50 protein-coding genes and 1 tRNA gene are annotated in these 44807 nt (G+C 69.7%); 10 read left to right on the top strand and 41 right to left on the bottom strand.

Annotated elements, in window-relative coordinates; all coding sequences use genetic code 11:
* From NS283_RS12925 to prmC, 14 genes are all read right to left on the bottom strand, one after another.
* On the bottom strand, window positions 1-636 hold a 636-nt coding region (locus tag NS283_RS12925; RefSeq protein WP_058597271.1), incomplete at its 3' end, for a DUF5684 domain-containing protein.
* Between the two features lie 107 nt (window positions 637-743).
* On the bottom strand, window positions 744-1493 hold the full coding sequence (locus NS283_RS12920) for a YaaA family protein (protein WP_058597270.1): 750 nt from the start codon (window positions 1491-1493) through the stop codon (window positions 744-746).
* Window positions 1494-1565: 72 nt separating this feature from the next.
* On the bottom strand, window positions 1566-1826 hold the full coding sequence (locus tag NS283_RS12915) for a F0F1 ATP synthase subunit epsilon (RefSeq protein WP_058597269.1): 261 nt from the start codon (window positions 1824-1826) through the stop codon (window positions 1566-1568).
* Between the two features lies 1 nt (window position 1827).
* On the bottom strand, window positions 1828-3276 hold the full coding sequence (atpD, locus tag NS283_RS12910; RefSeq protein WP_058597268.1) for a F0F1 ATP synthase subunit beta: 1449 nt from the start codon (window positions 3274-3276) through the stop codon (window positions 1828-1830).
* Between the two features lie 22 nt (window positions 3277-3298).
* Window positions 3299-4198, bottom strand: coding sequence for a F0F1 ATP synthase subunit gamma (locus NS283_RS12905; RefSeq protein WP_058597267.1), 900 nt, complete (start codon window positions 4196-4198; stop codon window positions 3299-3301).
* 24 nt (window positions 4199-4222) lie between these two features.
* A complete protein-coding gene (gene atpA, locus NS283_RS12900) occupies window positions 4223-5854 on the bottom strand; it encodes a F0F1 ATP synthase subunit alpha (RefSeq protein ID WP_058597266.1) in 1632 nt (543 codons plus the stop codon).
* Between the two features lie 63 nt (window positions 5855-5917).
* Window positions 5918-6706, bottom strand: coding sequence for a F0F1 ATP synthase subunit delta (locus NS283_RS12895; protein ID WP_058597265.1), 789 nt, complete (start codon window positions 6704-6706; stop codon window positions 5918-5920).
* The gene (locus NS283_RS12890; protein WP_058597264.1) at window positions 6706-7263 is read right to left on the bottom strand and encodes a F0F1 ATP synthase subunit B; all 558 of its coding nucleotides are present in this window, start codon (window positions 7261-7263) and stop codon (window positions 6706-6708) included. Before NS283_RS12890 ends, NS283_RS12895 begins: the two co-directional genes overlap by 1 nt.
* 34 nt (window positions 7264-7297) lie before the next feature.
* Complete coding sequence (gene atpE / locus NS283_RS12885) at window positions 7298-7531, bottom strand: F0F1 ATP synthase subunit C (RefSeq protein WP_043360904.1); 234 nt, start codon at window positions 7529-7531, stop codon at window positions 7298-7300.
* A 44-nt stretch (window positions 7532-7575) separates the two neighbouring features.
* Window positions 7576-8388 (bottom strand): F0F1 ATP synthase subunit A, encoded by an 813-nt coding sequence (gene atpB / locus NS283_RS12880; protein WP_373426631.1) that lies wholly within the window; start codon window positions 8386-8388, stop codon window positions 7576-7578.
* A gap of 222 nt (window positions 8389-8610) precedes the next feature.
* Window positions 8611-9093: a hypothetical protein gene (locus tag NS283_RS12875; RefSeq protein WP_058597263.1), complete on the bottom strand. Its 483-nt coding sequence runs from the start codon at window positions 9091-9093 to the stop codon at window positions 8611-8613.
* Window positions 9090-10265 carry an MraY family glycosyltransferase gene (locus NS283_RS12870; RefSeq protein ID WP_058597262.1) on the bottom strand — a complete coding sequence of 392 codons (1176 nt, stop codon included), beginning with the start codon at window positions 10263-10265 and terminating at the stop codon, window positions 9090-9092. The genes NS283_RS12875 and NS283_RS12870 overlap by 4 nt, the downstream gene beginning before the upstream one ends.
* On the bottom strand, window positions 10262-11050 hold the full coding sequence (locus NS283_RS12865; protein ID WP_058597261.1) for an L-threonylcarbamoyladenylate synthase: 789 nt from the start codon (window positions 11048-11050) through the stop codon (window positions 10262-10264). Before NS283_RS12865 ends, NS283_RS12870 begins: the two co-directional genes overlap by 4 nt.
* Window positions 11051-11104: 54 nt before the next feature.
* On the bottom strand, window positions 11105-11998 hold the full coding sequence (gene prmC, locus NS283_RS12860; RefSeq protein ID WP_058597260.1) for a peptide chain release factor N(5)-glutamine methyltransferase: 894 nt from the start codon (window positions 11996-11998) through the stop codon (window positions 11105-11107).
* Between the two features lie 98 nt (window positions 11999-12096).
* On the opposite strand from prmC, the gene cysK reads away from it, so the two are divergent.
* The 3 genes from cysK to NS283_RS12845 are packed head-to-tail and all read left to right on the top strand — an operon-like array spanning window position 12097 to window position 15048.
* Entirely contained in the window at window positions 12097-13035 is a 939-nt protein-coding gene (gene cysK / locus NS283_RS12855) for a cysteine synthase A (RefSeq protein WP_058597259.1), read from the top strand.
* 2 nt (window positions 13036-13037) lie between these two features.
* Window positions 13038-13607, top strand: coding sequence for a serine O-acetyltransferase EpsC (epsC, locus tag NS283_RS12850; RefSeq protein WP_058597258.1), 570 nt, complete (start codon window positions 13038-13040; stop codon window positions 13605-13607).
* A gap of 37 nt (window positions 13608-13644) precedes the next feature.
* On the top strand, window positions 13645-15048 hold the full coding sequence (locus tag NS283_RS12845; protein WP_058597257.1) for an amidase: 1404 nt from the start codon (window positions 13645-13647) through the stop codon (window positions 15046-15048).
* Window positions 15049-15124: 76 nt separating this feature from the next.
* On the opposite strand, the gene prfA is transcribed toward NS283_RS12845, so the two are convergent.
* The 12 genes from prfA to NS283_RS12785 all read right to left on the bottom strand — a co-directional run bounded on the left by prfA (window position 15125) and on the right by NS283_RS12785 (window position 28882).
* A complete protein-coding gene (prfA, locus tag NS283_RS12840; RefSeq protein ID WP_058597276.1) occupies window positions 15125-16201 on the bottom strand; it encodes a peptide chain release factor 1 in 1077 nt (358 codons plus the stop codon).
* A 32-nt stretch (window positions 16202-16233) separates the two neighbouring features.
* Window positions 16234-18471, bottom strand: a complete 2238-nt coding sequence (gene rho / locus NS283_RS12835) for a transcription termination factor Rho (RefSeq protein WP_193751226.1) — start codon at window positions 18469-18471, stop codon at window positions 16234-16236.
* Between the two features lie 153 nt (window positions 18472-18624).
* The gene (gene thrB / locus NS283_RS12830) at window positions 18625-19557 is read right to left on the bottom strand and encodes a homoserine kinase (RefSeq protein WP_058597256.1); all 933 of its coding nucleotides are present in this window, start codon (window positions 19555-19557) and stop codon (window positions 18625-18627) included.
* Window positions 19554-20636: a threonine synthase gene (thrC, locus tag NS283_RS12825; RefSeq protein ID WP_058597255.1), complete on the bottom strand. Its 1083-nt coding sequence runs from the start codon at window positions 20634-20636 to the stop codon at window positions 19554-19556. Before thrC ends, thrB begins: the two co-directional genes overlap by 4 nt.
* Before the next feature lie 2 nt (window positions 20637-20638).
* On the bottom strand, window positions 20639-21961 hold the full coding sequence (locus NS283_RS12820; RefSeq protein ID WP_058597254.1) for a homoserine dehydrogenase: 1323 nt from the start codon (window positions 21959-21961) through the stop codon (window positions 20639-20641).
* A complete protein-coding gene (lysA, locus tag NS283_RS12815; protein WP_058597253.1) occupies window positions 21958-23388 on the bottom strand; it encodes a diaminopimelate decarboxylase in 1431 nt (476 codons plus the stop codon). Before lysA ends, NS283_RS12820 begins: the two co-directional genes overlap by 4 nt.
* A 127-nt stretch (window positions 23389-23515) precedes the next feature.
* On the bottom strand, window positions 23516-24289 hold the full coding sequence (locus NS283_RS12810) for an LmeA family phospholipid-binding protein (protein WP_058597252.1): 774 nt from the start codon (window positions 24287-24289) through the stop codon (window positions 23516-23518).
* Window positions 24290-24292: 3 nt separating this feature from the next.
* Window positions 24293-25957, bottom strand: coding sequence for an arginine--tRNA ligase (gene argS, locus NS283_RS12805; protein ID WP_058597251.1), 1665 nt, complete (start codon window positions 25955-25957; stop codon window positions 24293-24295).
* Window positions 25958-26103: 146 nt separating this feature from the next.
* The gene (locus NS283_RS12800) at window positions 26104-26913 is read right to left on the bottom strand and encodes a transglutaminase-like domain-containing protein (protein ID WP_058597250.1); all 810 of its coding nucleotides are present in this window, start codon (window positions 26911-26913) and stop codon (window positions 26104-26106) included.
* 56 nt (window positions 26914-26969) lie between these two features.
* Window positions 26970-27458 carry a hypothetical protein gene (locus NS283_RS12795; RefSeq protein WP_153003368.1) on the bottom strand — a complete coding sequence of 163 codons (489 nt, stop codon included), beginning with the start codon at window positions 27456-27458 and terminating at the stop codon, window positions 26970-26972.
* Window positions 27455-28594 (bottom strand): serine/threonine-protein kinase, encoded by a 1140-nt coding sequence (locus NS283_RS12790; protein ID WP_058597248.1) that lies wholly within the window; start codon window positions 28592-28594, stop codon window positions 27455-27457. Before NS283_RS12790 ends, NS283_RS12795 begins: the two co-directional genes overlap by 4 nt.
* A gap of 33 nt (window positions 28595-28627) precedes the next feature.
* Complete coding sequence (locus NS283_RS12785; RefSeq protein WP_058597247.1) at window positions 28628-28882, bottom strand: DUF6458 family protein; 255 nt, start codon at window positions 28880-28882, stop codon at window positions 28628-28630.
* A 150-nt stretch (window positions 28883-29032) separates the two neighbouring features.
* On the opposite strand from NS283_RS12785, the gene NS283_RS12780 reads away from it, so the two are divergent.
* Window positions 29033-30112, top strand: coding sequence for a hypothetical protein (locus NS283_RS12780; RefSeq protein WP_153003367.1), 1080 nt, complete (start codon window positions 29033-29035; stop codon window positions 30110-30112).
* Between the two features lie 117 nt (window positions 30113-30229).
* Here NS283_RS12780 and NS283_RS12775 read toward each other — a convergent pair.
* The 3 genes from NS283_RS12775 to NS283_RS12770 form a co-directional block, all read right to left on the bottom strand.
* Window positions 30230-30302, bottom strand: a tRNA-Arg gene (locus NS283_RS12775).
* A gap of 116 nt (window positions 30303-30418) precedes the next feature.
* On the bottom strand, window positions 30419-30592 hold the full coding sequence (locus NS283_RS18960; protein ID WP_193751225.1) for a hypothetical protein: 174 nt from the start codon (window positions 30590-30592) through the stop codon (window positions 30419-30421).
* A gap of 83 nt (window positions 30593-30675) precedes the next feature.
* Entirely contained in the window at window positions 30676-31125 is a 450-nt protein-coding gene (locus NS283_RS12770; protein ID WP_058597245.1) for a hypothetical protein, read from the bottom strand.
* Window positions 31126-31239: 114 nt separating this feature from the next.
* Here NS283_RS12770 and NS283_RS12765 point away from each other — a divergent pair, with 114 nt between their 5' ends.
* Entirely contained in the window at window positions 31240-31632 is a 393-nt protein-coding gene (locus NS283_RS12765; protein WP_193752681.1) for a DUF5684 domain-containing protein, read from the top strand.
* Window positions 31633-31713: 81 nt separating this feature from the next.
* On the opposite strand, the gene NS283_RS12760 is transcribed toward NS283_RS12765, so the two are convergent.
* From NS283_RS12760 to NS283_RS12730, 7 genes are all read right to left on the bottom strand, one after another.
* Window positions 31714-31983: a hypothetical protein gene (locus NS283_RS12760; RefSeq protein WP_058597244.1), complete on the bottom strand. Its 270-nt coding sequence runs from the start codon at window positions 31981-31983 to the stop codon at window positions 31714-31716.
* Window positions 31980-34505, bottom strand: coding sequence for a bifunctional lysylphosphatidylglycerol flippase/synthetase MprF (locus NS283_RS12755; protein ID WP_058597243.1), 2526 nt, complete (start codon window positions 34503-34505; stop codon window positions 31980-31982). The genes NS283_RS12760 and NS283_RS12755 overlap by 4 nt, the downstream gene beginning before the upstream one ends.
* A 130-nt stretch (window positions 34506-34635) precedes the next feature.
* Window positions 34636-35265, bottom strand: coding sequence for a hypothetical protein (locus NS283_RS12750; RefSeq protein ID WP_153003366.1), 630 nt, complete (start codon window positions 35263-35265; stop codon window positions 34636-34638).
* Between the two features lie 88 nt (window positions 35266-35353).
* Entirely contained in the window at window positions 35354-36523 is a 1170-nt protein-coding gene (locus NS283_RS12745; RefSeq protein ID WP_058597241.1) for an RtcB family protein, read from the bottom strand.
* Window positions 36524-36853: 330 nt separating this feature from the next.
* Window positions 36854-37210, bottom strand: a complete 357-nt coding sequence (locus tag NS283_RS12740; RefSeq protein ID WP_241492244.1) for a hypothetical protein — start codon at window positions 37208-37210, stop codon at window positions 36854-36856.
* A gap of 69 nt (window positions 37211-37279) precedes the next feature.
* Window positions 37280-37459, bottom strand: coding sequence for a hypothetical protein (locus NS283_RS12735; protein WP_058597240.1), 180 nt, complete (start codon window positions 37457-37459; stop codon window positions 37280-37282).
* Window positions 37456-38028: a MarR family winged helix-turn-helix transcriptional regulator gene (locus NS283_RS12730; protein ID WP_058597239.1), complete on the bottom strand. Its 573-nt coding sequence runs from the start codon at window positions 38026-38028 to the stop codon at window positions 37456-37458. Before NS283_RS12730 ends, NS283_RS12735 begins: the two co-directional genes overlap by 4 nt.
* A gap of 112 nt (window positions 38029-38140) precedes the next feature.
* Here NS283_RS12730 and NS283_RS12725 point away from each other — a divergent pair, with 112 nt between their 5' ends.
* From NS283_RS12725 to NS283_RS18955, 4 genes are all read left to right on the top strand, one after another.
* Window positions 38141-38524: a DUF7882 family protein gene (locus NS283_RS12725; protein WP_058597238.1), complete on the top strand. Its 384-nt coding sequence runs from the start codon at window positions 38141-38143 to the stop codon at window positions 38522-38524.
* A 1-nt stretch (window position 38525) separates the two neighbouring features.
* Entirely contained in the window at window positions 38526-38912 is a 387-nt protein-coding gene (locus tag NS283_RS12720) for a hypothetical protein (protein ID WP_058597237.1), read from the top strand.
* On the top strand, window positions 38912-39040 hold the full coding sequence (locus NS283_RS19355) for a hypothetical protein (RefSeq protein WP_275934954.1): 129 nt from the start codon (window positions 38912-38914) through the stop codon (window positions 39038-39040). Before NS283_RS12720 ends, NS283_RS19355 begins: the two co-directional genes overlap by 1 nt.
* An 87-nt stretch (window positions 39041-39127) precedes the next feature.
* Window positions 39128-39277: a hypothetical protein gene (locus NS283_RS18955; protein WP_193751363.1), complete on the top strand. Its 150-nt coding sequence runs from the start codon at window positions 39128-39130 to the stop codon at window positions 39275-39277.
* Between the two features lie 6 nt (window positions 39278-39283).
* Here NS283_RS18955 and NS283_RS12715 read toward each other — a convergent pair whose 3' ends face one another.
* The 5 genes from NS283_RS12715 to NS283_RS12695 all read right to left on the bottom strand — a co-directional run bounded on the left by NS283_RS12715 (window position 39284) and on the right by NS283_RS12695 (window position 44442).
* Complete coding sequence (locus tag NS283_RS12715; RefSeq protein WP_058597236.1) at window positions 39284-40354, bottom strand: spore photoproduct lyase family protein; 1071 nt, start codon at window positions 40352-40354, stop codon at window positions 39284-39286.
* 9 nt (window positions 40355-40363) lie between these two features.
* The gene (locus tag NS283_RS12710; protein ID WP_058597235.1) at window positions 40364-41188 is read right to left on the bottom strand and encodes a DNA-formamidopyrimidine glycosylase family protein; all 825 of its coding nucleotides are present in this window, start codon (window positions 41186-41188) and stop codon (window positions 40364-40366) included.
* A gap of 2 nt (window positions 41189-41190) precedes the next feature.
* A complete protein-coding gene (locus tag NS283_RS12705; protein ID WP_058597234.1) occupies window positions 41191-42669 on the bottom strand; it encodes a phytoene desaturase family protein in 1479 nt (492 codons plus the stop codon).
* Window positions 42666-43169 (bottom strand): SRPBCC family protein, encoded by a 504-nt coding sequence (locus tag NS283_RS12700; protein ID WP_058597233.1) that lies wholly within the window; start codon window positions 43167-43169, stop codon window positions 42666-42668. Before NS283_RS12700 ends, NS283_RS12705 begins: the two co-directional genes overlap by 4 nt.
* A gap of 97 nt (window positions 43170-43266) precedes the next feature.
* Window positions 43267-44442 (bottom strand): sensor histidine kinase, encoded by a 1176-nt coding sequence (locus tag NS283_RS12695; RefSeq protein ID WP_081317422.1) that lies wholly within the window; start codon window positions 44440-44442, stop codon window positions 43267-43269.
* 110 nt (window positions 44443-44552) lie between these two features.
* Between NS283_RS12695 and NS283_RS18950 the strand changes: the two genes are divergently transcribed.
* Entirely contained in the window at window positions 44553-44696 is a 144-nt protein-coding gene (locus NS283_RS18950; protein WP_193752680.1) for a hypothetical protein, read from the top strand.
* The last annotated feature ends 111 nt before the right edge of the window (window positions 44697-44807 follow it).

Genomic DNA, 44807 nt, shown 5'->3' with positions numbered 1-44807 from the left:
CGGCGGGGTGGTGCCCGCTGCGGGCGGGGTCGAGCCGGCCGGCGGAGCCGAGTAGCCCTGGGGCGCGCCGTAGCCCTGCGGGGCGGCGTTCGCACCGACGCCCTGCTGCGCGGGCTGCACGGGCACGCCGTTCCAGACCGTCTTGTCGGCGAGGAACGAGTTGCCCCACGGCGACGGGGAGGCAGCGGCGGGGTTCCACCGGTTGCCACTGAAGCCGAGGATGCCGAGCCAGATCCAGACGCCGAGACCGCTGAGGAGGAACAGCAGGAGGATCGGCCACTCGCGACCGAACTTCGCGTTGACGCGCACGGCCGCCATGATGAGCACGACGATGCCGGCGAGCAGCGCGAGGAAGTTGAGGATCGGAATCACCCCGGCGATCACGATTCCGAGGATGACCCAGGGCGAGACGTCACCGAGCTTGGCGAAGACCATGTAGTTGTACACCGGCACCCAGGCACGCCACTTGCCCTCGACTCCCGCACGCTCGAAGACCTTCATGGCGAGGAAAGCGGTGATGGCGTAGCCGATGAGACCGAGGACGGCCGAGAAGGCGTACAGGGCGCCCAGGGCTGCCAGCCCGGCGGCATCCGACGCCCCGTAGGGGTCGCTGTATGCGAGGTGAAGGGTGTCCACGTCGATCCTTTCGGACGATGATGGCGCAGACGCGCGCCAGCGGGAGTTTCCCGCGGGTGACATGGTAGCGAACCTGAGTGTTTCCTGACACCCACCGCGCGGGTGTGCTAGACGAACAGGGCGAGCTCTCCGTCCGCGGCCTCGCGGATGTCCCAGCCGGCCCGACGTCCCCACGCCACGAAATCGTTCCGAGACCCGATCGTCGGGGCCGTGAGCGCCAGTGACCGGACCAGATCGCCCTTCGCGTGTTTGTTGAAGTGGTTCAACGCGCGAACCGGCGCCTCTCCCCCACCGGTCACAACGCGGACGTAGGCGCTCGCGACATCCGCGGGCACAGGCCCGAGCGCCGCGTACGCCTCGGATCGCAGATCGAGGATGAACGGCGTCGAGAGAGCGGACAGCGCCGAGGTGACGGCATCCGCCCACACCCGACGCAAAGACGGGAGTCCGGGTATCGAGATTCCCGCCGCCAGGCGATATGCGGGGATGCCGTCGAGCGCACCGACCGGGCCGAACGGCGCCGAATGGATCAGCACGTGGTCCGCGAGCCACGACCGCGCCGCGGTGTCGAGGCTGGTGGCATCCAGAGCATCGAACAGAACGCCGGTGTAGCGGTCGATCGCGGGCATCGTCGGCGCGTTGCGCAGAGCCGCGTTGTCGGCGATCTCGTGACGACGCTTCGCGCTGAGCTTGAGCACCCGCGCCGCTTCGTCCTCGTCGGCGGACAGAGCGACGAGCGCGTCGATGACCGCTTCACGCTGCGGACGCAGCGCCGGAAGCGAGAGGGCCTCGAGACGCATGGCCTCGCCATCGCCGCCGGGCCGTTTGGTTTCAGAGGGAGGCAGGAGAACGAGCATGCGACCTTCCACGAAAGGAGCGACGCGCGCCGCCCGGCGAACCGGGCGACGCGCGTCGTAAGGAATCAGGCGTCAGGAGACGAGCGCAGCGTTTCCGGCCACGATCGTGAGCTCATCGTTCGCCATCGACAGGAAGCCGTCCTCAGCGTTGGCGAGGATCTTCGAGCCGTCGGTGCGGGTGATGCGCACCTCGCCCTGGGCGAGGATCGCGAGCACCGGCTCATGCCCCTGCATGAAGCCGATCTCACCCTCGACGGTCTTGGCCACGACGAGCGAGGCCTCTCCCGTCCACACCTCGGCGTCGGCCGACACCAGGCTCACGCGCAACGACATGTCAGCCGTTCTCCTTCTGGATCTGCGCCCACTTGGCTTCGACGTCGGAGATGCCACCGACGTTGAAGAAGGCCTGCTCGGCCACGTGGTCGAAGTCGCCCTTGACGATCGCGTCGAACGACTCGATGGTCTCCTTGATCGGGACCGTGGAGCCCTCGACACCGGTGAACTTCTTCGCCATGTAGGTGTTCTGCGAAAGGAACTGCTGGATGCGACGTGCACGCGACACGACGATCTTGTCTTCCTCGGAGAGCTCGTCGACACCGAGGATCGCGATGATCTCCTGCAGTTCCTTGTTCTTCTGCAGGATCTGCTTCACGGCGGTCGCCACGCGGTAGTGGTCGGCACCGATGTAGCGCGGGTCGAGGATGCGGCTCGTCGACGTCAGCGGGTCGATGGCCGGGTACAGACCCTTCGACGCGATCTCACGCGAGAGCTCGGTGGTGGCGTCGAGGTGCGCGAAGGTGGTCGCGGGGGCCGGGTCGGTGTAGTCATCGGCGGGGACGTAGATCGCCTGCAGCGAGGTGATCGAGTGACCGCGCGTCGAGGTGATGCGCTCCTGAAGCACACCCATCTCGTCGGCGAGGTTCGGCTGGTAACCCACGGCGGAGGGCATGCGACCGAGCAGCGTCGACACCTCGGAACCCGCCTGCGTGAAGCGGAAGATGTTGTCGATGAACAGCAGCACGTCCTGCTTCTGGACGTCGCGGAAGTACTCCGCCATCGTCAGGGCCGACAGGGCGACACGCAGACGCGTCCCCGGCGGCTCGTCCATCTGGCCGAACACGAGGGCGGTCTTGTCGAAGACACCCGCCTCTTCCATCTCACCGATGAGGTCGTTGCCCTCACGGGTGCGCTCGCCGACACCGGCGAACACCGAGACACCACCGTGGTCCTGCGCGACGCGCTGGATCATCTCCTGGATGAGGACGGTCTTGCCGACACCGGCACCACCGAACAGGCCGATCTTTCCGCCCTGCACGTACGGGGTGAGGAGGTCGATCGACTTGATGCCGGTCTCGAACATCTCGGTCTTGGACTCGAGCTGGTCGAAGCTCGGCGCCTTGCGGTGAATGCCCCAGCGCTCGGTGACCTCGATCTGCTCGCCGGGAGCAGCGTTGAGGACCTCACCGGTCACGTCGAAGACCTTGCCCTTGGTGACGTCGCCGACGGGCACCGAGATGGGGCCGCCGGTGTCGCGCACTTCCTGGCCGCGGACGATGCCGTCGGTCGGCTTGAGGGCGATCGCGCGAACGAGGTCGTCACCGAGGTGCTGAGCGACCTCGAGGGTGATCTCGGTCGACTCGTCACCGATGGTGATCGTGGTCTTCAGCGCGTTGTAGATCTCGGGGATCGCGTCATGCGGGAACTCGATGTCGACGACCGGGCCGGTGACGCGCGCGACGCGTCCGACGACGGCCGCGTCGGTCTTCTCGGCGGTGAGGCTCATGGCTTCTTCTCTCCTTGGGAACTTACTTGCCGGATGCCAGGGCATCGGCGCCGCCGACGATCTCGGCGATCTGCTGCGTGATCTCCGCCTGACGCGCGTTGTTGCGCAGGCGGGTGTAGTCGGTGATGAGCTTGTCGGCGTTGTCGCTGGCCGACTTCATGGCCTTCTGCGTCGCGGCGTGCTTTGCAGCCGACGACTGGAGGAGAGCGTTGAAGATGCGGCTCTGGACGTACACCGGCAGGAGCGCGTCGAGGACGGTCTCCGCGTCCGGCTCGAACTCGTAGAGCGGGTAGATCTCGGAGTGCGCCGGCGCCTCATCTGCCTCGATGACCTCGAGCGGGAGCAGGCGGACCGACTCCGGCGACTGGGTCATCATGCTGACGAAGCGGTTGTAGACGAGGTGGATCTCGTCGACGCCGTCGTTGTCGCCACCCGCGCGGTACGCCTTCAGAACGGCCTCGGAGATCTCCTCCGCGGTCGAGAACTGCGGGGTGTCGGTGTCGCCGACCCACTGCTCGATGCTCGGCATGCGACGGAACTGGAAGTATCCGACGGCCTTGCGTCCGACGAGGTAGAAGACGACCTCTTTGCCCTGCGACCGCAGCAGCTCGGCCAGCTCGAGACCCTCACGGAGGATCTGCGAGTTGAAGGCGCCGGCAAGACCGCGGTCCGACGTGAAGATGACCACGGCCGAGCGGCGGATGTTCTCGCGCTCGGTCGTCAGCGGGTGGTCGACGGACGAGTACGTGGCCACCGCGGAGACGGCGCTCGTCACGGCACGCGCGAAGGGGGATGCCGCGCGCACACGCGCCATCGCCTTCTGAATGCGCGAGGCCGCGATGAGCTCCATCGCCTTGGTGATCTTCTTGGTCGTCTGAGCAGAACTGATCTTCTGCTTGTAGACCCGCAGTTGTGCGCCCATGATTCCGTTCTCGTGTCGCCGCTCTTAGCGACGGCCCTTGACGATCCGCTCCTGGTTGACGTCTTCCGCCTCGGCCGCGTCGACCTTCTCGGCGCCCACGACGCTCTGGTCGCCACCGGGCTGGAACTCGAGGGCGAACGCGTCGACCTTCTTCTCCAGCTCGGCGAGCGTGTCGTCGTCGAGCACGTTGGTCTCGCGCAGCGTGTCGAGCACGGTCGAGTTGCGACGCAGGTAGTCGAGCAGCTCGCGCTCGAAGCGAAGCACGTCCGAGACCTCGACGCTGTCGAGCTTGCCGTTGGTACCGGCCCAGATCGAGACGACCTGCTCCTCGACGGGGTACGGCGAGTACTGCGGCTGCTTGAGCAGCTCGGTCAGGCGCGCACCGCGGGCGAGCTGACGACGCGAAGCCGCGTCGAGGTCGCTCGCGAACATCGCGAAGGCCTCGAGCGAACGGTACTGCGCGAGCTCGAGCTTGAGCGTTCCGGAGACCTTCTTGATCGACTTCACCTGGGCGTCACCACCGACACGCGAGACCGAGATACCCACGTCGACCGCGGGACGCTGGTTGGCGTTGAAGAGGTCGGACTGCAGGAAGATCTGGCCGTCGGTGATCGAGATCACGTTGGTGGGGATGTAGGCCGAGACGTCGTTGGCCTTGGTCTCGATGATCGGCAGACCCGTCATCGAACCGGCGCCGAGCTCGTCGGACAGCTTCGCGCAACGCTCGAGCAGACGCGAGTGCAGGTAGAAGACGTCCCCGGGGTACGCCTCGCGGCCCGGCGGGCGGCGGAGGAGAAGCGAAACGGCACGGTAGGCCTCGGCCTGCTTCGACAGGTCGTCGAAGATGATCAGGACGTGCTTGCCCTCGTACATCCAGTGCTGGCCGATGGCCGAACCGGTGTAGGGGGCGAGGTACTTGAAGCCCGCGGGGTCGGAGGCGGGAGCCGCGACGATGGTGGTGTACTCCATCGCGCCGGCGTCCTCGAGCGCGCCCTTCACCGAAGCGATGGTCGAGCCCTTCTGGCCGATGGCGACGTAGATGCAGCGCACCTGCTTGTTGACGTCGCCCGACTCCCAGTTGGCCTTCTGGTTGATGATCGTGTCGATCGCGATGGCCGTCTTGCCGGTCTGGCGGTCGCCGATGATGAGCTGGCGCTGTCCGCGACCGACGGGGATCATGGCGTCGATCGCCTTGATGCCGGTCTGAAGCGGCTCGTGGACGCTCTTGCGCTGCATGACGCCGGGAGCCTGGAGCTCGAGGGCACGACGACCCGTCGTCGCGATCTCGCCGAGACCGTCGATGGGGTTGCCCAGCGGGTCGACGACGCGGCCGAGGTAGCCCTCGCCGACACCGACCGAGAGGACCTCGCCCGTGCGGGTGACGCTCTGGCCCTCTTCGATGCCGGCGAAGTCGCCGAGGACGACGACACCGACCTCGTTCTCGTCGAGGTTCTGCGCGAGGCCCAGCGTGCCGTCCGCGAAGCGGATGAGCTCGTTGGCCATGACGCCGGGAAGGCCCTCGACGTGAGCGATGCCGTCGGCCGCGTCGACGACGGCGCCGACCTCGGTCGCCGCAGCGCCGGTGGGCTCGTAGGCGGTGACGAAGTCCTTCAGCGCGTCACGAATGACGTCGGGGCTGATAGAGAGATCTGCCATTGTCTTCCTTCGTTCGTGGGGCTGCGAGGCCCCCAGATCCACGCCCGTTCGGGCGGAAAGTCTTTAGCCTGCGATCCGCTGGCGGAGGTCAGCGAGACGTGCGGACACGCTCGCGTCGATGACGTCGTCCGCGATCTGCACACGCAGACCGCCGACCACCGTCGGGTCGATCACGGTGTTCAGCGTGACCGCCGAACCGTAGCGAGCGCTGAGAGCGTTCTGCAGACGGGTCTGCTGCTCGGCGCTCAGAGGCGCTGCCGCGTAGACGGTCGCGACGATGCGCGTCCGTTGGTCGGCGACGATGCTCTCCGCGCGGCGGAGGAGTGCGCGCACCCGACGACCGCGGGCGTTCTGCACGAGCGACGACACGATCAGGGTCGTACCGGCGCTGACGCGTCCGTCGAGGAGCTTCGTGACGAGCGCGCCCTTTGCGGAGGCGTCTCCGAGACGCCCGCCCAGTGCGAGCTCGAGCTCTCCGTTGGCGGCGACCGTACGCGAGAACGAGAACAGCTCGGGCTCGATGTCGGCCGACTCCGCCACGGCTGTGGCGCGAACGGCGAGCTCCTCGATGCCCTCGACGAACTCGGCGGAGGTGGACCAGCGCTGCTGAGCGGCACTGCTGAGCAGCGCCACCGTCGCCGGACGGTAGGAAGAGCCGAAGACGGCCGACACCAGTCCCGCGCGAGCGGGAGCCGGCACCGACGAGTCGGACAGCGCGCCGCTCAGCTGAGCCGACCCGCTCACGGTGCCGACGGCAGCGAACAGTTCGCGCGCGACGTCGAGATCGACGCCCGAGGTGGAAGCCAGGGCCTCCGCCGTCGCGGTCCGCGCCTGAGTGGTCGCGCTGCCCATTACTTGGCCGCCTTCTCGGATGCCTCGAGCTCGGCGAGGAAGCGGTCGACGACGGCGTTCGCACGGGCGTCGTCCGACAGGGTCTCTCCGATCACGTTGCCCGCGAGATCGACGGCAAGGGTGCCGACCTCGGAGCGCAGCTGGACGAGAGCGGTCTGGCGCTCGGCCTCGATCTGGTTGTGAGCGGCGGCGGTGATGCGCGCGGCCTCGACCGCGGCGGTCTCCTTCGCCTCGGCGACGATCTTGCGGCCGTCCTGGGTCGCGGTCTCGCGGATCTCACCGGCCTCGCGGCGCGCCTCGGCGAGCTGGGCGGTGTACTGCTCGAGGGCGGCCTCGGCCTGTCGCTGAGCCTCGTCGGCCTTCGCGATGTTGCCCTCGATGGCAGCACTGCGCTCGTCGAGCAGCTTCGCCATGCGCGGCAGAGCGACGCGCCACACCACGAAGACGATGACGACGAAGCACACGGCCGACCAGATGATGTCGTAGACCGCGGGAATGAGCGGGTTGTGCGCTTCCCCCGCGGGCTCCGCGGCGAGTGTGACAAGAGCGTTCAGCATCCTGTCTCCTTACAGTGAGTCGAGAGCGGCCGGATCAGGTGAAGATGAAGCCGGTCGCGATGCCGATGAAGGCGAGCGCCTCGGTGAAGGCGATACCGATGAACATCAGCACCTGCAGGCGACCCGCGAGCTCGGGCTGACGGGCGACACCCTCGATCGTCTTGCCGACGACGATACCCACGCCGATGGCGGGGCCGATCGCGGCGAGGCCGTAGCCGATCGTGGCGACGTTACCGGTGACCTGGGCGAGAACCGTAGTTGCGTCCACGGATTTTTCCTTTCGGTTGGGTGGCTCGGCGTGCGCCGGGCCGCTCAGTGCTCTTCTGCGACCGCGAGCTGGATGTAGACCGCGGTGAGGATCGCGAAGACGTACGCCTGGAGGAAGGCGACGAAGATTTCGAACAGGGTGAAGGCGAAGCCGAAGGCGAGGGAACCCGCACCGAGAGCCGTCCACCAGCCGCTGAGGTCGACCACGAAGAACTGCGTGGCCGAGAAGAACAGCACCAGCATGAGGTGGCCGACGACCATGTTCATCAGGAGTCGCAGCGTCAGCGTGACGGGACGGATGATGAAGGTCGAGAGGAACTCGAGCGGAACGATGATGATGTAGAGCGGCCACGGGACGCCCGAGGGCAGCAGCGCGTTCTTGAAGAAGCCGCCGGGGCTCTTCTTGATACCGGCGTAGATGAACGTCACGTAGGCGACGATCGCCAGCAGCATGGGCACGGCGATGACGCTCGTGCCGGCGATGTTCAGACCCGGGATGACACCCGTGATGTTCATGAACAACACCATGAAGAAGATGGTGGTCAGGATCGGCAGGAAGCGCTTGCCGTCCTTGCGCCCGAGGATGTCTTCGGCGATGTTGACGCGGACGAAGTCCAGGCCCATCTCGACGACGCTCTGGAAGCGGCCGGGGACGACCGTCATGCGCCGGGTTCCGATGACCAGGAACAGCACGAGCACGAGCGTGGCCAGCATCTGCGTCAGGTTGATGCGGGTGATCGCGAAGATCGTGCCCTCGAAGAGCACCGCGTCGGGGAAGAACTCGCCGATGGACGGCGGGTGGAACTCCGCACCCGCGGACGCGAGGTTCGTGATCAGGGTCGCAGCTTGAGTAGTCAGCGCTGGCTCCAGCTTCGGGGCACCGGTATGAACCGTTGCGACGATGGTCGGTGAGAGCACCCAGAATGCAGACCTGGAGGGATAACCCTGGTGCGGGCGGGTACTTACCCCACCCTATCAAACTCCCAGCGGATCCATGTGGCGCGTGCGACGGATCCTCTCGGCACCGGGGTATCCGGCTTGCACGACGGGCGACGGGACGATAGGCAGTCGGCGTCCTCGTCAGGACCGACGGTCGCCCTCGTCGGGATCGGTGGGCAGAGACACGTCGCTCGCACTGGGGATGCGCATGCGCAGGAGCACGACGACATCGACGACCAGGGACGCCACCACGCTGACCACCAGCGCGACGTAGAAGATCACCGGGCTCACCCACGCCTGTTCGCGGAGCACGACGATGGCGACGATGAACAGCACCAGCTTCAGCAGCCACCCCCCGAGAACGATGCCGAAGAAGATCGGGACGTACAGCGGATCGCCGAACCACCGATTGGCGATGAGGATGCTCGCGGCGGTCACCGCGAGGAAGAACGCGCTCACCGCGACTCCGGCCAGAGCGCTGCCGAGACCTCCCGCTCCCCCGACCGAGAGGCCGACGACCGCGCCGACGACGAGCAGGACGACGGTGACGATGCCACCCCAGACCAGGGCGGTTCGCAGCACCGGGGTGCTGGACGGGCGACGGGCGGGAGTGATGCTGGTCATGAGTGGGGCTCCGGTGGGGTGGGACGCGGACGCCGCGACGCGAGTCGCCAGCGATGCGGGGAGGGAAGAACGGTCAGCACCGCGCAGGCGACGACGCCGACCGCGCCGAACAGGATGCCGAACAGATAGTCGCCGGGCCAGCTCTGCTGGGTTCCGATGTACATGAGCAGGAAGGCCAGGCTCACCACGGCCGTCCAGGAGTAGAAGATGAGGACCGCACTGGTATCGGTGTGCCCCATGTCGAGCATGCGGTGGTGCAGGTGCTTGCGATCGGGCGAGAAGGGCGACCGGCCCGCCCACTGGCGGCGAGCCACGGCGAGGCCGAAGTCCAGCAGCGGAAGGAGGACGATCACCACCGGGAGCAGGATCGGGATGAACGCACCCAGCAGCTGCGAACGGCCGATCTTCTCGGGGTCCAGGACGGCCGGGTCGAGCTGCCCCGTGATGGCGATCGCGGAGCTGGCCATGAGCAGACCCAGCATCAGGGCGCCGGCATCGCCCATGAACAGCTTCGCCGGCGTCCAGTTCATGGGGAGGAAGCCGAGACACGCGCCGACCAGCACGGCCGCGATGAAGGAGGCCAGGTTGAAGTAGGTGCTGGCACCGGTGTCCCGCACGAGCAGGTATGAGTAGGCGAAGAAGACCCCGTTCGCGATCAGGCACACGCCCGCCACGAGACCGTTCAACCCGTCGATGAAGTTGACGGCGTTCATCACCACGACGAGCGCAAAGACGGTCAGGAGGAAACTGACCCAGCTCGACCCCACCGTGAGTGCACCGATCGGCAACGACAGGATCTGCAGTTGACCGAACCACGCGATCATTCCGGCCGCGACGAACTGCGCGCCGAGCTTGATCATCCAGTCCAGGTCCCACAGGTCGTCGGCGACCCCGACGAGCACGATGAGCAGAACGGCACCGAGCAGCCACAGAACGGGAGCCGGGTCGACCCAGAAGATCGAGAAGTACGGGTTACGGCTCGACAGGGCGAAGGCGGCGACGACGCCGAGGAACATCGCCACGCCGCCCAGCCGAGGCGTCGGGGTCTTGTGCACATCCCGATCCCGGATGCCGGGATAGAGCTTGAAGCGCAGGGCGAGCTTCCACACCACCCACGACAGCGCGAGCGTGACCGCCGCCGTGAACAGGATGGTGAGGAGGTATTGGGTCACGGACCCGGCGCCTCGGCATCCGTGTCCGACGCCGCACGTGCAGACGCACCGTCCGACGCGTCGACGCTCGACGCATCGGCGGAAGCCGCGGCGGGGGTCGGCACGGGAGCATCGGGGTCGGGATCCGGCTCGAGAAGATCCCCCAGCACCTCTCGCAGACGTTCGCGGGAGACGGCGCCCTCTCGGAGGACGCGCACGCGAGGCTCGGCACCGCCGACGAGGGTGGTGGCGTCGACGATCGTGGACGCGATCCCCGTCTCGCTCGGGCCGGAGTCGAGGTACGCGGCGACGCTGTCGCCGAGCATGTCGCGCGCGGCGTCGATGTTCACGGCCGCCGCCATGCCGGTGCGATTCGCGCTGGAGACGGCGAGGGGGCCCGTCTCTTCGAGGAGCTCGAGGGTGAGGTGGTGAGCCGGCATGCGTACGGCGACGGTGCCGTGGGTGTCGCCGAGGTCCCACGACAGGGACGGCTGGGCGGGGAGCACGATGGTGAGCCCGCCCGGCCAGAACTCGCGGACCAGGTCGTCCACGGCCGGAGGGATCTCGGCCACGAGCGCCCGCAGGGTGCCGATCCCGGCGACCAGCACCGGCGGCGGCTGCTGGCGACCGCGACCCTTGGCCTCGAGGAGACCGGCCACGGCGCGGGCGTTGAACGCGTCGGCGGCGACGCCGTAGACGGTGTCGGTGGGGAGCACGACGAGCTCGCCGCGGCCGATCGCCTGGCGTGCATGGCGCATGCCCGACAGCAGCTGCGACTCGTCTCGGCAGTCGTAGACAGGTGACATATCGCGCGCCAGTCTACTTGCGCGTCGGGCGCTCCTCACTCCCGAGGGCGCGTGTCAGGGGTGCACCGCCGTGGTCGCGCGGTCGCGCGAGGTCAGGTCCGGGTGCGTCGCGGCGGCGCGCCACCCGTCCGCCGTAAGGAGATCGCGAATCGCGGCGCCCTGCCACTCGCCGTGCTCGATGACGAGGGTCGCCCCGGGGTGGCCCAGCCGAAGTCCCACTCGCGAGAGATGGCGCACGGCATCCAGTCCGTCCGGTCCGCCGTACAGGGCGGCCGGAGGGTCGTACAGTCGCACCTCCGGATCGCGAGGGATGGCGTCGTCGGGAACGTACGGCGGGTTGGATGCCACGACCGACACCTTTCCGTTGAGCTCGGGGAACGCCTCGGCGAGGTCGACGAAAGCGAGGGTGACGTTCTCCGCTCCGATCCGGGCGACGTTCTCCTTCGTCCAGATGAATGCGTCGACGCTGTTCTCGGCGGCGAACACCCGCGCGTGCGGCACCTCGGTGGCCATCGCCAGGGCGATCGCGCCGCTGCCGGTTCCGAGATCGACCGCGATCGGCGACTCGGAGGCGACGGCGCCGAGCGCGTTGATCGCCAGCTGCGCGACCATCTCGGTCTCGGGCCTCGGGACGAACACGCCCGGGCCGACGGCCAGCTCGAGCGAACGGAACGGGGCCACACCGGTGAGGTGCTGCAGGGGCTCGCGGGCGCACCGGCGGTCGGCGAGCGGGAGCAGCTCCGCGGCAGCGGAGGGTGGCATCCGGTCTCCGCGGATCGCGGCGGCCTGCACTCCCCCGCGCGAGAGCTGCAGCACGTGCCCCACGAGGAGCTCGGCGTCGACCCGCGGGTCGGGGATGCCCGCGACTGCGAAACGGGCCTCGAGGTCGCGGACGACGTCGGCGACAGGAACGGCCGTGGGGGCGGGGGGTGGTGCGGTCTCACGCATGACGGGGTCCGAGCCTAGTCGTCCGGCGTCACACACGCCTGCGTGTCGGAGGACTCGCCTAGGATGATCGCGTTCTCATCGACGGCGAAAGGCGACCCATGCCCGGCATCCACTCCGACATCACCTCTGCGTTCGGCGACACTCCGCTGGTGCGCTTGAACCGCGTTGCGGAGGGGACCGAGGCGCAGATCCTGGCGAAGCTGGAGTTCTACAACCCGGCTTCCAGCGTCAAGGATCGCCTGGGCATCGCGATCGTCGACGCCGCAGAAGCGTCGGGCGAGCTGAAGCCGGGCGGCACCCTCGTCGAGTCCACGAGCGGCAACACCGGCATCGCCCTGGCGATGGTCGGCGCCGCTCGCGGTTACAAGGTCATCCTCACGATGCCCGCCTCGATGTCGAAGGAGCGCCGGATCCTGCTCAAGGCGTTCGGCGCGGAGCTCGTTCTGACCGACCCCACCAAGGGCATGTCGTACGCGGTCGACGAGGCCAAGCGCATCGTCGCCGAGACCCCGGGCGCCGTGTGGGCGCGCCAGTTCGAGAACGAGGCGAACCCGGCGATCCACCGCAAGACGACCGCAGAAGAGATCCTGCGCGACACCGACGGCAAGGTCGACTACTTCGTCGCCGGCATCGGCACGGGCGGAACGATCACCGGTGTCGGCCAGGTGCTGAAGGAGCGCGTCCCCGGCGTCAAGATCGTCGCCGTCGAGCCCGCCGACTCCCCCATCCTCACGAAGGGGCACCCGGGGCCCCACAAGATCCAGGGCATCGGTCCCAACTTCGTCCCCGCGATCCTCGACCGCGACATCCTCGACGAGGTCATCGACGTCGAGTTCGACGACGCGATCCGCGTCGCCCGCGAGACCGCGGCCAAGGACGGCATCCTGGTCGGCATGTCGTCGGGAGCGGCGATCTGGGCTGCGCTCGAGATCGCGCGCCGTCCCGAGGCCGCCGGCAAGAACATCGTCGTGATCATCCCGTCGTACGGCGAGCGCTACCTCTCGACCGCCCTCTACGAGCACCTCCGCGAAGACTGACGGTGGGGGTTCTCTCCCGCATCCGCGAAGACGTCTCCTCGGCGAAGCTCCGCGATCCCGCGGCTCGCGGCGGGCTCGAGATCGCGCTGCTCTACCCGGGGCTGCACGCCGTGTGGTCGTACCGCCTCGCGAACCGTCTGTGGCGACGGGGTCTGCGCTTCCCGGCACGGGCCCTGTCCCAGGTGACGCGCTGGCTCACCGGCATCGAGATCCATCCCGGTGCCACGATCGGACGCCGCTTCTTCATCGACCACGGCATGGGCGTCGTGATCGGTGAGACGGCCGAGGTCGGCGACGACGTCATGCTCTACCACGGCGTGACCCTCGGCGGTCGGCAGCGCGAGGGCGGCAAGCGCCACCCCACTCTGCACGACGGAGTCGCCGTCGGAGCCGGGGCGAAGGTGCTCGGCCCGATCACGATCGGGGCGCGCTCCGTGATCGGCGCGAACGCGGTGGTCACGCGGGACGCCCCCGCGGACAGCGTGCTCGTCGGGGTCCCGGCGAAGGCGCGCTCGCGGCGGAGCGGCGACGACACGCGCGCCCTGCTGATGGCGCCCGAGTATTCGATCTGAGGCGAGCTCCGAGGAACGTGCACCCTAGGCTCGACACATGACGCGGCTGCACGACCTCTCCCTCGCCGCCCAGATCGAGGCGGTTCGCGCGGTCGAACTGTCGCCCGTCGACCTCACGACGCACTACCTCGAACGGATCCGACGCTTCGCCGATCTCGGGGCGTTCGCTGAGGTGACACCGGATGCGGCACGCCGACGATCTGCTCTGCTCGCAGCTGCCCCCACCCGGGGTCCCCTCTGGGGAATCCCCCTCGCCGATAAGGACCTCGTGGCGCGGGCCGGTGTCCCCACCCGCTACGGCTCCCGCGCTCGCGCGCACCTTGTGCCCGCGGCATCCGATCCTCTCGCCCTCGCTCTCGATGCCGCGGGTGCCGTGAACCTCGGCAAGACGAGCACCTCGGAGTTCGGTCTCACCGGCTTCACCGAACCGCTCATCCACGCTCCCGCGCGCGATCCGTGGCGACTCTCGGCCGGGGCCGGCGGCTCCAGCGGTGGTGCGGCCGTCGCCGTCGCGGCGGGCCTTCTGCCGGCGGCGGTGGGCTCGGACGGCGGCGGCTCCATCCGCATCCCCTCGGCCACGGTCGGCGTCGTCGGGCTGAAACCGTCGCGCGGCAGGCTGCCGATCGGTTCGGGCTTCGACTCCCCCGACGGCCTGTCGGTCACCGGGCCGATCGCTCGGTCAGCCGAGGACGCCGGCCTCCTGCTCGACGCGCTCGTGGGGCTCGCCCCGTTCGCTTACGCCACGGAGGCCCCCGGTGTGGGGCCGTTCGTCGACGCGGCCCGGCGCTCACCCGGAACCCTCCGCATCGGTGTCACGACCGTGTCGCCGTGGGACGACGACGAGGACATCGTGCTCGATCCCGACGCACGCACGGCATTCGAGACGGCCACCGCCTGGCTCGCGGACGCGGGCCATGACGTGACGGATGCCGACTGGCATCCGTTCGGCTATGCCTCACTCTTCCACGTGCTCTGGCGCGCGAGCGCCGCCCGCATCCCGTTGAGCGACGACGACATGACCCTCGTCGAACCGCTGACCGCATGGCTGGTGCAGGAAGGGCGACGGCTGTCGGCGCTCGATCTGCTCGGCGGTCTCGCCTCGGCACGCGCGTTCGAGCGTCGGACGATCGCGGACTTCGCCGCCTTCGACGTGGTGCTGACCCCCGCGCTGGCGCAGGCGCCGCAGCCTGTGGGGTCGTATGCGGGTCACAGCCCGGAGCGCACGTTCGCGATGCAGGTCGAGTACGCACCGTACTCCAGCTTCGTCAACGTGGCGGGACTGCCCGCTTTGACCCTGCCCGTCACGACCGATGCGAGCGGCCACCCGGTCTCGGTGCAGCTCATCGGCCGCCCCGGCGGAGAGGCGACCCTGCTGTCGCTGGCGGCGCAGCTCGAGGATCGTCGCGGCCCGCTCCCCCACCCCCCTGTGTGGGACGCGTGATGGCCGACGTGTCTCACTGAGGACGGGCGATCCCTCGGCGACGATGTGTCCCGGCGGCGGGGCGACCGCGAGAACGTCAGTCGCCGGCGAGAGCGGCCAGACGGGCCTCTTCGTCGGCGGCGATGGCCGATTCGATGATCGGGCCGAGGGCGCCGTCCATGACCTGGTCGAGGTTGTAGGCCTTGTATCCGGTGCGGTGATCGGCGATGCGGTTCTCGGGGAAGTTGTACGTCCGGATGCGCTCCGAGCGATCCATGCCGCGGATCTGCGACCGCCGCGCGTCGGCGGCGACCGCGTCGCGCTCCTCCTGCTGCTTGGCAAGCAGCCGGGCGCGCAGCACGCGCATACCCGCCTCGCGGTTCTGCAGCTGCGACTTCTCGTTCTGCATCGACACGACGATCCCGGTCGGAACGTGGGTGATGCGCACGGCGGAGTCGGTCGTGTTGACGGACTGGCCTCCGGGGCCCGACGAGCGGAACACGTCGATCTTGAGGTCGTTCGGGTCGATCGCGACCTCTTCGGGCTCGTCGACCTCGGGGAACACGAGCACGCCCGTCGTGGACGTGTGGATACGCCCCTGCGACTCGGTCGCGGGCACCCGCTGCACGCGGTGCACGCCGCCCTCGTACTTCAGGTGGGCCCACACCCCCAGAGCGGGGTCGCTGGAGGAACCCTTGATCGCGACCTGGACGTCTTTGTAGCCGCCGAGGTCGGACTCCGTGCGCTCGAGGAGCTCGGTCTTCCACCCCATCGAGGCGGCGTACTGCAGGTACATGCGCAGCAGATCGGCGGCGAACAGCGCGCTCTCGGCCCCGCCTTCGCCGCCCTTGATCTCCATGATCACATCGCGCGCGTCATCCGGGTCGCGCGGGATGAGCAGGCGCCGCAGACGCTCCTGCGTCTCGGCGACCCGCTCTTCCAGCGCCGGGATCTCGGCGGCGAACGCCTCGTCTTCTCTCGCGAGTTCGCGAGCCGCAACCAGATCGTCGGATGCCGAGACCCAGGCCTCGTGAGCCGCGACGATCCGCGACAGCTCCGCGTATCGCCGATTCACGCGCTTGGCGCGCGCAGCGTCGGCGTGCACGGCCGGATCGGAGAGCTCCTCCTGGACGGCCTTGTGCTCCTCGATCAGTCCTCGGACCGACTCGAACATCGCGGGCACCGACATCGCGTCTGCCGCTCGGATCAGCGGATGCTGTTGTCGTCACCGCCGCGCGACGGCGCCGGGATGGACTTCTGCATCTGCACGAGGAACTCGACGTTCGACTGCGTCTCTTTGAGCTTGCCGAGCACGACCTCGAGGGCCTGCTGCGGCTCGAGACCGGCCAGGGCCCGGCGGAGCTTCCAGGTGATCTTCACCTCGTCGGGCGAGAGCAGCATCTCTTCGCGGCGGGTGCTGGACGCGTTCACGTCGACGGCCGGGAAGATGCGCTTGTCGGCGAGCTGGCGGCTCAGGCGCAGCTCGCTGTTGCCCGTGCCCTTGAACTCCTCGAAGATCACGTCGTCCATCTTCGAACCGGTCTCCACCAGGGCGGTGGCGAGGATCGTGAGCGATCCGCCGTTCTCGATGTTGCGCGCGGCGCCGAAGAAGCGCTTGGGCGGATACAGCGCCGACGCGTCGACGCCACCGGTGAGCACGCGACCCGAGGTGGGCGCCGACAGGTTGTAGGCGCGGCCCAGGCGGGTGATGGAGTCGAGGAGCACGACCACGTCGCGACCGAGCTCGACCAGGCGCTTGGCACGCTCGATCGCCAGTTCGGCGACCGTGGTGTGGTCTTCGGCCGGGCGGTCGAACGTCGAGGCGATGACCTCGCCCTTGACGGTGCGCTGCATGTCGGTGACCTCTTCGGGGCGCTCGTCCACGAGCACGACCATGAGGTGGACCTCGGGGTTGTTGTGCGCGATGGCGTTGGCGATCTGCTGCAGCACGATCGTCTTGCCCGCCTTGGGGGGCGCGACGATGAGGCCGCGCTGGCCCTTGCCGACGGGCGCCACGAGATCGATGATGCGCTGGGTCAGCTTCTCGGGTGCCGTCTCGAGACGCAGGCGTTCCTGCGGGTAGAGCGGGGTGAGCTTGCCGAAGTCCACGCGCGTGGCGGCGTCGTCGACCGACAGACCGTTGATCGAGTCGACCTTGACCAGCGCGTTGTACTTCTGGCGGCTGGACTGCTCGTTCTCGCGCGGCTGCTTGATCGACCCCACAACGGCGTCGCCCTTGCGCAGGTTGTACTTCTTGACCTGGCCCAGCGAGACATAGACGTCGCTCGGCCCGGGCAGGTAGCCGGTGGTGCGCACGAAAGCGTAGTTGTCGAGCACGTCGAGGATGCCGGCGATCGGCACGAGGACGTCGTCCTCGCCGATCTCGGAATCGAACTCGTCGCCCGTCGTGTTCTGGCCGCGGCGCTTGTTGCGCTGACGGTTGCGGTTGCTGGTGCCGCCCTGCTGCTGCTGAGCCTGCTGACCGTTCTGGGCGCCACCGTCGCGCTGGCCGCCCTGCGGGGCGGTCTCGGACTCATCGGCTGCCGCGGGCTGCGCCTCGGCGGTCTCGGCGTTCTCGGCGCGGTTGCGGTTCCGGTTGCGGGACCGGTTCCGGCCCCGGCCCCGCGCCGGCGTCTGGTCGGCGGTGTCGTCCGACGAGGCGGTGTCGGCGGCCTCGCTCGAGGGGGCGTCGCCCTCAACCGGCGCGTCGGTCGCGTCAGCCGCGCCGGCCTCGTCGACCGTCGGCGTCTGCTCGGCCGCGGCGGCGTCGTCGGCGACATCGGCAGCGGTGGTCGCGGGGGTCGCCGCGTCGACCTCCGCCTCGGCGGCGACGTCGGCCGCGGGCGCCTCGGCGGCGACCGTGTCAGTCGCAGTGGTGTCCGCCGCGGCGGCCTCCGCAGCGGCGGTTTCGGCCGCGGCAGCCTCGGCGGCAGCGGCCTCGGCGGCCGCCTTCTCCTTTGCGGAGGCGGTCGTCGCGCGACGCGGCGCCCGCTTGCGCGGAGCCTTCGCCGGCTTCTCGGCCGGGGCGGCCTCTTCGGCGGGGGCCTCCGCGGCCGCAGCCGCCGGCTCCTCGGCCGTGGCGGCGGGCTCGGCAGCAGCGGGCTCGGCAGCAGCGGACTCGGCAACGGCGGGCGCCTCGACAGCGGGCTCAGCGACCGCCTCGGCCGCGGCAGGCGCCTCGGCGGCCAGCGCGTCATCGGTGAACAGCGCCTCGGGCTGTGCGGCATCGGCGGGCGCCGCGTCGGCGGCGGCCTCGTCGGTGGTCGCGTCGTCAGCCGCGACCTCGGCGGCCGAGGCGTCTGCGCCCTCGGCATCCGGGGTCTCGGCGGCCGTGTCGGCCTGGTCGGTGTCGGTGCCCTGAGATTCAGCCGAAGGCTGTTCCTCGGCGGGGATCTCGGCGCCCTCGGGCGCGTCGACGGGCTGGGTCTCGGAGATGGACTCCACGAGTGCTCCTCAGAAAATGAAACGTGATCAGATCGCGCTTCGCCATGCAGAACGCAGACGAAGAGACACCAGCGGTTCGGGAGACTGCAGCCGAGACCGGGTTCGCGATGTGTTGCGGATTTCGCAGGTGGTGCAGAGGCTCAGATTCGCGAATTACGCGGAACCCTCTGCGATTTTCACTGTACCACCCTTGACGTCGACGGCGAGCATGAGCGCCTGCCACGGGGTGTCGACCACGGATGCCATAAGATCCGCCGCGGCGAGTCGCTGCCCCGGCCCGTCGGCGAGAACCAGCACGCTCGGTCCCGCGCCCGACACGACGGCCGCGTATCCCTCGGCGCGGAGGGCGCGAACGAGCCGGTCGGTCTCGGGCATCGCCTGGGCGCGATAGTTCTGGTGCAGCTTGTCTTCGGTCGCGGCCATGAGCAGCTCGGGGCTTTGCGTCATCGCGGCGATCAACAGGGCCGAACGCGACACGTTGAACACCGCGTCCTCGCGCGGCACCTGCAGCGGCTGCAGGCTTCGCGCGACGGCGGTCGACATCGTGAAGCTCGGCACGAAGACCAGCGGCGACACACCGCGGTGCACGATGAGCTGCTTGTGCTGGGGGCCCTCGGCATCCATCCACGCGATCGTCAGACCGCCGAAGAGGCCCGGCGCGACGTTGTCGGGGTGACCCTCCATCTCGGTGGCCAGCCGCAGCAGGTCGACATCGCTGAACGTCACCTCGCCCTCGAGCAGGCCCTTGGCGGCGAGGATGCCGGCCACCACGGCGGCTCCGGACGAGCCCATGCCGCGACCGTGCGGGATGACGTTGTGCGCGGTCAGCCGCAGCCCGGGAAGGGCACGGCCGACCGACGCGTACGTGTGCGCCATCGCGCGGACGACGAGGTGCGACGCATCGCGGGGGACGTCGGCTGCGCCCTCGCCCTCGACCTCGATCTCGAGGAGGCCGTCGTCGAGCTGCTCGACGACGAGTTCGTCGTAGACGCTCAGAGCGAGACCGAGGGTGTCGAAGCCGGGTCCGAGGTTCGCGCTCGTCGCGGGAACACGGACCGCGACCCGACGGCCGGGGCCTGTGGTCACGCGCTCACCGGCTGCAGGTCGAGCACCGAAGCGACCTCCGAGGTGGCCGCGTCGACGACGGTGGGCTGCACGTCGGTGCCGTCGGCCTTGCGCAGGGCCCACTGCGGGTCCTTGAGGCCGTGGCCGGTGACGGTGAGCACGACCTTGGCGCCGGCGGGGACGACCCCCGCCTCGGCGCGGTCGAGGAGCCCCGCGACGCTGATCGCCGAGGCGGGCTCGACGAAGATGCCGACCTCGCCGGCGAGGATCTTCTGCGCTTCGAGGATGCCGGCGTCGTCGATCGCGCCGAACCAGCCGTCCGTCGCGTCGCGCGCCTCGAGGGCGAGGTCCCACGACGCGGGGTTGCCGATGCGGATGGCGCTGGCGATCGTCTCGGGCTGCTTGACGACCTCGCCGCGCACGAGCGGGGCGGACCCCGCGGCCTGGAGGCCGAACATGCGGGGAACGCGCGTCGCGACGCCGCGAGCGGCCTCTTCGCGGTAGCCGCGCGAGTACGCGGTGTAGTTGCCCGCGTTTCCGACCGGGATGAAGTGGAAGTCGGGCGCGTCGCCCAGGACCTCGACGACCTCGTAGGCCGCGGTCTTCTGCCCCTCGATGCGGTCGGGGTTCACCGAGTTGACCAGGTGCACCGGGTAGTGATCGGCGAGCTCGCGCGCGATCTCGAGGCAGTCGTCGAAGTTGCCGCGGATCTGGATGAGGCGGCCGTTGTGCGCGACGGCCTGGCTGAGCTTGCCCATGGCGATCTTGCCCTCGGGGACGAGCACCGCGGCCGTGATCCCGGCGTGCGCGGCGTAGGCCGCGGCCGAGGCCGAGGTGTTGCCCGTCGAGGCGCAGATGACGGCCTCGGCGCCGTGCTCGACGGCGCGCGAGAGGGCGACGGTCATTCCGCGGTCCTTGAACGAACCGGTGGGGTTCATGCCCTCGTACTTCACCCACACGTCGGCACCGGTGCGGCGCGAGAGAGCGGGGGCGGGCAGCAGCGGCGTACCGCCCTCGCCGAGGGTGACGACGGTGGAGGCGTCGGTGACGCCCAGCCGGTCGGCGTATTCGCGGAGGACTCCGCGCCAAAGGTGTGCCATGTTCAGTTCCCTTCCACGCGCAGCACGGAGACCACGCGCTCGACGACGCCGCTCGCGGCGAGACGCTCGACGGTCTCGCTCAGGTCCTGCTCGCGGGCCTTGTGTGTTCCGATGACCAGGCGGGCGGAGCCCGAGGTCTGAGTGTTCTCGTCCGCCTCGATGACGGTCTGCTCGACGGTCGCGATCGACACGCGCCCCTCGCTCAGGATGCCGGCGACGGTCGCCAGCACGCCCGGCTTGTCGTCGACCTCGAGGGTGATCTGGTAGCGCGTGATGACGTGACCGATGGGCACGGCGGGAAGGTTCGCGCGGGTCGACTCCCCCACCCCGACGCCACCGGCGATGTGACGGCGTGCTGCCGAGACGACGTCGCCGAGCACAGCGGAGGCGGTCTGCACGCCGCCGGCGCCGGCGCCGTAGAACATGAGGTCACCCGCCGCCTCGGCCTGCACGAAGACGGCGTTGTTCGCACCGTGGACGCTCGCGAGGGGGTGCGACCGGTCGACGAGAGCCGGGTAGACGCGGACCGAGATCGACTCCGAGCCATCGGCGGCCGTCAGGCGCTCGCACACGGCGAGCAGCTTGATGACGTAGCCGGCGTGGCGCGCGGACTCGATCATCGCGGCGTCGACCGAGGTGATGCCCTCGCGGTGCACGGCATCCAGGGGAACCGTCGTGTGGAACGCGAGGCTGGCGAGGATCGCGGCCTTCTGCGCGGCGTCGTATCCCTCGACGTCGGCCGTCGGGTCGGCCTCGGCGTAGCCGAGGGCCTGCGCCTGCGCCAGGACGTCGGCGAAGTCGGCACCCTCGGTGTCCATGCGGTCGAGGATGTAGTTCGTCGTGCCGTTGACGATGCCCATGATGCGCACGACGCGGTCGCCGGCGAGCGAGTCGCGTAGGGGCCGGATGATCGGGATGGCGCCGGCCGCGGCGGCCTCGTAGTAAACCTCCGCACCGACCTGGTCGGCGGCTTCGAACACCTCGGAGCCGTGCGTGGCGAGGAGCGCCTTGTTGGCTGTGACGACGTCGGCGCCCGAGGCGATCGCGTGCAGCACCTGTGTGCGGGCGGGCTCGATACCGCCCATCAGCTCGATGACGATGTCGCTGCCGACGATGAGGGTCTCGGCATCCGTCGTGAAGAGCTCGCGCGGCAGGTCTGCGTCGCGCTTGGAATCGAGGTTGCGCACGGCGATGCCGGCGAGCTCGAGCTTCGCGCCCGCGCGGTCGGCGAGTTCGTCGCCGTGCTTGAGAAGCAGGTCGGCGACCTGGGAGCCGACGGCGCCGGCGCCGAGGAGCGCCACGCGAAGCGTGCGGTAGTCGGTCATTCGGTGTCTCCGTGGGGTGTATCGGTCGGATCGGATGCCGGGATGCCGGCGTCTCGCGAAAGTAGGTCGTCGATGGTCTCGCCGCGCACGATCACGCGGGCGCTGCCGTCACGGACCGCGACGACGGGCGGGCGCGGCGTGTAGTTGTAGTTGCTCGCGAGCGAGAAGCAGTACGCACCGGTGGCGGGCACCGCGAGCAGATCGCCCGGAGTCACATCTGCGGGGAGGTACTCGGCATCCACGACGATGTCGCCCGACTCGCAGTGCCGGCCGACCACGCGCGACAGTGCGGGGGTCTCGGAGCTCGTCCGCGAGACGATCCGCGCCGAGAAGTCGGCGCCGTAGAGGGCCGGGCGGGCGTTGTCGCTCATCCCGCCGTCGACGCTGACGTAGGTGCGCTCGAGGTTCTCGGCGGCGGTGACGGTCTTGACCGTGCCCACCTCGTAGAGCGTGACACCGGCCTGGCCGACGATGACACGGCCGGGCTCGGTGGCGACGTCGGGCATCGGGATGCCGCGCACCGCGCACTCGTCGGCGATGGCATCCAGGATGCCGTCGGCGATCTCTTCGATGGGCTTCGGGTCGTCGACCGAGGTGTACGAGATGCCGAAGCCTCCGCCGACGTTGAGCACGGGGATCTCTCCCCCGGCGAGCAGGTCGGCGTGCAGGTCGACCAGACGTGCCGCCGACTCACGGAAGCCGGAGGAGTCGAAGATCTGCGACCCGATGTGGGCGTGCAGGCCCACGAAGCGCAGGCTCGGCAGCTCGCGGATACGGGCGACCGCCTCGGCGGCACCCTCGAGCGAGAAGCCGAACTTCTGGTCTTCGTGCGCGGTCGCGAGGAACGCGTGGGTCTCGGCGTGGACGCCGGTGCGCACGCGGACGAGCACCGACTGGACGGCGCCGCGACGATCCGCGATCGCGGCGAGACGCTCGATCTCGATCGGGCTGTCGACGACGACGGAGCCGATGCCGACCTCGACGGCACGCTCCAGCTCGGCGACGCTCTTGTTGTTGCCGTGGAAGCCGAGGCGCGCGGGGTCCGCGCCGCCCGCGAGGGCGACCTCGAGCTCGCCGCGGGTGCACACGTCGACGGCGAGTCCCTCGTCGACGACCCAGCGGACGACTTCGGTCGAGAGGAAGGCCTTGCCCGCGTAGTACACGCGGGAGCGGATGCCATGACGAGCCGCCGCGGATTCGAACGCGGCGCGGGCGCGGCGGGCGTGCGCGCGCACCTCGTCCTCATCGAGGACGTAGAGCGGGGTGCCGAAACGATCACGGAGGTCGAACACCGAGACGCCGCCGACCTCGACGGAACCATCGTCGCGGCGACGGGCGGACGCGGGCCAGACGGGAGCGACGAGCTCGTTCGCATCGGCCGGGGCGGTGAGCCACTCGGGCACGAGCGCGGAGTGCGAGGCGGACACAGAGGGACCAATCGGGTTTTGCGGCGACGCGACGGCCGCGGATCACGGCTGCCGCCCCCGCGGAGAGTCACGCGGCGGGCAGCCCTAGCAGTCTAGGGCACGGCGTATGCCGCTCCCTTCCCGCGCCCTATCCGCAGGAGCCGTCGCGCTGGAGTGCCGGATCGTTCAGCACCCCACCGTCGATGTCGAACGACGCGACGAGGTTCTGACCCTGGACGGTCGCCGAGGTCAGGGTGAGCGCCGCGGGAAGGCGGTCGGCGAAGCAGAGGCTCTGCGAGCGAAGCACCACATCGGCCACTCCCCCGAACTGCGCCCGGAGGGTGTCGGCGTCGATGCTGTTCCCGCCGAGCTGGAAACCGGTCGGAGTGAGCGTGAGGTCTCCGTTCGACGCACCCGGCGTCACGGACACTCCGACCGGGATGCCCACTCCGAACACCGACAGCTCGTTCGTGAAGGTCAGATCGGGGGCGGCCATCGCGACCGTCCCGGAGGGGAAGTCGGGGATCTGCGCGAGGAGCGTGCGCAGCTGCTGCTCGTCGAGGCGGATCGACGCGGTCCCCTCGTCGGCGGCGCCTCCGCCCGACACCGGGACGCCCGTCATCTCGGCGCGCACGTCACCGGTGATGGGACCCAGGGTCACATCGTCCGAGGTGATCGTCACGTCGTCGAGGCGGCCGGCGAGCAGTTGAGGCAGGACGACCCCACCGAGCTCCACGTCGACATCCTGGTCGTCGGGGAGGCCGATCTTCTCCACGACGAGCGAACGGACGGTGTTCGAGACGACCGACCGGGCGATGAACTCCGCCGCCACCGCGGCGCCCGCCACCAGGACGACGACCACGATGAGGATCGCGATCCACCGGCCGTTCTTGCGCGGCGTGGGAGCCGTGGCATCCGTCATCCGTTACATCCGCTCCGGGGCCGAGACGCCGAGCAGGGTCAGTCCGTTTCGCAGGACCTGGCCGGTCGCGTCGTTCAGCCAGAGGCGCGTGCGGTGCACGGGCTCGACCGGCGCGTCGCCGAGCGGGATCACGCGGCAGTTGTCGTACCAGCGGTGGTAGAGGCCGGCGACCTCTTCGAGGTAGCGGGCGATGCGGTGCGGCTCGCGGACATCCGCGGCGTGGGCGACGACGCGCGGATACTCCTGGAGGGCTCCCAGCAGCGCCGACTCCGACTCGTGGTCGAGCAGTTCGGGGGCGAACTCGGAACGATCGACCCCGGATGCCGCGGCGTTGCGCGCCACGTTGTGCGTACGGGCGTGCGCGTACTGCACGTAGAACACGGGATTGTCGTTCGTGCGCTTCTGCAGCACGTCGAGGTCGATGTCGAGGTTCGAGTCGGCGGAGCTCCGCGTGAGGGCGTAGCGGGCGGCGTCCACTCCCACGATCTCTACGAGGTCTTCGAGGGTCACCACGGTTCCCGCACGCTTCGACATGCGCATCGGCTGGCCGTCGCGCACGAGGTTGACCATCTGGCCGATCAGCACCTGCAGGTTGACGTTCGGCACGTCGCCGAACGCGGCGCACATCGCCATCAGCCGCTGCACGTAACCGTGGTGGTCGGCGCCGAGCATGATGATGCAGCGGTTGAAGCCACGCTCGCGCTTGTCGAGGTAGTACGCGAGGTCGCCGGAGATGTAGGCGGGCTGCCCGTCGGACTTGATGATGACGCGGTCTTTGTCGTCGCCGAACTCGGTCGAGCGCAGCCAGGTGGCGCCGTCGGCCTCGAAGATGTGCCCGAGCTCGCGCAGGCGCGCGACGGCGCGCTCGACCGCGCCGGAGTTGTGCAGGTCGTTCTCGTGGAAGTAGACGTCGAAGTCGACGCCGAACTCGTGCAGCGACTGCTTGATCTCGTCGAACATGAAGTTGACGCCGAGCTCGCGGAACGCCTCTTGCTTGGCATCCGCGTCCAGGGCGTCGATGTCGCCGTCGTACGCCTCGGCCACGCGCTTCGCGATGTCGCCGATGTAGGCACCGCCGTAGCCGTCATCCGGCGTCGGGTCGCCCTGGTGAGCGGCGACCAGGCTGCGGGCGAAGCGGTCGATCTGCGCACCGTGGTCGTTGAAGTAGTACTCGCGGGTCACCTTCGCACCCTGCGACGACAGGATGCGCGCGAGGGCATCGCCGAGCGCGGCCCACCGCGTTCCGCCGAGGTGGATCGGGCCGGTGGGGTTGGCGCTGACGAACTCGAGGTTGATGATCTCGTCGGCACGACTGTCGTTCGTTCCGAACGCCGCGCCCTGCTCGACGATCGTCTTCGCCAGGGCTCCGGCGGCGGCGGCATCGAGTCGGATGTTGATGAAGCCGGGACCGGCGACCTCGACGCTCGCGACACCGTCGACGGACGCGAGGCCCTCCGCGATCTCGGCCGCGAACTCGCGCGGGTTCGCACCGACCACCTTCGCGAGCTTCATCGCGGCGTTGGAGGCCCAGTCGCCGTGGTCGCGGTTCTTCGGGCGTTCGAGGGGCAGGTCGGCGGCACTGAGCCCTGCCGAGGACCCCTCTCGTCGCGCCTCCGCGAGCGGGACGATGACGGCGAGCAGGGCGGCGGAGAGGGCAGCGGGATCCATAGCCCTGCAATTCTAGGCGGCGCGGCCCGCTCCTCTCGCCGGTCCATCTGCATGACCCGTGGGGCGGATGTCACTCGGTGTGGCTGGTGGGACGGCCGCGACCGCACTGGTCATGCATACGGGCCACGGCGGGGCGGCGACGTGCGTCAGGCGATCTGCACCAGCGCTTCGTGGTCGTCGGGGGCCGTGGCATCCGGGGTCTCGTTCTCGAGGACCGCGTCGACGTGCATGCGCTCGAGACCGACGTATCCGCCGTGATAGCTGAGGAAGGCGCAGTCGGCGGCGTCACGGCCCGTTGCGATCCGGACGAGCGAGCGGCGGTCGGCGAGGCGGGTCGCGTCGACGACGTACCACGCACCGTCGAGGTACGCCTCGGCGACCGCGTGGAAGTCCATCGGCTCGAGCCCGGGGGCGAAGCACGCCGCATAGCGCGCGGGCATGTCCATCGCGCGCAGCAGGGCGATCACGACGTGCGCGTAGTCGCGACACACTCCCTGACCGGTCATGAGCGTGGTCACCGCGCTGTCGGTACCGAGGCTGAGGCCGGGGGTGTAGGTCACCGTCGTCGCGACGAAGTTCGAGACCGCGGCGAGGAGGTCTGCCCCGGCGAGTCCGCGGAACTGCCGCCGCGCCTGCGCGAACACCTCGTCGGACTGGCAGTAGCGACTGGGGCGGAGGTAGGTGATCGTCTCGAGGTCGCTCGTGCGCGGAGTCTGCGACGGCCCCTGCACGACCGCGTCGTACCGTACCGAGAGCGGCCCCTGCTCGGCGGTGAGCCTGTGCAGACGGCTGCCGGACTGGTCGACGATCTCGGTCGGGGTATAGAGGCGATCACCCTGCGAGAAGGTCAGGTTCTCGCTCGCGAGGGGCACGCCCTGCGCGGCGGTGATCTGGAAGATGAGGTCGACGGACGCCCCCAGATCGAGGTCGAGTTCAGCGGTCACCCGGCGCGGCACCGAGCAATCCTCGCACGCCGCGGGGGTGGTTCGGCCCGCGGCGCGGGAAGACCCCGTCAGCCGTCTTTCTTGCCGGGGCCTCCCCCGGCTCCCGGACCCTGATCGTCCTTGCCCGGCCCCTTGCCCTTGCCGTTGTCGCCCGGGCCCTGCTCGCCCGGATTCGCGGGCACTTCGTCGTCCGATGACCCGTCGTCCGATGACCCGTCGTCCGAGATGGTCGGCTGGTCCTCGGGTGTTGCCTCCGGCGTCGGCGTGGGCGTGGGTACCAGCGACGTCAGGTCGGCGCGGACGGTCGCGATCCTGTCGAGGATCGCTGTGGCGCCCTCGGCAGACAGCTCGCCGGCATCACGACGGGCCGTCACCTCCGCCTCGAGCGCGTCGAGAGTGGCGAGGGCGGATGCATAGTCCCCGGCCGAGGCCTGATCGGCGACGGTGCGAACGGTGCTCTGCCACGCGGTCGGCTCGGTGGCCGGCGGCGTGCACCCGGCGAGCGCAACGGTCATCGCGACCAGGACCCCGACCACGGGGAGCGTGCGGCGCCTCACGGTCCGACCTCCGTCCACAGGTCGCCGAGATGCTGATCGAGCGGCGAGGGCAGCGCGGGCAAATCCGGCGCGGCGCTCGCGGATGACCCGCTCAGCGCGACAGCGGTCGCCGTGCCGCCGCCGACGAGGAGGACGGCGATGACGGATGCCACGATCGCGGCGCGGCGCGAGATCCGCCGCCGCGGCTTGTCGAGGACGCGCGTGGGCGCGGGCTCCTGCGGCAGGACCCGGGTGGGCGACTCGCCCGTCGTCCCGGAGACCGCTGTCCGGACATCGGCGGGCACCGGCACCTCGGACAGGGAGCGGAGAGCGACGATGAGGCCGGCGGCATCCGGGCGCTCGGCGGGATCCACCGCCGTCATCCGCTCGAGGACGTCGCGCCACGCGTCGGGGATTCGCGCGGGGATCTCCGGCGCCGCGACGAGACGTGCGGCGAGCGCTTCATGCGGCGTCCGCCCCGCGAAGGGGCGCGTGCCGGTCAGGGCTTCCAGCAGCACGAGCCCGAGGGAGTAGACGTCGCTGGCCGGTGCAGCCGGCATTCCGCGCGCCTGTTCGGGACTCAGGTAGGCGGCCGTGCCGACGACCGTCTCGGCGCGGGTCACGCGCGTGGCGCCCACCAGCGAGGCGATGCCGAAGTCGGCGAGCGTGGCTCGCGGCTTCTCTCCGGAGTGGGCGCCGGGGCGGATGAGGATGTTCGACGGCTTGACGTCGCGGTGCACGATCCCGCGCGCGTGGATCACCGCGAACGCCTCGGCGATCTCGACGCCGGTGCGGGCGACGTCTTCGGCCGACATCGGTCCGCGGGCGATGAGATCGGTGAGGGTAGGACCGGCGATGAGCTCCATCGACAGGTACGCGGGAGTCGCCGCCAGGCGCGCGTCGTAGAGGGTGACGAGTGAGGGGTGCGACAGCGACGCGAGCAGGCGGATCTCGGAGCGCACGCGCGCGGCATCCGAGGGGTCTGCTCCCTCGCCCTCAATCACCTTGAGGGCGACGGTGCGGCCGAGCGACGTGTCGACCGCTTCATAGACGCGGGCGTAACCACCCTGTCCGAGGACGCGTCCCAGGCGGTAGCGGCCGTCGAAAAGGTCCTCGGCGGACGCGTCGTAAGGCGCAGTGGGAATCGATTCGGTCATCTTGGCTCTCTCGGGGCGGGGACCCCGAGGGTCTCACACGAGGTCGTCGTTCGAGGAACGCGTCGTCGAGCGCGTGACCTGCGCTCCCCCGACTCCTTCGGTGCGGGTCACCGTGTCGGTCTGCCGACGACGAACGAGGAGCACGATCCCGATGAGGAAGACGACGACGCCCGCCCCCATCATGATGTAGCCGATCATGCTGAGGTTCACGAAGTCGTTCGGGAGGTTCACCGCGAAAGCGAGGATGGCGCCGATGACGAACAGCGCGATGCCGGCTCCGATGCTCATGGCAGGCTCCTTTCAAGAGTTCCCCCAGCATCCCAATGCCCGGCCGAATCGCGGAGAGGTCTTGACAACGCCCCCTCGCGCGTTTTCACCCTCGTGCGACGTACCGCCCGACGATTCGGGCGCCTCGGCGGTGCGGACAGACTGACGCCCGTGCCGAGCCCCCTGACCATGTTCGACGTCGACGCGCTCGGGGTCACCGTCCGGATCGATGTCTCAGGCTTCTCGCCGACCGACCGCGATCTGCTCGCGGAAGGCTGGTCGGGCGCTCGCATGAGCGGAAGGGCGGAACCCGCCTCCGTCGTGCGATGCCGCGAGGATCTCCCCCTCGACGCGGCCGCGGCCGACCTCACGACCCGAGTGACGCTCGCCGCCCTCTCCGCACGCCGCGGCGAGCTCTGGATGGTCCACGCAGGCGCCGTCGCCGACGACCGCGGGAGGGTCGTGCTCTTCTCCGGGCGTTCGGGCATGGGCAAGACCACGCTCATGTCGCGCCTCGCGCGAGAGTTCGCCTACGTCACCGACGAGAGCGTCGGCGTGACCGCCGACGGAACCGTGCTGCCGTACCGGAAACCTCTCTCGGTCATCGTCGGCGCCGGAGCCAAACACCAGCTCCCGCCGAGGAGTCTCGGCCTCCGCGACCTGCCGTCGACGCCACTGCGCCTGCACGCGATCGTCGTCCTCGACCGCGACGAGGACGCCGCCGTCGCGGGACTCGAGCCACTGAACATGACGGATGCCATCGCCGCGATCGCCCCGCAATGCAGCTACCTCTCCGAGCTCGACGCACCACTGACGACGCTGCTCGGGCACATCGAGAGCGTCGGTGGACCCCTCCGACTGCGCTATCGCGAAGCAGAGGACGCTCTTCCGCTGATCCGCGACCTTCTCTCGTCGCCCCCGCGCGACGCGATCTCGACGTTCGAGCGCCTGACGATCGTCCCGGTGTCTGCCACCGCGGGCTACGCGCGGACACCGGTTCTGGATGCCATCACCCTCGCGGACGGCCGGCTCGCCGTGCTGCGACGCAGCGGAGAGGGCGGGAGTTCCGTCCACGTCCTCGACGGCATCGGCCCCACGCTCTGGCGGACGGCGAGCGGTGTGACGCTCGACGACCTGGTGGTCGCCGCGGTGCGTGCGCACGGCAACCCGGCCGACGGAGACGCGCGCAGCGCCGTGCGTGCGACTCTCGACGAGCTGCGCGCCGAAGGACTCATCGAGTATTGGACCTGAGCCGATCAGGTTGGTGAGAACGAGTCTGGGGACGGGTGAATCGACTCTCGTGCCGCGCTGGACGACGCCTCAGCAGACGACGAAGGCCGCGATCAGCGACCGCGGCCTTACTTGGTGTGCCCCCGACAGGAATCGAACCTGCGACCTTTGGTACCGGAAACCAACGCTCTATCCCCTGAGCTACGGAGGCGGACGGTCAAGGTTATCACCGCGCCGCGACCGCCCCCGACGCCGCGGGCCGGGCCGACCGCACCCGACGCCCCCGGGCCGGAAAGACCCGCGTGGCGCCGGGGCGCGGCATCCGGATCACTCGTCGCCGATGACGCCGATCCCCGTCGCCTGGTGGTCGACGTTCGGGTCGTCCTTCGTCGGGGCCTTCGACGCCTCGTCGGGGTCGTTCTCCTGGCTCGGCTTGACCGTGGGGTCGTCGCCGAGGTCGGCCGCGTCGTCGGCGGGTGCGGAGTTCTGGGGGTCGCTCATGGCATTCCTCTCGTCGCGTGTGCAACCAGCCTGGCAAGGAGGCCGCGGGCGCTGCAGAGGCTTGACCGGGGGCGCGGCCGGGCCTAGCGGCCGAACAGGGCCCGCACGCGACGGCCGAGAGACGGGGTCAGCACGACCGCTCGACCGTTGACGTCTACCGTCACCGACGTCGCGCCGAACATGCCCGCGGGGACGGGGACCGCATCGCCGCGGACGTACGCCTCGGCCACGTCGACGTAGACGGCCAGGAGGCGAGCGCTCTCGTCTTTCGACGAGGTGGCGTCGACGAGCTGAGTACGGTGGCCGGTGTCGGTCTCGACCGAGAACCAGCGCGATCCCGGTGTCGAGACGACCGCCCAGCGCGCCCCGCGGGCGAAACGCGCATGCGCGGCCCCGTCGCGAAGGTCGGTGGTCACCTCGAGGTCGGTGTGGGCGAGGGCGAGGACCTCGAGCATGGCCAGGGCCTCGGCCGCGGTGACGTAATCGGCGCGGTCGGCGCTCAGGCCGCCCCACTCGAATCTGCGCTCGCCCATGTCCCTCCCCGACTCGCGTTCCCCGAGCGTAACCCCGACGCCGGCCATGGCGGCGGGGCTCGGCATCCGGATGCGAAAGCTGAGCGGAAGCTGAGAGACCTCTACGATGAGCGCATGCTGACTTCGAGCCCGTACTCCATCACCGACCAGACCTCGATCTTCGCGCTGAGCGCGACCAACTCGCTCATCGGCCTCGCCGTCTACGTGCTGCTCGTCGTGGCGCTGTGGCGCGTGTTCACCAAGGCCGGATACCCGGGGTGGCTCGCGATCATCCCCATCGTGAACCTCGTCTTCCTGACGAAGATCGCCGGGTTCTCGGGGTGGTTCGCGTTGCTGTACATCATCCCGATCGTCGGATTCGTGTTCTACATCATCGTGTCGATCCGCGTCGGCCGCGCCTTCGGCCACGGCTGGTTCTTCTCGATCGTGCTGCTGGTGCTGCTGCACGTCATCGGGTACCTGATCCTCGCTTTCAGCAGCGACACGTACCGCGCCGAGCGCATCTGATCCCGGTCGGGATGCCGAGGCGGAGGGCCCCGACGAACGCGCGCCCGCGGTCGTCGGGGCCCTCGCGGTCTCGGGCCCGCGTCAGGCGGGACGCAGGCGATCGTCGGGATGCAGGCTGCGCAGGCGAACCGCCCCCTCGACGATCGCCCGCAGCGCCCGCGGGCTGAGCTCGAGCTCGGCCGAGACGCGATCGAGGCCCGCCCCCGACGACACGGCCGACCGCAATGCCGCTTCGGCGTCTCGCGCGGCGTCGTCGACGTCGGCGGACGTGCTCGCGACGAACGCGGCGAGCCGTGCCTGGGCGGCGCGGATGGCGGCGCGCTGGCGCTCGAGCGCACTCGCCGCGCTCACGCGGACACCTCCGCGCTCTCACGAGCAGCCGGACGCAGGCGGGCGCCGAGGCGCGCGGCGCCGGCGAGCGTCAATCCGGGCACGTAGCAGCGCAACAGGGCCAGGCCGATGGCCGGCAGGTGGGTGGCATCGGGGTAGATCATCCACATCGGCGCGAACTCCGGCTGGAACTTCTTCTTGAAGTTCGCCAGAGAGCGGAACCCGTACGCCGGCTCGAGCAGAGCGCTGAGCTGTTCGAGCACACGATCGACGGCGGGGAGGTCGGCGGCATCCCCCTCTCGATGGGATGCCAACGGCGAGCCCGACAGGCTGAGGACCGAGCACCCCTCGGCCCGGGCCTGCTCCACCACGGCTCCGATGACGAACTCCATGACGCCGTTCATCGCGTCGTCGCGGCGCCGCATGACGTCGAGCGCGTAGCCGACGACGCCGTCCCATCCGCGTACGGGCAGCCAGCTCGTCACCGCGACGATGCGCCCCTCACGATCACGCGCGAGCATGAGACGCACCGCCGGATCCGCCGTCTCGTCGAGACCGCCGAGCGTGAATCCCATCTCCGGGATCGTCTTGTCGGCGACCCACCCCTCGGAGATCTCGCGCAGCTGCGCGCGGTCGAGGAAGGTGAGGTCGATCCAGCGCGTCCACTGAGTCGTCACGCCCTCGCGAGCGGCGCGGTTCGTCGCGGTCCGGACGTCCTGTCGCTTCTTGCCCGTCGGCGTCCACGTGCGCGGGTCGAGCAGGGCCTCATCGGCGACGCTCGTGTGCTGCCACCCGAGATCCGCGAGGGCGTCCCGCGTTTCGTCATCGACGCTGTAGAACACGGGCGTCCAGCCGTGCTCCCCGCAGAAGTCGACGAACGCGCGTCCGATGCCGGGCCGCGCGCGGTCGGCGCCGAACGCTCCCCCGAGCGTCACCGCGACGCCGCCGGAGACGCGGTACGCGAACGCCGCGTCGGCATCCGGGGCGAACCAGTAGGCATTGCCCGGCCAGGTCGTCATCCACGCGAGCGTCCCGCCGCCCCCGCGCTCGAGCACCGCGCGTGCCCGCACGCGATCACCGGTCGCCTGGGCCTCGCTCGAACGGACCACGAGGCGCAGGGCGGCCACGAGGCACACAGCCCAGAAGACCGCCGACGGGAGATACCAGATCGCCTGTGCCCACGGCGTCAGCGGGACGAACTGCACCGACTCGACGGGGAGCAGGGTGGGCGGGAGCAATCGCAGCGGCAGCGTCTGAACGAGGAAAGCCGCGTCCGGGCGAGGGCTGAACTGGTCGGCGAATCCCAGCGTCCCCGCGAGCGTGAACGCCAGGGTCCCCGACGCCGCGATCCCGACGGTCAGCGCGAAGGACGAACGCGCGCCGGGGACGGACGGCACGGGCGCGGCTCGACGGAACACGAAAAGCGTCAGTGCGACGACGAGAGGAACCAGAGCGCTGACAGCGAGACCGACCAGGGTCTGCCACACCGAGATCGCGTCCGTCGGACGCACCGCGGCCAGGTCGGCGAGCGTGGAAGGCTCCGTGACCGCGAAGAGGTACGCCACCCCGGCGAACACCAGCAGGTTCATCGCGATGGCCAGGCTGAGAGCACCGCGACGCCCGCGCAGGATCCCCCACGACGCGACGAGGAGGATCGCCAGCGGCAGGATCGCGATCCATCCCGCGAGCGGCTGCAGTTCCGCGTAGTTCTCGGCGGACGGGCACGGCAGGGCGGAGGAGCCCACGCACACGATCCCGTCGGCCGATGTCAGAGGGTCCATGGACAGCCACCCGTAGACCGAGAGCAGACCGGCACCGCTCCCACACACCGTGGCGATGACGGGTCCGATCGCCGTCACCGCGGTGAGGGCCGAGAGGAGGACCCGCGTCTCATGGTGGGAGCTCCGCTGGACGCGGAGCCGCGCGCGCCGACCGCCCGCGAGCATGCCGATCGCGAGCCCGACGGGTAGAGCCACGAGGGCGTACAGGTCGCTCGCCGACGCGGAGTAGAGGAAAAGGGTCAGGGCGACGAAGACGCTCGCCAGCCGCACGCGTCGGCGCCACAGCGCACCGGCGAAACAGCTGGATGCCATGGTCACCGCGAGGAGCGCAGCGATCGGCGGAGCGCCCTCGAACGGTGGAGAGTTCAGGGGCAGCGCGGGCAGGAACGACGTCTCGACCACGCCGATCGCGAGCCCCAGGACCGAGATGGCGACCCCGCCTCCGATATACGCGAGGAGCACACGCCGAGCCCCCATCACGCGCTCGGCACCGGCTCCGATGAGCAGGATCCCCGCCACGATGAACGGGAGCAGCCGGAGGTCGTCGACCCGGAACAGAGCGACGAGGACGGCACGGAGGTCGAGCGGGGCGTCGATGAACGCGGCCGTGCCCACGGGCGAGAGGCTTACCGTCGTCACGACGGCGGCGAGCGCGAGCGCCGCGAACGGCATCGTGAACCGCCGGGCGCGGCGAGAGTCCACCAGGACGTCGATCGAGGGGTCGGTGAGGGGAGGCGGTGCCGAGGCGACGGTCGAGGGCATGAAACAGTGCTCCGAAGCGATTCGTCGCACGCACGGAGCGGCGGCGACACTTCATGCTCGCCGACCGAGGTGAACGAAGGCATCCACCTCTGGGTGTATTCGTCTCCGCTGGTCGGCGGGGCCCGCCTCGCTACACCGGGCGATACACGTCGACGCTGTCGGGGCGCTCCGACGCCGCCGCGACGAGCGCGAGGACACCCAATCCGAGGGTCGGGGCGAGAAGCGACAACACCCCGATCATGTTGGCCGCGACCAAGACATCCTGCCCCGCCCCCGCGCCGAAGAGAAGGGCCACGGTCGCGTACTGCAACGCTGCAGCCCCGACGCTCACGCACAGAGCCCACATCGGCATCCAACGCCACCGGCGCGGCACGGTCCCCAGCCGCGCGATCTGCACGGCGGCGACGAGTCCGGCGGCGAGAGAGACGATCGTTCCGCCCCAGGAGACGACGGAGGTCGCGACAACCGCCGGGTCGTCCGGCGAACGCACCTCCGGAAGGGCCATGACCACAGCATCCGAGACCAGCGGCGTCACCGCCACGACGATGAGCGACGTCATCCCGAGCGGTCTCCGACCGACGACGCTCGCGTCGCGAGAGAACCCCACCGCGAAGGCGAGCACGCCGATCGCCCAGACGATGTCGATCACGACGCGCAACGCGAACCCATTCAGCGCGTGCTGCCCCGCGAGAAGGGTCAGCACTCCCGCCACTCCGAGCAGGATGCCCCCGGTCCGCCACGTCCTCGTCCTCGCCCGCATGCCTCCAGGCTATGCGGCACGGCCGGGAAGACGGGTACCACGGGAAGACGGATGCCACGGACGCGCGGTCGCGTCCGTGGCATCCGGTTCAGTCACCCTTCACGTTGACGATCTGCCGCAGCGTGTGGCGCACGGTCACCAGATCGGCGGCATCCGCCATCACCCGGTCGATCGGCTTGTACGCCTGCGGGATCTCGTCGATGAACGCGTCGGTGTCTCGGTACTCGATACCCGCCATCGCCTCACGCAACTGCTCGCGCGTGAAAGTCTTGCGCGCCGCCGACCGGGAGTACTCCCGGCCCGCGCCGTGCGGCGACGAGTTGAGCGAGAGGGGGTTGCCCCGCCCCTCGACGACGTACGAGGCGGTGCCCATCGAGCCGGGGATCAGCCCCGGTCGACCGGCATCCGCCATGATCGCGCCCTTGCGGGACACCCACACCTGCTTGCCGAAGTGCCTCTCAGACTCGGTGAAGTTGTGGTGGCAGTTAATCCGCTCGCGCTCCTCGACGGGTGTGTCGAGGAAACGGCCGAGCTGGTTCGCGACGCGGTCCATCATCTCCTCGCGGTTGAGCAGGGCGAAGTGCTGGGCCCACCGGAGCTCGCGGATGTACCGGGTGAACTCCGGCGTTCCCTCGACCAGGTAGGCCAGGTCGGGGTGCGGAAGCTCGATCCACCACTGCTTCGCCAAACGCTGCGCCACCTTGATGTGGTGCTGCGCGATGCGGTTGCCGACGCCCCGGGACCCCGAGTGCAGGAACATCCACACGTCGTCGTTCTCGTCGAGCGAGATCTCGATGAAGTGGTTGCCGCTGCCCAGCGACCCGAGCTGCTGCCGCCAGTGGCCGGCGTAGGTCGTGGGGTCGAAGCCGGCCTTCTCGGCGAGTGCCTCGAGCTCGGCCACGCGCGGCTCGGCGGTCGCGACGATCTTGCGATTGTCACGGCCCGCCGACAGCGGGATGGCGCGCTCGATCTGCTGCCGCAGCTCCGCGAGATCCCGACCGTCGAGGTCGGAGGCGTGGAACTGCGTCTTGACGGCGATCATGCCGCAGCCGATGTCGACACCGACGGCCGCGGGCATGATGGCGCCGAGCGTCGGGATGACCGAGCCGACCGTCGCGCCCAGGCCCAGGTGGGCGTCGGGCATGAGGGCCAGGTGGGGGTGGATGAACGGCATGGTCGACGAGGTGCGGGCCTGCTCGATGGTCTTGTCATCAATCAGGCTCGCCCACGACACCAGTCGCTCGGTGAGCTTCTGCATGGATCCTTTCCTTCGTGTGATGCGCGACTGCGCGAGGGGGTCGAGCCTCGAGACGGGGCACTCCCCCACACGGCGGAAAGAGAAACGCCCCGACCTGACGGTGCGGGGCGTGCAAGAACGAATGTCTAGACGACCGGCGCCGGAGGGTACGACGAGAGGAGGAACGGCAGGTACTGCTGCTCCGTGCGGCGATCGCGCTTCGCGGTCATCGTCTCGTCTTTCCTCGGCTGTCGTGCCGGATGGCACGGACTAGCGAACATAACGGATGCCGCGAACTCGGCGCAAGAGTCGCGGCATCCTGGTCACCCTTCGATCGATCGGGTGCCGCCGTCAGGCCTGGGTGGGCTGATCGAAATCCCAGTCGATGGGCCCTTCGTCGTCGGCATCCGGATCGGGCTCCACCATGCGCAGCTGCGTGTGCGGGAAGAAGCGGTGGTCGCGGAGCTCCTTGGCCGCGTGCGAGAAATCGGGTTCCTCGTCGTCCCACTCGACCGGCGCCGAGAGAACGTCATTGCCGACGCCGATGACGAGTTCGGCCTGGGCGACCTTGTTGTCGTTCGTGACGATGGGGATGCTCACCGCCTCGGCCTGCCCCTCCTTCGCCACCGCCGCCGTCAGCTCGATGAGCGACGAGGCGACGTCGTCGGTCGTCAGGACGGTTTCTCCGGCATATGTCACGCAGCGCATGAGTTCACCCTGCGGGGAACCGGTCGAAGCCAAGGGTGGGTTGCCTGCACGGGAACCGTAGGGTACGGCTCATTCGCGCCGCTGAGCGGAGCGGAACAAGACCTCGTCGAGTTCGAACCACACCGCGCGCACCGTCTCGAACTCCCCGAACGGTTCCGGGGGCGGGTCGGCGAGCGAGAGACGGTAGCCGCGAGGGAGATCGTCGACGTGCTGTCCGTCGCGCGGGCCGCCGACGAGCACATAGATCACGAGGACTCGACCGCCGCGTCCTCGATGGCGCCATGCTCGCCGGCACCGCCCTCGACGGCGACGCCGTCGACAGCGTCGCTCATGCGGCGGAGGAAGGCCACCACCACGGCGGACTCCTCGGGCGTCATGTCGATGACCGCCGCGAGCATGCGCTCGTGCATATTGCCGAGCGTCTGGCGCACCTCGGCGTCGGCCCGGGGCGTCGAGCGGATGAAGATGCTGCGACGATCGCCGGGGTTGGCGACGCGAACGATGTGGCCGGAGCGTTCCAGCCGGTCCAGCAACGCCGTGGTCGAGGCGGTGGAGAGCCCGAGGTAGCGCGTCAGTTCGCCCGGACGCACCTCACGTGACGGGTCGCGCAGAAGGTAGCGCAGAACGAGGAGCTCGTTCTCGCCCATCGACATGGAGTCGCGCGTGCGGCGGCGCATGGCCACCTCGGCGGCGCGGTAGACCCGGAGGGCCTCGAGCACCGCCTTGTGCCGCTGCCGACGATCCGAGGGCGCGTCGCCGTACCAGTAGCTCGGCTGGGCGGCGTTCGTGCCACGGTTCGCGAGATCGACATCCGTCATGGCACACCTCCCCTCAGTTTGGGGAGACTATACCCCAGAATAATAGTTAGACGAACTAGTTACTAAGCGAGTATGTTCTTAGGAGAGCTAACCGCTGAGAGAGGAGCAACACATGGGCAACCTGTTCTACGCCACGTCGGCCGAGTCGATCGAGATTCCCGACCGCCTGCTTTCGCACATCAAGGTCGTCGTAACGACCAAGCTCCGTCGCAGCGAGAGCTTCACTCTCAGCTGGACCCACGTCGACGGCACCCCCGGCCGCTCCACCCTCTGGCTGCAGCCCTCGATTCCCCTCCGGTTCGTCTTCGACACGGCCGAACCCGAGACGCTGAACGCGACCGTGCTGAAGAACATGGCCGAGATGGCGAACTCGTCGGCGGGACTCATGATGGACCTCTCCGCGGAGATCCCGGCGCACGACGCCGAGAAGCGCGTCTCCCCCTCGCGCCCGACTCCCGTCTCCTCGCGACGTTCGTCGCTGACCGCGGCGGCCTGACATGACGATCACGTCCCCGCAGGCACCCGCCCGCACGGCGCCCGCTCGCACCGTGCCCGCTCGCGCGGTTCCCGCTCGCACGGCCCCCGCGCGCACGATGTGGGCGAAGGTCGACACCGGGTTCTGGGTCGCGCACCACGGCGGTGAGTACTTCGGATCCGTCGACCAGGTCGCCGGCGGGTACGTCTCCCGTGACGCGCACGGCATCCCGATCGGTCGGTACGACGATCTCGACGCCGCGAAGGGCTCGCTTCGCTCCACCGCGCACCCTGTGAACGCCGCCCGTCGACGCCGCACGGAACGCCTCTCGCTCGCCGCCGCCACCGCGCTCGGCGCGACCGCCCTCGGCTTCGCCCTGACCGCCGGCGCTCTCGCGCCGCTCCTGTGATGACCGTGGACGGGAACGACCTGCGCCATGCCGACCTGCGCGACGCCGATCTGCGCGACGAGGCGGACGACTTCGAAGACGCGGCCGCTGCGGCCTTCACGGCTCGCTACGGGGTCGTGCCTCTCTAGCGGTGTCGACCCCCTGGACACACCCACCGGGGCATGCCAGCGTCGAGCGCGGGTCAGCGAACCGGCCCGCGACGAGAGGAAGAAAGCATGACGAACCACGACGGCCGCGCCGACGACGCCCCCGACGAAGACTCCAACGGGGCCGGAAGCGAGTCGCCTGATGAAGGCGCTGCCGCGCAGAAGGATGCCGACGAGGCCGCGACCACCGCGGACTCACCGACGGGTGACATCTCGTAGCGGCGCTCAGAACGCGTAACGCACGTGGCAGTACGGCAGCTTCTCGGCGATGAGTTCTGTCAGGGCGGCGACGCTCTGAGCTTTCAGCGGATGCCGATATCGCACGTTGACGGCACCGTTCTGCGATGTCTTCTCTTCTTGCAGCCTCGGCGTCCACAGAAGCTCCTCGCCTCTCGGATGCCAACCGAGGTTGACCTGGTGCAGGCCCTCGTTGTGCGTGAGGAAGATCACCTCGCACGCGAGTTGCGCCTTGGCGCGGGGGCGCAGGGTGGCATCGATCTCGTCGAAGAGTTCTCGCCAATCGGCGAGCCACGTCGGGGTGAGGATGACCGGCGAGAAGTTCACGTGAACCTCGAACCCCGCATCGACGAAGTCGTTGATCGCGGCGATGCGCTCCGAGATCGGCGACGTGCGGAGGTCGGTGACCTTCGCCGTCGCCGTCGGCATCAGTGAGAAACGGATCCGCGTGCGACCCGCCGGATCCCACTCGAGCAGGTCGCGGTTGACGAACTTGGTCGCGAAGGACGCCTTCGCGGTGGGCATCATGCGGAACAGATCGCACACGTCGCGGACGTTCTCGCTGATCATCGCGTCGACGGAACAGTCGCCGTTCTCACCGATGTCGTAGACCCACGCCTCGGGGTCGCACTGGTTGGCATCCGTCTTCGGTCCGCGCGCAGCGACATGACGGGCGAGGTGCTTCGTGATCTGCTCGATGTTCGCGAACACGGTGATCGGGTTGCTGTAGCCCTTCCGTCGCGGCACGTAGCAGTAGCTGCAGGCCATGGCGCAGCCGTTGGACAGCGAAGGAGCGATGAAGTCGGCCGACCGGCCGTTGACCCGGGTGGCCACGCTCTTCTTCACCCCCAGGACGAGCGCCTCGGTCTTGATACGCACCCACCGAGCGACGTTCGTCTCGTCGCCGTGGACCTCGGGGATCTGCCAGTGCGAGGAGATCGGAACGATGTCGGCGTCGGGCCACCGCGCGACGATCTCGCGTCCACGCTCGAGCTCGAGCGCCGCGTCTTCCGCGTAGATGCGGGTGACGCGCAGCAGGTCTTCTCGAGCGACGGCCATCGTCCCGTTCTACTCCGGGGTTCCGACATCGAGCGCCGACGGCATCGGCTGGCAGCGCGGGCACCACCAGGTGCGGCGCTGCTCCGGGTCGCCCGCGACCTCCTCGCGCACCCGGACGCGAGTCCCGCAACGCAGACACGGTCGACCCGCGCGGCCCACCACCCAGTGCGACCGTCCCTTGCCCCGGTCCCCCGTCGTCACCTGGTACATCCCGGGGATCGTCGCCGAGATCCGCAGACACCGCGCGGCCAGAGCGACAAGCGCGTCGAGATCCGTCGCCCCAATGGGGGCGAAGGGATGGATGCCGCGCAGGAAGGCGAGCTCGTTGACCCACAGGTTGCCGAGACCCGCGATCCGCGTCTGATCGAGCAGCGCGGCGACGAAAGGCCGAGCGGGCGAGAGCGACAACCGCCGCACCGCTTCGACGGCATCCCAGTCCTCCCGCAGCGGATCGGGACCGAGATACCCCACCGCGTCGACCTCGCGCGCGGTCGGGAGGAGTTCGACCACGGGAAGGTCGAGCCCCCAGAGTTCACGGCCGTCGTCGAGGCGGAGGCGTACGCGGGCCTTCTCCCGCACGGTGGTGGGGAGAGCACGCCCCGCGCGGGTGAGGGTCCAGCTGCCCTGCATCCGTAGGTGCGTGTGCAGGGTGGTGCCGTCGTCGAAACGGGTCAGCAGGTGCTTGCCGTGCGTGTCGTACCCCCGGATCCGACGGCCCGCGAGCGAGGTGCCGGCGGCAGGGCCCGAGCGCAGTTCGCCGTCGCGCACGCGCTCCCCCGTCGTTGCCGCGTCGAGGCGCTGCCGCAGGCGATAGACGCTGTCGCCCTCCGGCACGGCTACGGAGCCGAGACGAGCTGGTCGTCGCGGGGCGCGAGATCCGGTCGCAACCGCGTGCCGAACTCGTGCCGCAGGGCGCTGAGCGCCGCCTGCCAGCCCGCGAGCCCGTGTACTCCCGGTCCGGGACTCGTCGACGACGAGCACAGGTACACCCCACTCATCGGGGTGCGCCAGGGGTCCGGGCTGTAGACGGGGCGCCCGAGCAGTTGAGTGAACGTGGGCGCTCCGGCGGAGATGTCACCACCCGGGAAGTTGGGGTTCCACGCCTCGATGTCCTCCGCGGTGCGCGACGCCGATGCGAGGACGGTGTCGCGGAATCCGGGCGCGAACCGCTCGATCTGACGGACGATCGCCTCTTCACGGTCGGCGGGACTCCCCGACGGGACGTGCGTGTAGGCCCACAGCACGTGCTTCCCCTCCGGAGCGCGGCTGCGGTCGAACAGCGTCGGCTGGGCGGCGAGCACGTACGGTGCGTCGGGGAGACTCCCTCGGACCACCGCGTTCTCGGCCGCGGCGATCTCGGCCCGCGTCCCGCCGATGTGCACCGTACCCGTGCGGGCGATATCGGCGTTCGCCCAGGGCACGGGCTCACTGAGAGCGAAGTCGACCTTGGCGACACCGCCGCCGTAGCGGAACCTCTCGAGCGCACGACGGTAGGCCGGTGGCATCCGATCCCCCGCGAGACGGATGAGGGCACGCGGCGTCGTATCGAGCAGGACGGCACGGGAGGGCGGGAGCTCGTCGAGCGAGGTGACCTCGACGTCGGCGTGCAGCACCCCGCCGTACGCGCGGATGTCGGCGATCATCGCGTCGGCGATCGCCTGGCTGCCGCCGATCGGGATCGGCCACCCGCGGCCGTGGCCGTAGGTCGCGAGAACGAGACCCGCCCCGCCCGCCGCCAGGCTCGGCTGGGAGAGGATCGTGTGCGCCGAGACGCCCGTGATGAGAGCCGGAGCGACCTCTTCTCGGAACCGTGCGTTCCACCAGGGGCCGCCCTGTTCGAGCGAGCGGATGCCGAAGAAGAACGCCGCGAGAGGGGCTCCCGGGATGCGCAACAGGGCGTTGCCGGTGAAGTCGGCCACGCCGCGGAGATGGTCGACCAGCGGACGCATGAGGCGCTCGTACGCCGCTCCATCGACGCCGAGGGCGTCGGCTGCCCGCTCGAGGTCGCGGAAGGCGAGGCCGGCACGGCCCCCGTCGAGCGGGTGGGCGTACGACACCTCGGGCACGACGAGCGGCACCCGGCGATCGAGCCCGAACTCACGGAAGAACCACGACTCCAGCGCGAGAGGGTGCACGGCCGAACCGACATCGTGGTGGAAGCCGGGGAGCGTCAACTCGGCGGTGGAGGCCGCTCCCCCGAAGGTCGCGGAGCGCTCGTACACCGCCACCGACAACCCCGCACGGGCGAGGGTGACAGCGGCGGCGAGACCGTTCGGCCCCGAGCCGACGATGATCGCGTCGTAGTTCTCGCTCATCGGTCGATCGGCTCACGTTCGGCGGTCGACTCGTGACCGCGCGCCGCCGAACCACCGCTCGTCCCGGGCGCACCACCCTCGGCGAGGTAGGCGAGACGGTGGAGCGTCTCCGCGTTGCGCCAGCGCGTGATGGCGTCGAAGACGACGTCCGGGAGCAGCGTGGTCGGACCGGTGACCGGCTCCTCCTGCAGGCGCACGACGCACATGTCACCGCGCGCCTTGACGTCGACGGCCACGCGCGCGATGCCGATCGGACCGCCGTGCGGCTCGAGCACCGCGCGCCGGGGCGGATCCCACACCCGCATGATCGTCGTGTCGTTCACCAGGGCGGGCCAGGATCCGAAGGAGTGATGCAGAGTCGCCCCCTCGGCGGGCCACTCCTCCGCCACGTCGCGCATACGCGACGCGCCCACCACCCACAACGGATAGAGCCAGCCGTTGGCGAGCACGCGGAAGACGTCCTCGGGAGCACAGCGCATCAGACGCACGTTGCGGGCCACGGTCGCTCCTCCTCGTCAGCGGGATGTGCGTCCACGCTACGTGCCGGTCGTGCGGCACGTCGCGACGGTTGCGCTCAGACGGATCGCCCGGTAGCCCTCACGCGGCCGCCGGGAGGACGAACCACGCGCGGGTCCCGCCCGCGGGCGACGCGTCGAGGCCGATCGAGCCCTTGTGCGCATCGACGATGCGGCGGCACGTCGCGAGTCCGATGCCGATGCCCGGCACGTCGGCGCCGTGGCCGCGCTGCATGGGCTCGAAGACGCGATCGCGCATCTCGGGGTCGAGCGCCTCGCCGTTGTCGTCGACGTTGATCCGCCACCCGTCCGGAAGAGTCTCGACCGTCACGCGGATCTGAGGCACGCGCTCGGCCGCGACCGTGAACTTCACCGCGTTGGCGATGAGGTTCTGCAGGAGGACCCGCAGGAGGGTGTCGTCGGCACGGACGAGGGTGGACGCGTCCACCGTCACCTCGGCCCCCGTGCTGACGAGGCTTCCGTCGAGGTCTTCCAGCACAGCGTCGACGGTGTCCGCCACGTCGACGTCGCTCACGTGGGGTCGAGTACCCCCCATCCGCGCGAAATCGAGCAGGTCGGTGACCATCGCGGTCATGCGTCCGGCGGCGGCCTCCGCGCGCGCGAGCGACTGCGTCGCCCGGGGTGCCTGCGCCATCTCGGGGCTGTCGGCGGCGAGTTCGATGAAGCCGGTCAGCGCCGTGAGCGGGTTGCGAAGGTCGTGACTGACCTGGACCGCGAACTGCTCGAGCTGCGCGTTGGACTCCACCAGCTCGCGCTGGATACGCCGCAGTTCGAGGACGTCGATCACCTGGTGGGCGAGCAGGTCGAGAGCTCGGCTGCTGGCATCCGAAAGCTCCCCGACGACGTCGTCGAACACGCACAGCGTGCCGATCGCGACGCCCGCAGGCGTGATCAACGGACTGGACGCGTAGAACCGGACGTGCGCGACCTCGCCGGTCACGAAGGGGTTCTGGGCGAAACGCGTGTCGAGCTGGGCGTCGGGGACGACCACGCGACCCGGAGAGCTGATCACGGCCGCGCACATCGAGTCCTCGCGCGAGCACACAGCCGCCTGGATGCCGACAGCCGCGATCTGGTGCTGCATACGGTCGTCGATGATGTTGATCACCGCGGTGGGAACCCCGCAGATCGTGGCCGCCAGTTCGACGATCCCCTGGAGGTCGGGCTCCGACGGCTCCCCGATGAGCCGGTACTGCGCGATCGCCTCGCGTCGCGTCACATCATGCGCTGTGGACACGTCGTCCCCTCTTTGTGGTACTCCCCTCCCCGAGCCTAGTGCGATTACACCCCCGGCGGCCGGGGTGGAAGGGGGTCGCGTCGGCCACCGCACGCGCGAAGAGTGACGACATGAGCACTCCCACCCCCTCCCCTCAGACGCCCACCGAACCGGGCACGCCCACGGCACCCGAGCCCCTCGCCCCGAACCCCGCCGAACCCACCGTGCCGCTCCCGCCCGAGACCGCTCCAGCACCCTCAGGCGTCGCGGAATGAGCGGCAGAAAGAGCGACGAGACGGCCGGCGCTTTCGCCGAAGACGAGGCCGAAGCCGTCGGAACCGCGGAGATGGATGCCGACAACCCGGTCGAGGAAGACATGATCCAGA

It is taken from the genome of Microbacterium testaceum (genome assembly GCF_001476285.1).
Taxonomy (GTDB): domain Bacteria; phylum Actinomycetota; class Actinomycetes; order Actinomycetales; family Microbacteriaceae; genus Microbacterium; species Microbacterium testaceum_B.
Note: the sequence above shows the minus strand (reverse complement) of the source record. Positions and strands in the feature narration are given on the sequence as shown.

Excerpts from the sequence above, each read along its gene's own strand:
- NS283_RS12715 (WP_058597236.1), bottom strand. The coding sequence starts at position 40,354 with ATGGCCGTCGCTCGAGAAGACCTGCTGCGCGTCACCCGCATCTACGCG.
- atpD (WP_058597268.1), bottom strand. The coding sequence starts at position 3,276 with ATGAGCCTCACCGCCGAGAAGACCGACGCGGCCGTCGTCGGACGCGTC.
- NS283_RS12765 (WP_193752681.1), top strand. The coding sequence starts at position 31,240 with ATGCTGACTTCGAGCCCGTACTCCATCACCGACCAGACCTCGATCTTC.
- NS283_RS18960 (WP_193751225.1), bottom strand. The coding sequence starts at position 30,592 with ATGAGCGACCCCCAGAACTCCGCACCCGCCGACGACGCGGCCGACCTC.
- NS283_RS12790 (WP_058597248.1), bottom strand. The coding sequence starts at position 28,594 with ATGACCGAATCGATTCCCACTGCGCCTTACGACGCGTCCGCCGAGGAC.
- NS283_RS12785 (WP_058597247.1), bottom strand. The coding sequence starts at position 28,882 with ATGAGCATCGGAGCCGGCATCGCGCTGTTCGTCATCGGCGCCATCCTC.
- NS283_RS12725 (WP_058597238.1), top strand. The coding sequence starts at position 38,141 with ATGGGCAACCTGTTCTACGCCACGTCGGCCGAGTCGATCGAGATTCCC.
- NS283_RS12905 (WP_058597267.1), bottom strand. The coding sequence starts at position 4,198 with ATGGGCGCACAACTGCGGGTCTACAAGCAGAAGATCAGTTCTGCTCAG.
- NS283_RS12720 (WP_058597237.1), top strand. The coding sequence starts at position 38,526 with ATGACGATCACGTCCCCGCAGGCACCCGCCCGCACGGCGCCCGCTCGC.
- argS (WP_058597251.1), bottom strand. The coding sequence starts at position 25,957 with ATGGATCCCGCTGCCCTCTCCGCCGCCCTGCTCGCCGTCATCGTCCCG.
- NS283_RS12730 (WP_058597239.1), bottom strand. The coding sequence starts at position 38,028 with ATGACGGATGTCGATCTCGCGAACCGTGGCACGAACGCCGCCCAGCCG.
- NS283_RS12895 (WP_058597265.1), bottom strand. The coding sequence starts at position 6,706 with ATGGGCAGCGCGACCACTCAGGCGCGGACCGCGACGGCGGAGGCCCTG.
- thrC (WP_058597255.1), bottom strand. The coding sequence starts at position 20,636 with ATGGCACACCTTTGGCGCGGAGTCCTCCGCGAATACGCCGACCGGCTG.
- NS283_RS19355 (WP_275934954.1), top strand. The coding sequence starts at position 38,912 with ATGACCGTGGACGGGAACGACCTGCGCCATGCCGACCTGCGCGACGCC.
- NS283_RS12845 (WP_058597257.1), top strand. The coding sequence starts at position 13,645 with ATGACGCGGCTGCACGACCTCTCCCTCGCCGCCCAGATCGAGGCGGTT.
- NS283_RS12890 (WP_058597264.1), bottom strand. The coding sequence starts at position 7,263 with ATGCTGAACGCTCTTGTCACACTCGCCGCGGAGCCCGCGGGGGAAGCG.
- NS283_RS12740 (WP_241492244.1), bottom strand. The coding sequence starts at position 37,210 with ATGCGCTGCGTGACATATGCCGGAGAAACCGTCCTGACGACCGACGAC.
- NS283_RS12810 (WP_058597252.1), bottom strand. The coding sequence starts at position 24,289 with ATGACGGATGCCACGGCTCCCACGCCGCGCAAGAACGGCCGGTGGATC.
- NS283_RS12750 (WP_153003366.1), bottom strand. The coding sequence starts at position 35,265 with ATGCGGGCGAGGACGAGGACGTGGCGGACCGGGGGCATCCTGCTCGGA.
- NS283_RS12875 (WP_058597263.1), bottom strand. The coding sequence starts at position 9,093 with ATGACCAGCATCACTCCCGCCCGTCGCCCGTCCAGCACCCCGGTGCTG.
- cysK (WP_058597259.1), top strand. The coding sequence starts at position 12,097 with ATGCCCGGCATCCACTCCGACATCACCTCTGCGTTCGGCGACACTCCG.
- prmC (WP_058597260.1), bottom strand. The coding sequence starts at position 11,998 with ATGCGTGAGACCGCACCACCCCCCGCCCCCACGGCCGTTCCTGTCGCC.
- NS283_RS12770 (WP_058597245.1), bottom strand. The coding sequence starts at position 31,125 with ATGGGCGAGCGCAGATTCGAGTGGGGCGGCCTGAGCGCCGACCGCGCC.
- NS283_RS12915 (WP_058597269.1), bottom strand. The coding sequence starts at position 1,826 with ATGTCGTTGCGCGTGAGCCTGGTGTCGGCCGACGCCGAGGTGTGGACG.
- prfA (WP_058597276.1), bottom strand. The coding sequence starts at position 16,201 with ATGTTCGAGTCGGTCCGAGGACTGATCGAGGAGCACAAGGCCGTCCAG.
- atpA (WP_058597266.1), bottom strand. The coding sequence starts at position 5,854 with ATGGCAGATCTCTCTATCAGCCCCGACGTCATTCGTGACGCGCTGAAG.
- NS283_RS12755 (WP_058597243.1), bottom strand. The coding sequence starts at position 34,505 with ATGCCCTCGACCGTCGCCTCGGCACCGCCTCCCCTCACCGACCCCTCG.
- NS283_RS18950 (WP_193752680.1), top strand. The coding sequence starts at position 44,553 with ATGAGCACTCCCACCCCCTCCCCTCAGACGCCCACCGAACCGGGCACG.
- NS283_RS12745 (WP_058597241.1), bottom strand. The coding sequence starts at position 36,523 with ATGCAGAAGCTCACCGAGCGACTGGTGTCGTGGGCGAGCCTGATTGAT.
- NS283_RS12820 (WP_058597254.1), bottom strand. The coding sequence starts at position 21,961 with ATGACCGACTACCGCACGCTTCGCGTGGCGCTCCTCGGCGCCGGCGCC.
- NS283_RS12920 (WP_058597270.1), bottom strand. The coding sequence starts at position 1,493 with ATGCTCGTTCTCCTGCCTCCCTCTGAAACCAAACGGCCCGGCGGCGAT.
- NS283_RS18955 (WP_193751363.1), top strand. The coding sequence starts at position 39,128 with ATGACGAACCACGACGGCCGCGCCGACGACGCCCCCGACGAAGACTCC.
- NS283_RS12865 (WP_058597261.1), bottom strand. The coding sequence starts at position 11,050 with ATGTCACCTGTCTACGACTGCCGAGACGAGTCGCAGCTGCTGTCGGGC.
- NS283_RS12705 (WP_058597234.1), bottom strand. The coding sequence starts at position 42,669 with ATGAGCGAGAACTACGACGCGATCATCGTCGGCTCGGGGCCGAACGGT.